Origin of the sequence: Nocardioides sp. NPDC127514, assembly GCF_040302125.1 — a bacterium.
Lineage (GTDB): Bacteria > Actinomycetota > Actinomycetes > Propionibacteriales > Nocardioidaceae > Nocardioides.
Window position 1 is genome coordinate 114,324 of record NZ_JBEORF010000009.1, and the last position, 54,516, is coordinate 168,839.

Sequence of the window (54,516 nt, forward strand, 5' to 3'; positions counted from 1 at the left end):
AGCAAAGACTCCGACCTCAACCTGGTCGCGTCGACCTACACCTCGAGCCCGACGATCTACAGCCGTGCGCAGTGGGGCGCCGACGAGACGATCCGCGAGCAGACGGCCCCGTCCTACCGCCAGATCCACGGCGGTTTCGTCCACCACACCGCGGGCACCAACGACTACACCGAGACTGACGTCCCGGGCATCATCCGGGGCATCTACGAGTTTCACGTGACCACCCGCGGCTACCGCGACGTCGGCTACAACTTCTTCGTCGACAAGTTCGGCCGCATCTGGGAGGGCCGCCACGGCGGCGTCGCGATGCCGGTCGAGGGCGCCCACACCAGCGGCTACAACTACGACAGCTTCGGCGCGTCGGCACTCGGCTGCTTCGACACGGTCGCGGCGGGGTGTCCTGACGACGCCGGATCGACGCAGAACCAGCCCGCGGACGCGATGATCCAGGCGTACGGCTCTCTCTACGCGTGGAAGCTCTCGCTCCACGGCGTCACCGCCAACGCCACCAACGTCGCGCTGACCAAGACCGACGGCACCAAGACGGTCTTCCCGCACGCGATCAACGGCCACCGCGACGCGGGCAGCACCATCTGCCCGGGCGCGAACCTCCAGGCCAAGCTCCCCAACATCCGTACGCTCGCCGGCAGCCTGCAGAAGAGCTGGAGCGGCCGCGACCTGGAGTCACACATCGCCGGCACGAGCCACTCCGACTTCGTGGCACGACGGGCCTCCGACGGCCGGATCTTCACGCTGCGTACGGGCGGGTTCGCCGGGTTCAACTCGACGAAGACGTCCACGACGGTCGGTAGCACCGTGCGCGAGGCCGTGGTCACCCCGGACATCACCGGCGACGGCAAGGCCGACCTGATCCAGGTCCGCACCGACGGCTCGGCGGGCATCCGCAAGGGCCGCGGCGACGGCACCTTCGCGGCGGTCTTCAAGAACCTCGGCAAGAGCACGTTCTACGGGGTCTCCAAGATCACCGCGACCGGCAACATCGGCGGCACCTCGGCCAGCGACCTGGTCGGCAAGAACGCGAAGGGCTACCTGGTCCGCTACACCGGCAACGGCGCCGGCGGGTTCACCCGGGCGGGTACGACGCGCTCGCTGAGCGGCTTCGACAAGCTCGCCGCGACCGGCGACGTCAACAAGGACGGCAAGCGCGACCTGATCGGCCGCAAGTCCGGGGCGCTCTACTACTTCAAGGGTTCCGGCAGCGGTACGTTCGGTTCGCCGATCAAGCTCGCGACCCAGAGCCCGTCGTGGTCCTCGCTGGTCCAGATCAGCGGCTACGGCGACTTCACCGGCGACGGCCGCGGTGACCTGATCGGCCGTGACTCATCCAACCGCGGCTGGATCTACCCTGCCTCCGGCTCGGGCTTCGGCAAGCCGTTGGGGCCGTACGCGGACATCAACCGCACCCTCGTCGGCGCGGTCAACGTCGTCGGCAACAGCCTCCCGGACCTGGTGATGAAGTCGGGCTCGACGCTCTACGTCAAGCCGAACAGCGGCCGGGTCAGCCTGGCCGCGCCGGTCGACAGCGGCATCACCCTGACGAGCGCCACCGCGCTGATGAACGCCGGAGACTGGAACCGCGACGGCAAGGGCGACTTCCTGGCGAAGATGTCCGACGGCTCCGTACGCCTCTACCGGGGCTACGGCACCGGCAAGTTCACCAGCCCGGTTACGATCGCGACCGGCCTCGGCACAGTCAGCGTCATCGACGCCGTCGGCGACGTCACCGGCGACGGCTATCCGGACCTGATGGGCCGCACCTCGGGCGGCACGATCAAGCTGTGGCCGGGCAAGGGCTCGACCAAGGTCGGCACGTCGATCACGATGAAGTCCTCGGCCTCCGGCACCCGCCTGGTCGGCGTCGGACGCTGGAACAGCAGCAACACCCCGGACGTACTCTTCGTCAACGGCACCAGCACAGTCGTCCACGAGAGCAACGGGCCCGGCGGCCTGGTCTCCACGCAGACTCTGTCGATCAACCTGTCCGGCTATGACGCGGTGCTCGGCGTCCGCGATCTGCGGGCTGGCTCGGGCGGCGACATGATCGTGCGCTCGGGCAGCTACATCTATGCGCTGGAGCGCAACAGCACCGGCACCGGCGTGACCCGCACGTACCTGGGTTCGCTGTCGGGCTACAACCTGCTGGGCTGACCCGGGCGGTGAAGCCGAGAGGGCCCTTGGGTCACTCTCGGCTTCACGGCTCACGCGGAGAGCTGGCGCTCCTGGTTGACCCGGATCGCCTTCTCGGCGAGGTCGGAGCCGGCGGAGGCATACAGGTTCAGGACGGCGTGGGCGCCGCGCTTCTTGAGCTCGTCGCGCTCCTCGGGGCGCAGGGCGATGGCGGCGACGGTGCCGGTGAACCCGAGCTTCTGGAGCAGGTCCATGGCGAGCAGGTTGTCGCCGTGGAAGGGCATGGTGAGGACGACCAGCTCCATGCCGGTGCCCTTCTTGACCCGCTCCCAGAAGTCCTGGTCGGTGGCGTCGGCCTCGACCACGTCGAAGCCCTCCTCCTTGAGCGAGTCGGCGCGCAGCGAGTCGTGCTCGACCGCCAGGACGTGGTAACCCTGGGTGTCGCGCAGCTCCTCGTAGGTCGTACGCCCCACCCGGCCCATCCCGACCACCAGCGCCTTGGCGTCACCGAGGTTGATCGGTCGGTCCGCCTCCTGGAGCCGCTCGGACCTCCGCTCCGGCAGCCGGCGGTTGAGCAGATTGATGATCGCCGGGGCATACGCATTGAACACGGCGTCCACCAGGAACGAGAGCGCGGTCGCGACTGCGAGCACGGTCTGCCACTGGGCCGATGCGAGGCCGGAGGCCGACGCGATGACGATGACGATGAGACCGAACTCGGAGTAGTTGGCCAGGGTGAACGAGGCCAGCGTCGCGGTGCGGTAGCGCAGCCCCATGAACGCGAAGATCACCACGTACGCCGCGGCCTGGAGCGGCAGCAGGACCTGCAGCGCGGCGGCCAGGGCGAAGTCCTCCAGCGAGGGCACCCCGGTCAGTCCGATGCTCAGGAAGAACGCGATGAGCAGGAGCTCCTTGGTGCTGAACAGCAGCTTGGTCAGCGCCGGCGCCTTGACGTGCGACCCAAGGAGTACGCCGACCACCAGGGCTCCGAGGTCGCCCTTGAGCCCCACGGCCTCGAAGAGCCAGTAGCCCGGCACGAGCGCGATCGTCAGCCCGAAGAGGGCGGTCAGCTCGGCGGAGGTGATCCGGTCCCAGACCCGGTGGGCGAGCCAGGCGCCCGGGAGGAGCAGCACCAGCGCGAAGACCCACGGCGAGGGCCAGTGGCCCTTGGAGATAGTCAGGAACGCCACCGCGACGATGTCCTGCATGACCAGCACACCGATCGCGATCCGGCCGTAGAGGGTGTTGTTGTCGTGGCGCTCGTCGAGGACCTTGATCGCGAAGACGGTCGAGGAGAACGAGAGCACGAAGGCGATCAGCGCCATCTCGCCGAGGTCGGCGTCGGCGAGGAGCGCGAACCCGAGCGGTGCGATCCCGGCCAGCATGCCGATCCCGATGACGACGCTGAACCCCAGGTGGGCGAAGGTGCTCAGCCACACGTCGGGCCGGAGCAGGGATCTCACGTCGAGCTTGAGACCGATGCCGAACAGAAGCAGCGTGACACCGAGCTCGGACAGCGTGTGCAGCCCGTCCAGCTCGCCGACGCCCGCGGCGTGCAGCCCGAACCCGGCGGCGAGGAAGCCGACCATGGGCGGAAGTTTCAGGAACATCGCGACCAGCCCCGCTCCGAGTGCGACGAGCAGGTAGAGCGCGGTCAGCGACATATGGACGTCCCCCAGGGTAAAGCTCGACGGTTCGGACACACGTACGATACCGCGTGATACCACTCAGGGTTACAGTGGGTCCATGGCTATGACTCTGCGACTCAGCGAGGCCGACGACCGGCTGCTGACCGACCGTGCCCGGACGGAGAACCGGTCCAAGCAGGAGATCGCTCGCGAGGCCATCCGCGCCTACCTCAACGACCATGAGCGGCGCATCGAGGATCTCGAGGACGATCTCGCCCTCGCGCGCTACTCCCTGCGTCGCGAGCTCGGCGAGGTCAGCTACACCCCGCATGCCGAGGCTCGGCGTGCCCTCGGCCTCGACCGCCCCGTCGGCGAGTGACCTATCAAGTCGTCTGGGCCGACGAAGCGCTGCAGTCGGCCGAGGCGTACGTCGACGACGACCCCATCGGCCTGATCCAGGTCTTCGACACCGTCGACACCCTGACCGAGACCCCGCGCGACGTCGGCGCCTACGCCTGGGGCAAGGACCGCTACCGCCTCCGCGTCGGCCGCTACCGCATCGTCTACGTGGTCGAGGAGCGCCGCATCACCGTCGCCGTCATCCACCTGGGGCGCCGCAGCGTCTAGCCGCCGAGTCCGCAGTTGTGGGCGACGAAAGTGGAGTTTCGTCGCCCACAACTACCTTCTCGGCACGCCAGTTCTACCGATTCGGCGGGATCAGCTCAGCCGCTCGATCACCAGCGCCATGCCCTGGCCGCCGGCGGCGCACATGGTCTCCAGGCCGTAGCGGCCGCCGGTCTCCTGCAGACCGTGGAGAAGCGTGGTCGTGAGGCGGGCGCCGGTGGAGCCGAAGGGGTGACCGAGGGCGATCGCGCCGCCGTTGACGTTGACCCGTTCGGGGTCGAGGCCGATCTGGGCGATGCTGGGGAGGACCTGGGCGGCGAAGGCCTCGTTCATCTCCACCAGGTCGATGTCGTCGGGGGTGAGCCCGGCGCGAGCGAGCGCCTGGCGGGAGGCCTCGACCGGCCCGAGGCCCATGATCTCGGGCGAGAGCCCGGAGACACCGGTCGACACGATGCGGGCCAGCGGCCTGATCCCGAGCGCCTCGGCGCGTACGTCACTCATGATCACCAGCGCGGCCGCGCCGTCGTTCAGCGGACAGCAGTTGCCGGCGGTGATGGTGCCGTTCTCACGGAAGACCGGCTTGAGGCCGGCGACCTTCTCGAGGGTGACCCCGGCTCGCGGCCCGTCGTCGGTGGCGACGACCTCGCCGGACGGCAGCGTCACCGGCGTGATGTCCCGCTCCCAGAAGCCCCGGGCGGCGGCGGCCTCGGCGCGGTTCTGGGAACGTACGCCCCACTCGTCCTGTGCCTCGCGGGTGACGCCGCACATCTCGGCGACGTTCTCGGCGGTCTCGCCCATCGCGAGGTGATAGTCGGGCAGGTCGCCGGAGTCGCGAGGGTCGGTCCAGGCCTCGCCGGCGGCCACCCGTGCGGCGCCGCGTTCGCCCGCCTTGAGGAACTCCTCGGCCTTGGTGTCCGGCATCCCGTCGGCCTTGCCGCGCTCGTATCGGGACACGCACTCCACCCCGGCCGAGACGAACGCGTCGCCCTCCCCCGCGCGGATCGCGTGGAAGGCCATCCGGGTGGTCTGCAGCGACGAGGCGCAGTAGCGGTGGATCGTGGTGCCGGGCACGGCATCCAGGCCCAGACGTACGCCGACGACCCGGCCGATGTTGTAGCCCTGCTCCCCCGCAGGCTGGGCACAGCCCATCATCAGGTCGTCGATCTGCGTCGGGTCCAGCTCCGGGACCGACGCCAGGGCGCTGCGTACGATCTGCTCGGCCAGCACGTCGGGACGCAGGTCCTTCAGCGAGCCCTTGAAGGCGCGGCCGATGGGTGAGCGGGCTGCCGAGACGATGACGGCTTCGGGCATGGAGGCTCCTCAGGAGTTGGGGGTGTGCTGGAGGAAGGCGGGCCACTCGCCGCCGCCATCGACGGCGAGGACGGCGCCGGTGATGTGCGCGGCGAGCGGCGAGGCGAGCAGGAGGCAGGCGTCGCCGACCTCCTCGGGGGTCGCGAAGACGCCGCGCGGGATGGTCGCGGCCACCGCGGCGCGCTGCTCCGGGCTGCCGTAGTGGTCCTCGGACCCCGGCGTGGCGACGAGCCCGCAGGAGATGGCGTTGACCCGTACGTCCGGGGCCCACTCGACCGCGATCGACCCGGTCAGGCTCTCGACGGCCGCCTTCGCGGCGCCATAGACCGCAGTCCCGGGACTGGGCCGCCGTGCCGAGATCGAGCTGATGTTGACGACGGAGCCGCGAGAGGCCTTCAACGCCTCGTACGCCGCCTGGCTGACGTAGGCGGTGGCCAGGAAGTTGAGCGCCGAGATCTTCTCGTGGAACCGCGGCGACGCGGTCGCGAAGTCGGCGTAGGGCGCGCCGCCGGCGTTGTTGACCACCACGTCGAGCCGCCCGAGCCGCGAGGTGATCGCTGCGATCCACGCCGCGACCTGCTCCGGATCCCGCACGTCCACCTGGGAGAAGACCGGCTTGCGCCCGTCGATCACCGGAAGCTCAGCCGGAGCAGTCCGGCCGCAGATCTCGACCTCCGCGCCGGCCTCGAGGAACCGCGCGACGATCCCGGCGCCCACGCCGCGCGCGCCACCGGTCACCGCGACCACCTTGCCGCTGAAGTCGATCTCGACTGCCATGTGCGGCAGTCTAGAACGGCTACCAAGCAAATGCTAGGTTGATGATCGCGGTGACCGGATCAGAGGGTCAGGCGTAGCGCCTCAGACGCAGTGCACGTCCACCCAGTAGGTGTGGTCTCCACTCATGTGCTTCTTGACCTGGATCGGGACGGTGACCGAGCCGTTCGCGTCGGGCAGGAAGGTCTGCCCGGCGTAGTGCACGTCGTCGATCTCGCAGCCGACCTGGTCGGTCACGGTGATCTTGTGCAGACCCGCCTCAGCGGCCTCGACGTGCGCCTCGTGGAACGCGAGGACCGCCGGGTTGTACTCGGAGTACTTCACGTTGTGAGCACCCAGGGTGTCGGTCCACTCGGCAGCCAGACCGTCGATGAACGGTCCACCGTGGCGCGAGAACCGGGTGTCGATCTCGACGATCGCCCGTGCCTTGACCTTGAAGTTGTCGGTCTTGCTGTCGGACGGGACGAAACCGTGCCGGTTGCCCGGAGCGGTCGGGTCGAGCGCGTCGTACGGCGTCAGCCAGACCTTGTACTCGCCACCGTTGTTCGGGGTGTCGAGGTAGGGGAACAGCTGCACGGTGATGCCACCGTCCTCGGCGTCGGTGCCGGTCGCGTGAGCGCAGGCACCACTCGGCGCGACACTGACGAAGCGCCCGCTGTCGTCGACCTCGACCAGACGGCACTCGACGGCGTCAGTGGAGAGCAGCGTCTTGCCGGAGGGATCGGTCACCTGGAAGGCGTAGATCCCGGCAGGCAGGCCGGCTGCGTCATCGGGAGCGTTGATGCCAGGACCGCCGTTGAGATAGACGTCCTGCTTGGCGGCGTAGTGGTTCAGGTTGACGGGCGCGCCGGTTACGTCGGTGGTGAAGATCGCGCCGGAGAGCTGCAACAACGGTGCAGACGAGGCCGGCATCGACCAGAGCGCCGCCGCGGCGACCCCCGCCGCGACCGCACAGACGAGCTTTCGGATCATGGGTTTCCCCCTCGGATAGATCGGACCTCGAGTCTTTGACGCGCCTCGGTAAAGGCCGCCGTCCAGCACCCGGGTATCACCCGAACCGGGTAGGCGCACGGACTGTGTGATGGGACACCTCGGCACCACCCCCGGGAATACCGGAGAGTCCCTCCGTCTTGCGTCAGGAGTGGATCGAGGCCACCGGCCTCGGCAGACCTGAGAGGACCTTCTTGTGACCACGACCGCCGTCGACACCTTCACGGACGTGATCCGCTCGCGCCGTTCCGCGCGAGCCTTCCTGCCCGACCCGGTGCCCGCCGACGACATCCGCGGTGTGCTCGAGGACGCCCAGCGCGCTCCGTCGCACAGCAACACCCAGCCGTGGGAGGTCCACGTCTTCTCCGGTGAGGCCCGCGAGCGTCTCAGCGAGGCGATGCTCAAGGCGTTCGAGGCCGGCCAGATGAGCCCCGACTTCACCACGACGTACGGTGACGACGACAGCGTCCACGTCCAGCGTTCCCACCAGACCGGGGCCGTCCTCTACGGCGCCCTGGGCATCGCCCGTGAGGACGCCGAGGGCCGCACCAAGGCCGTCGCCGAGAACCTCCGCTTCTACGGCGCTCCGCACGTGGCCCTGCTCTTCGTGCCTGAGCTCGGCGATGTCGTACGCGCTGCCAACGACGTCGGTATGTACGCCCAGAACTTCCTGCTCTCCCTCACCGCCCGCGGCTACCACGGCGTACCCCAGGGCATGCACGGCCTCTTCGCCGACACCGTCCGCACCCACCTCGGCCTGCCCGCCGACCTCAAGCTGCTCTACGGCATCTCGTTCGGCACCGCCGACCCCGACGCCGCGGTCAACCGGCTCGACGTCGGCCGGGCCCCGCTCGACGAGCACATCGTGCTGCACGACACCTCGCTCTGAGCCGCCGCGACGAGCTGTAACACGTGTGGCGCGCCCGCTCAGCCGGCAGCCGCCCCGCGGATCTCCGCCACAGACGTACGCTGCGCCCGACCCGCCGCGAAGAGGCTGAGCGCCACCGCGAGCAGGAGCCAGAGGACCAGGCCGCCGACCGGAGCGCCGACCGCGGCACCGCTCTGCGCGACGGCGACACCGCGGAGCGCCTCGGCGGCGAGCGGGACCGGCAGGATGCCGGCGAGCGCACCGAACGGCGCGGACGCGGTGGCGACCGGCAGCAGCCCGCCGAGGGAGACCAGCTGCAGGGCGAGGAAGCCGAGCGAGATCAGCCAGCCACGGCGCTGGCCGGCGAGCGCGACGACGGCCTGGTGGACCGCGACGAACACCGACGCGGCGAGCACCGCGATCCCGACCGTGGCGAACGGCCGCGCGAGATCGGCGCCGAGAAGCGCAGCGGCAGCCACGAGGAGCACCGCCTGCGCCAGCCCGACGAGAGCCGCCGGCCACAGACCGGAGAAGGTCAGCCGCCGCGCCGTGAGTGCCTCCCGCAGCCGCCCGGCGGGGAAGGCCGGACGGAGCAGGTAGATCGCGAGCGCACCGAGCCACAGCGCCAGCGCGATCACCGCCGGCGCCAGCCGGGTCGCCCCCGAGGTGGAGGTCTCGGAAGCGACCGCGACCTGCACCGGGTCGGCCACGACCTCGGCCTGCTTCTCGCCGGGAACCGCGATCTGCGAGGCACCGTCGTCGAGCCCCGAGGCGAGCGAGTCGGCGCCCTCGGTCAGCGAGGACGTACCGGAGGCCAGCGAGTCGGCGCCGGAGGCCAGCGAGGCCGACCCGCTCTCGAGCTGCTTGGTCCCGGAGGCGAGCTGATCGGCCCCTGAGGCCAGTGCGGTGGCGCCGTCGTTGGTCTTGCCGAGACCGGACTCGAGCTCACGCGCCCCCTTGGCGAGGCGGGCGTTGGCGTCGGCGACCTGGGACGCCCCGGACGCGACCTTCCCGGCGCCGTCCGCCGCCGACGAGATCCCTCCGCTCAGCTCAGGAGCCGCCTGCGACAGAGCAGATGCCCCCGAGGCGACCTGCTCCGCGCCTGCGGCGAGCTGGTCGGCCTGCCCGCCACCGGAGCCGACCGCTGCGGCGGTCGCGCCGCAGAGCTGTGGCTTGGAGGCCGCGAGCAGCGGGTCGCTCGCGCACGCCTGCGCCCATCCCTTGGCGAGCTGGGTGTAGCCGGCCACTCCCTCCGACACCTGTGAGGCACCGGCGGCGAGCGACGAGGTCTGCGACGGGAGCCCTGCGGTCGACCTCTCGAGCCGGTTCAGCCCGCCACTGAGCTCGTCGGCTCCGGCAGCCAGCGAGGAGGCGCCCTTCGACGCCTTGCCCGCTCCCCCGGCCAGCGATCCGGCACCCGACTCCAGCCGCGCGGTCCCGCCGGCGAGCGTGTCGAGCCCGCCTGCGACCTGCGAGGCGCCGTCGGCAGCCCCGGACGCACCCGAGCTGAGCGACCGAGCGCCGTCGGCGACCTTCCCGGCCCCCGAGTCGGCGGCAGCGGTGCCGTCGGCGAGCCGATCGGCACCATCGGCGGCGTCGGTCAGGCTGGTCTTGAGCTTCCCGGCCTCGTCCCGGACCCCATCGAGGTAGGTCGTCGTGACCGTACGTCCCAGGGTCGACGCCGACTGCCGCGCGACCTGCCGGGCGATCTCGGCGGTCACCTCGCTGGAGGCGTCGGACGCCTCCACGCTGACCCGGCCGGCGCTCGGGTCGCTCCCCTGCACGCCGGACAGCGTCTTGGACAGGTCCTTGGGGATCGTGATCACCGCCGCGTACGTCCCGTCCGCGTAACCCTCCCGCGCATCCGCTGCATCGGTGAGCTCCCAGCCGAGCGTGGGGCTCGCGGACGAGCCCGAGGAGGAGACGAGGTCCGCGGCCAGCGCCCGGCCGGCGTAGACCGTCTGCTTGTCCTTCCCGCTCCCCGTCGTCACCGGCTCGTCGAGGTTGACCACCGCGGCGGGCACCTTGTCGAGGTTCTCGGTGCGGTCGCTGAGCGCGACGAGCGCGAGCGCCGTCACGACGACCGGCAGCAGGATCGCGGCCGCCACCAGGCGGCGGCCCGACCACCATGATTTCGTACGTTTCATCGGACTGTCTCCAGGTCGGCGACCGAAGCCGCAGGGTCGGTGAGCTCAGGATCGGGTGAGGTGCGTGCGGGCGCGGCATGCGCGAGCGCGTCCGCGACCTGCGTCACCGCGGGCAACGACGGCATCCCGAGCAGGACCGTCGTGCCCCGCGAGGTCAGCGCGGAGAGTGCCGCGAGCTGCCCGCTGTCGAGCGAGGTCGGGCTGTCGATGGCGACCAGCGCCGGCACGCGCCGGGCACCCACGAGCCGGAGCGCCTCCGCGACGTCGCTGACGAGTGCGGCCCGGGCGCGTACCGCCCCCGCCTCCTCCGGCAGCAGCCGGTCGAGCACCACCAGCTGTCCGGAGAAGCCCAGCCGCCCGGTGAGGGCAGCGAGCGCGGCGGATCGCGCGATCGGGTCGGTCCCATGGACGATCCCCAGCCCTCCCGGCCGCAGGTGAAGATCGAGCGGCGCGAGCGCCTCCTGCACCTCGACCTGCCGCGCCCGGACCGCGACCTCACCGTTCGAGGCGACGTAGTCGGCGTGCTCGAGGTGGTGGATGAGCGCCTCCCCCTCGATGTCGAGGACGGGCATCCGCCGGTCCAGCCAGCCCGGCAGCCACCAGGCACCCCGACCGAGCAGGGCGAGCACCGCCGGCACCAGCGTCATCCGCACGAGGAACGCGTCCACGAGCACGCCCACGGCCAGCCCGAGCGCCATCGGCTTCACGATCGGGTCGCCGTTGGGAACGAAGGCGGCGAAGACTCCGATCATGATGAGAGCCGCGGCGGTGACCACGCGGGCGCTGGCGGCGAACCCGGTGTCGACCGACCGCCTCGCATCGCCGGTGTGGACGAAGTCCTCCCGCATCCGGGAGACCAGGAACACCTCGTAGTCCATCGCGAGCCCGAAGAGCACGCCCATCAGGATGATCGGGAAGAACGCGATCACGGGGCCGACCTTGGCGACGTTGAACAGGTCGGCGCCCCAGCCCCACTCGAAGACCGCGGCGACCACCCCGAACGAGGCCGCCACCGACAGCACGTAGCCCAGCGTCGCCTTCAGCGGGACCGCGATCGAGCGGAACACGATCGTCAGCAGGATCAGCGACAGCCCGACCACGACCGCCCCGAACGGCAGGATCGCTCCGGAGAGACGAGCGCTGACGTCGATCGCGACCGCGGTCTGCCCGGTGACCATGACGTCCTCGATCCCGAACCGCTTCTCCAAGTCCGCCGAGTCCGCGCGGATCTCCTTGACCAGGGCCGCCGTCTCCGGCGAGCTCTTCTCGGTGGTCGGGTAGATCACCACGAGCCCGAGGTCGGCGGTCCGGTTCGGTGTCGCCAGCGCGACCTTCTGGATCCCGTCGTAGGCGCCCAGCGCCTTGCCCAGAGAGTCCATCACCCCGATCGGGTCGGTGGTGTCGATGATGTCCGCGGTCACGAACAGCGGCGCGTTGTAGCCGGGCCCGAAGTCACGGCTGATCAGGTCGTACGTCTCCCGCGGAGCCGTCCCCGGCTCGGCACTGCCGTTGTCGTTGAGCCCCAGCGCCAGGTCGCGCGCCGGGATCGCCAGGACGGCGATGATCAACAGCGAGACCACGACTGTCAACACGGGCACCCTTGTCACCAGCCGCACCCAGCGTGCTCCGAGAGTGGTGGCGTGAGGCCGCCCCTCCGCGACAGCCTCACGCCGGTGGGCCCGAGACCCAGGCTTCGGACGCAACCGCTCGCCCGCGAGAGCGAGGAGCGCCGGCACGGCGGTGAGCGCGACAAGCACTGCGACCAGGACGGCGGACGCCGCTGCGTACCCCATCACCGCCAGGAACGGGATGCCTGCGACGACGAGGCCGCACAGCGCGATGATGACCGTGACCCCCGCGAAGATGACCGCGCTACCGGCGGTGGCGACCGCCCGGGCGATCGACTCCTCCACCCCGAGACCGGTGGCGAGCTGGCTGCGGTGCCGGGCGATCACGAAGAGCGCGTAGTCGATCCCGACGGCGAGCCCGATCATCAGTGCGAGGGTCGGGGTGGTGGCCGAGATCGTGGTGGCCGCGGCGACCGAGAAGATCCCCGCCATCGCGATCGCCACCCCGAGCAGCGCGGTCAGGATCGGCAGGCCGGCGGCCAGCAGCGACCCGAACGTGATCGCCAGCACCAGCAGGGCGATGAGGATCCCGATCCCCTCGGTCGCGCTGACGTGCACCCCGGTGACGGAGTACGCATCCCCGCCCACGTGGAGCTCCAGCGAAGACCCCTCGGGCAGCTCCGCAGCGTCTTCCAGATCCGAGGTCACACCCTCGGGGAGCTCGTCGAGACCGAGGTCGAACTGCACCGTCGCGAGCGCGTCCCGGCCGTTGTCGCTGACCGTCCTGCTGTCCTTCGCGAGCGGGTCGGTGACGGTCGCCACGTGGTCGACCTTCTCGACCGCGTCGAGCACCGCCCGGATCTCCTTGCCGTGGTCGACGATCTTCTCCCCCTCGGGAGCGACGAAGACCAGCTGGGCGGAGGTCCCGGAGACCTCGGGGAAGCGCTGCGTGAGCGCATCCAGGCCCTGCTGGGACTCGGTGCCGGGGATCGTGAAGTCGTTCTGCAGCTTGCCGCCGAGCGAGACGGTCAGCGCACCCAGGAGCACCGCGAGCAGGAGCCAGAGCGCCAGCACGGTCTTGGCATGGCGGGCGACCTGTCGGCCGAGTCGGTAGAGGTAGGAGGACACGTTCAATACACTAACGCATTCAATACAAAAGTGTATCGTCGGCGTATGTGAGGATTGCTACATGACCGAGGTGAAGGCCCCCAGGCGACGTACGAACACCCGCGCCCGGCTGCTGTCCGCGGCCGTCGACGTCTTCGTCGAGCGCGGGGCGCGCCGGGTCACCGTCGACGACCTGGTCAGCGCGGCCGGCTACACGCGCGGAGCGTTCTACTCCAACTTCGGCAGCGTCGAGGAGGTGCTGCTCGAGGCGTTCAAGGAGGAGTCGGAGAGGCTGATCGAGGCCGTACGCACCGCCGTCGGCGAGCACAGCGACGCCGACTCGAGCGGATCGCTGATCGGCGCGGCCTTCGACGCGATCCGCCCGCTCCAGGACCGCTGGTTCGTGCTGCAGAGCGAGGTGGTGCTGCAGAGCCTGCGCGACGCCGACGCTCGAGAGATCAGCTCGGCGACGTTCACGGCGCTCAGCGAGCAGCTCGTCGAGGTCGTCGACCTCGCCCTGGACCGCCTCGACCGCACCTCCACGATGCCGACCGATCTCCTCGCCCAGACGCTGATGGGCGTGTTCCTCCACAGCGTCACGATGCGTACGATCCGCCACGACGACCCGCGGGCGGACCGGCTCCTCGAAGACGCGCTGCCCCAGATCATCGATGGGCTGTCGATCCCGAGGCCCTCCGCCTAGGCTGAGGCCGATCCCACGTCTCGGGTCGACTCTCAGGGGGTTTGTCACTATGGGCGCACCAACATGGGTGTGGCTGGTCACCGTCGTCGCGATCGTCGGGCTGCTCGGTTTCGACTACGTCTTCCACGTACGCAAGGCCCACACCCCCACGCTGAAGGAGTCGGCCATCTGGTCGGCGATCTACGTCGCGATCGCGCTGCTGTTCGGCGTGGGCGTGCTGATCTTCGGCGGCGGCACGATGGGCGGGGAGTACTTCGCCGGCTACATCACCGAGAAGGCGCTCTCGGTCGACAACCTGTTCGTCTTCCTGATCATCATGACGAGCTTCCGGGTGCCCCGTGAGGACCAGCAGAAGGTGCTCCTCTTCGGGATCACGTTCTCGCTGATCGCCCGCACCGCGTTCATCTTCGTGGGCGCCGCGCTGATCAACACCTTCGCCTGGGTGTTCTACCTGTTCGGGCTGATCCTGCTGATGACGGCCGGCAACATGCTGAAGCCCGACGGCCACTCCGACGGGGAGAACGTCGTCGTACGCCTGGCCCGGCGGCTGTTCCACGTCAGCGAGCACTACGACGGCGACAAGCTCTTCACGGTGGAGGACGGCAAGCGCATCCTGACGCCGATGCTGCTGGTGATGGTGGCCATCGGCGGCACCGACATCCTCTTCGCCCTCGACTCGATCCCGGCGATCTTCGGCCTCACCCAGAACGTCTACCTCGTCTTCACCGCGACCGCGTTCTCGCTGCTGGGTCTGCGCCAGCTCTACTTCCTGCTCGACGGGCTCCTCGACCGGCTCATCTTCCTGTCCTACGGCCTGGCCGCGATCCTCGCCTTCATCGGCGTGAAGCTGATCCTGCACGCGCTCCACGAGAACAACATCCCGTTCGTCAACGACGGCGAGCCCGTGCACGTGGCCGAGATCAGCACTGGCCTCTCCCTGAGCGTCATCCTCGGCGTACTCGTCGTCACCATCGTCGCCTCGCTCTTCAGCAAGCGCGGCCGCGCGAAGAACGCCATCGCCAACGCCCGCAGGCACGCCGCCGCCTACCTCGACTCCGAGTACACCGCCGACCCGGCCGAGCGCGAGCGCATCCACAACGCCCTCCTCGCCGAGCGCGACCTCATCGTCTCCCTCGGCCCGAAGTACCTGCAGATCGCCCGCGAGGAGACCCCGCTCATGGAGCTCCTCGAAGCCGCCCTTGCCAGCCACAACGCCGCCGTCGAGCGCGGCGAGGCCACCCCAGCAGGGCCGCCGAAGATCCTGCGCAGCGAATGAGCCCCGGTTCGACTTCTAGCAGCAGACGACCTGCTGCACCTTGAACAGGCTGTCTTCCTGGCGCTGCATGTTGACGTAGCCCTGATCCACCCAGACCACCCGGAAGAGCCCGTCCCCGAGGTCCTCGACCCGCCGCTCGCCGTCGGCGTCGAGGTCGTCGAGGATGTGGTAGTAGAAGCCGTCGCCGCCGTTGGCGTCATCGGTACAGTCCCAGCCAGCCGGGTCGTCGAGGTCGGGCATGTAGAGGCCCGCGGCCTCGCAGTCACCGGCCTGGAGGGCATCGACGAACCGGACGGCCGCGGTCTCCGCGCCGCTGACCGGCTGCCCCGCCGTAGTCTCCGCGCCGCTGGCCGGCTCTTCGGCCGGACCGCGCGCCACGAACCAGGTCGCGGCGCCGCCCAGCACCAAGGCGGTGACGACGGCGGCCCCGACGAGGACGGCGTTGCGCCGGCCGCGCGCGGGCGGCTGCGGTTGCGGCTGCGGCGTTGCGGACGGTGAACGGAGCACGGTCTGCGCGTCCGAAGGTGGAGGTACGGCGACCGCCCGCCCCTCGGCCGCGGCGGTGAGTGCTGCGGCGAAGCTCCCCGCGTCCGGCCAGCGGTCCTCGGCCCTCGGCTCCAGGGCCCGCATGATCACCGCCGACACCGTGGCCGGCACGGGCGCGACCGTGCCGAGCTCGGGAACGCGGGAGACGACCGTCAGCGCCGGCGCTGGTGAGCGGCCCGCGAACATCGCCCAGGCGACCGCACCAAGGCTGCGTACGTCGGCACGATGGTCGATCGGCAGTGACTCGTCGAACTGCTCGGGCGCCATGTAGGCGGGCGTCCCGATCTGCCTCGTCACCTCCGAGTGCTGGTCGAGCGCGCGGGCCACGCCGAGGTCGGCGACCATCGCGCGCAGCCGACCGTCGGACCCGCCGGTGAGCAGGATGTTGGCCGGCTTCACGTCGCGGTGGATGACCGAGCGCACGTGCAGCGCGTCGAGGCCGGCCGCGGCCTGTGCCACCAGGTCGGCCACCAGCTGTGGCGGCATCCCCTGAGGGTGCTGGGTGATCAGCTCCGCGACGCTGCCCGCGTCGGCGTACGCCATCACGAAGTAGGGCGCTCCCTCCGGCGTCTCGCCGATGTCGTGGACCGAGACGACGTGGGGCGAGTCGACCGACCGGAGGAAGCGCGCCTCCTGCAGGAACCGCTCCCGGATGTCGGCCGCCTGCGTCCATTGGGCGCTGAGCACCTTCACAGCGACAGGCGAGTCGAGGTCCGGGTCGTGGTAGAGCCACACCTCGGCGAATCCGCCGGAGCCGAGCGGCTTGACCTGGCGCAGGCGCCCGAGGATCTGAGGAAGGGTCACCGGCACATTATGAGGCCGCGTCAGAGCTCTTCCGGCGGTGCCATGCGGTAGACGAACTCGCCGAGGCCCGACTGCGAGATCGCAAAGATGGTGCCGGCGAGGCCCTCTTGAGTCGCGGCCATGCTCAAGTCGCCCAGACGGACCGCCTCGAACCCGGCATCGTGACTGAGCCGGCTGACGACGTCGTCGGCCTGGTCATCGCCGGACCACAGGTTGCTCGGTCGTACGCGAGCGCTGGCGACCCGGCCGAAGAGCGACGCGAAGTTGGTGCTGAACGCCTTGGCCGTGGCGCCGCCGGTGACCGACTTGACGTACTCGGCGTTGGAGGAGAACCCGGCCGGAGGCAGGGCGCCGCCGTAGAGGTTGGTGGCGTCGAGCACGGTCTTGCCCTCGAGCCCGGTCACCGATGACAGTGCTGCCTCTACCGCGGCTCCTGGGACCGCGAGCAGCACAGCTTCAGAGCCGCTGGCGTCACCGCCGTCTCGACCCAGCCTGAGCACGCGGTGGCCTGCGCGCTCCCACAGATCGGCCAGTCCGCCGCCGATGTTGCCGCGCCCGATCACTGTGATGTTCATGCCGACCACGACCTCTCCTGGTGCTCGACGACGCGAAGGGCGCCGGAGGGGCAGCGCCCGATCACCTCTCGCAGGGTCTGAGCGGCTCCCTCCGAACCGGCGTGCGTGGGGTCGATCCACGGCCGAGCGGAAGGATCGAAGACGGCGGGCATCCCCCGTACGCACTCGGCCGCGTGCTCACACACATCACCGTCGAAGGAGACGTCGACCACGGGCCTGGTGTAGGTCTTGCGCGCCATGGTCAGTCCTTCGCCGTCGACGGGGGCACTCGCTTGACGAGCGCGACGTACTCACGGTGGTTCCCGATCCAGCCCTTGATGAAGGGGCACAGCGGCATCACCTTGCGCTCGCTGCTGTCGCGGACGTCGTCGAGCGCGAACCTGGCGATCGCGGAGCCGACGCCCTTCCCCTCGTACGCCGGGTCGACCTCGGTGTGGGTGAACACGATCAGGTCAGTGGCGAGGATGTACTCCGCGAACCCCACCACGGTTCCGTCCACACGCGCTTCGTAGCGCAGACGCTCCGGGGCGTGTGTCACCTCGATGTCGATGTCTGTCATCACTCGTCCTTGCTCGATCCAGCGTATTTGTTTGTGCGCACAAATAACCTACCTGAGCAGACAAGGATGTCCGGGCAGAATCCGATGATCAGCGACCGCGGCGGCGAACCGGCGGTCCGGCCTCAGCCTGAGCGATCGCCGCGAGAGCGTCGGCGAACGCCACCAGATCGACGCTCTGGAGATGATCCATCACGTGGCGCCGGACGCTCTCCAGGTGCACCGGCCACGCCTTCTTCAGACACGTCAGTCCGGCCGGGGTCAACCGCGCCAGCTGGCCGCGACCGTCGGCCGCCGAACGGACCCGCTCAACCAGTCCCGTCCGCTCCAACCGCTCGACGACGCGGGTCAGCCCGCTGACCGAGATCGCCACGTAGTTGGCGAGCTCGCTCATGCGCAACGAGCGCTCGGGCGCCTCGGACAGGTTCATCAGCACGGTGTACTCCGTGAGACTCAGGCCCTCCGACTGCATGAGATCGGAGTCGAGCACCCGCGGAATCACCACGACTGCCCGCCCCAGCGCACGCCAGGCAGTCTCCTCCTCGGGCGACAGCGGGCGTACCTCCCCAGCTGTTGTACGCCGACCGTCCATACCAACGAGGCTAGCGGGTAGTTGCTTGACGTAATAACGATCCGGGCGGCCGAAGCCACCCAGGGCTCAGGCGGCGTGGCGGCTACGGAAGGAGGTCGGCGAGGTCCCGTGGAGACGCTTGAAGGCCGCGCTGAGGGCGAACGGGTTGGCGTACCCGACGCGGGCGGCGATCGCCGACAGAGTCAGATCCGTGCCGATCAGCAGGTCCGCGGCCAAGGCGAGACGCCACCGGGTCAGGTACGCCAACGGCGGCTCACCGACCTGCTCGGTGAAGCGTCGCGCCAGAGCGGCTCGCGAGAGACCGACCTGCTCACCGAGGCCGGCGACCGTCCAGGGCAGCTGCGGGTGCTGTTCCATCGCCCGCAGCACCGCGGCCACCGCGTCATCAGCCGGAAGGGCCGGGGAGGCCGCGAGCACCTCGCGCACGGCCTTGACCACGAGTACGTCCAACAGTCGGTCGAGCAGGGCCGCCTGGCCCGCCTCCTCACGCACCAGCTCTGCGGCCAAGAGGTCGACAACGGCAGTGTCGAAACCGCGCAGCACCACGCTGGTCGGCAGCCGGGACAGCAGCAGCGAGCCCACCGACGTCTCGCGCTCATAGGTCCCGATGAGCATCACGGTCGCCTCCTGCGAACGACTGTTCCCCCAGGTGCGTACGCCCAGTGCCAGCTCCTCCGCCAGCAGGGCCCCGCTCGGGTCGACACAGACCTGACCGGGGAGGATCCGGATGTCGGCGGGGCGATCGGCCGAGTCGGCGATGACATAGGTCGCGGGCCCGCGGCACACGATCACGTCCCCTGCCGCCACGTCCTGCGGTCCCTCGCAGCCGGTGAAGACCGCCTTGCCTCGTGCGATCGCAATGACCGTGAGCGGCACCTCGTCCTCGGCGGTGATCGACCACTCGCCGGCGAACACCGCCTTCAGCAGGAAGGCGGCCTGGGCACGCGGACCGTCCATGAGCAGATCCAGTGACGACATGGTGAGACGATAGCGCATGCTCCCTGGAGCCAGACGTATTCCATCGTCGCTCGCCGCAAGCCAGATTAGAGGCATGACAACTCTCATCACCGGCGCCACCGGCAAGACCGGCCAGCGCGTCGCCAGCCGCCTCCACACCCTCGACCACGACGTACGTGCCGTCACCCGCCACTCGGCACCCCGGTTCGACTGGCACGACCAGACCACCTGGGCCGAGGCCGTCGACGGCTGCGCGTCGGCCTACCTGACGTTCCAGCCCGATCTCGGCCTGCCGGGTGCCGACGAGATCATCGGTGCGTTCGCCGCCCAGGCGGTCGCCGCCGGCTGCGGACGGCTCGTGCTGCTCTCCGGCCGCGGGGAGGAGGGTGCCCAGCGAGCCGAGCAGGCCATGATGGCCTCGGGCGCCGAGTGGACGATCCTGCGTTCGGCCTTCTTCCTGCAGAACTTCACCGAAGGTGCGTTCGCGGACGAGCTCGCGGCCGGTTCGCTCACGATGGTCGAGCACAACGTGGCCGAGCCCTTCGTCGACGCCGACGACATCGCCGACGTCGCCGTTGCAACCCTCCTCGACAAGAGCTACGTCGGCCGCGTCCTGGAGCTCACCGGGCCGCAGCTGCTCACCTTCGAGGAGGCCGCGCACGCCATCGGCGGACCGACCGTCGCCTACCGGCCCGTCCCTACCGAGGACTACATCGCGGTCCTGACCGAGGCCGGGTTGCCGGCCGCAGACGCGGCCGGTCTGGCGTACCTCTTCGAGGAGGTTCTCGACGGACGCAACGCGTACGTGACCAGCGACGTCGAGACTGTCCTGGGCCGCGCGGCTCGGAGCATCGATGAGCTCGGCCGGGGTGAGCAGTCATGAGCGAGGTCGTACTCACCGGCGCAAGGCTGCTCAACGGCGTCACCGCCGGCATCTACATCGCCTTCCTGGTCGCCTTCATGCCGGCGCTGCACGGCCAACCGGACGAGGTCTACGCACGGGTCATGAACCGGCTCAACGTGGTCATCGTCAACCCGGTGTTCCTGGCCTTCTTCCTGGGCGCCCCGCTCCTGGCCCTGGTCCTCCTCGGCTGGCACCGGACCCCGATCTCCATCAGCGCCGCCGTCCTGGCCGTCGCCGCCGTCGTCATCACGTTCGCGGCGAACCTGCCGCTCAACGACGCCCTGGCCAACGGCGGCGCCGTGTCCTCGTTCGAGAAGCCGTGGCTGGTCTTCCACACCCTCCGAACCCTCACCGCGACAGGTGCCTTCGTCCTGCTCAGCCTGCCCGCGACGGTCATCCGGTAGAGGCCCGCGGCCTCACAGCATGCCGGTGAGAACGCCGCCGTCGGCGCGGACGGCGGCGCCGTTGGTGGCGGACGACAGCGGGCTCGCCAGGTAGACGGCAAGGTTCGCGATCTCGTCCGGCTCGATGAAGCGCTGCAGCAGCGACGTCGTGTTGCCCGAGGCGATGGCGCTCTTCAGCTGCTCTGCCGGCATCCCCTGGCCCTGGGCGATGCTCTCGATGGCCGCCGCGACGCCGTCGGAGTATGTCGGCCCACCGAGGATCGTGTTGACCGTGACATTCGTGCCACGAGTGAGCTTGGCCAGGCCGTTGCCCAGGGCCAGGGCCCCGGCCTTGGTCACTCCGTAGTGCGTCATGTCGGCAGGGACGTTCACCCCCGACTCGCTGCTGACGAAGATGATCCTTCCCCAACCCGCGGCCAGCATCGCGGGCAGCGCATGCCGCGACAAGCGGACCGCGCTCATGAGGTTGACCTCGAGGTAGCGCTGCCAGTCGTCGTCGGAGATGTCCTCGAAGGCCTTGACCTCGAAGATGCCGACGTTGTTCACCAGGACGTCGACCTCGCCGAGCCTGCCCATCAGCTCGCGCACCTGACCGGGATGAGCGAAGTCGGCGGCGATCCCCGACACGTCAGCGGTCGGGACGAAGGCACGGAGCCTTTCGACGGCATCGTCCACCCGATCGACGGTGCGTCCGTTCAGGACCACGGCCGCACCCTCCGCAGCGAGCGCCCGCGCGACGGCGAAGCCGATGCCCTGCGTCGACCCGCTCACGAAGGCCCTCTTGCCGTTCAGAGCCATGTCCATCTCGTCTCCTTCATCGGCCGACTCCGACCACTTTGACTTGCTCAGGAAAGTCAACTGTAGGCAGATTGACTTGCTTGAGCAAGTCAGTCGATCAGCTTCGCCCCCTTCGGATGCCGTACGCTGCCGCCATGCCCGATCACAGTCCCGCCGACTCGACCGCCCCTCTCACGGGCGAGGACCTGGAGGCATGGGCCGCTCTGGCGACCGTGCTCGAGTGGCTGCCTCCGGCGCTGGACAGCCAGCTCCAGCGCGACGCGGAGCTGACCCACTTCGAGTACGGCATCCTGTACGCCCTCGCGGAGTCGCCCGAGCGCACCCTCCGCATGAGCGTGCTGGCCGGGTACGCCAACAGCACACTGTCGCGGCTCTCACGAGCCGCCACGCGCTTGGAGTCGCGAGGGTGGCTGCGCCGCACCCCCGACCCGGCCGACGGCCGCTACACCCTCGCCATCCTCACCGAGTCCGGCGCGGAGAAGGTCCGCCAGGCCTCACCCGGCCACGTACAGGTCGTCCGCAGGCTCGTGCTCGACCGACTGACGGCGTCGCAGACGCGACAGCTGCGCGAGATCGGCCGCCGGATCATGCAGGGCATCCGCGAGGAGGAAGGGTGGGTGCCCGCGACCGACGCCGGACCGTGACAGGCGCCGCCGGAGCGTTTCTCCAATCCGGGAACTGGACCCTTGGCGGCGGTCTGGGGGCTTGTCCCCACCAGCCAGCAGCGCCCCACCCCTCGTCATCAGCGAAAGAACTGGTCTGGAATGGAGGTACGCCGGCCTACTTGGCTCGCCGCAGCTGGTGGCGGATGAGAAGCACGATCAGGACGAGGGCGACGGCCAGGCCGACAAGGAGCGTGGCAACGACGGCGAGGCCGAGCAGCCATTCGGGCACGGGCGGCGTCAAGGGCGAGAGCTCGGTCATGGCGGGAACGGTAGCGTTTCGATGGGCTCGAGGTTGCGGTAGCGGTTGACCGGCTTGGGGTAGGTGATGTCGACCCACCCAGGCGCGCCACTGTCTTCGTCAACGGCCTCGACAACCCGATCCATCCGACGTCGGTCTACGCCCTCTTGGTTCAGACAGTCGAGACGTACAACGCGACGAACAAGCGCCAAGTCTGAGGACGACCACGGCGACCACTCCGCAGAGGGCCGCTGACGTGCCGCTGAAAGCAAATGTGAAAGCAAGCGCCTCGTCTCGGGGCTCCTTGCGGACATGAAGAAGGCCCCTAACCATGGCTTTCTGCCTGGTCAGGGGCCAATCTCTCAGTTACCCATGTTCTGCGCGCCTGTAGGGAGTCGAACCCCAAACCTTCTGATCCGTAGGCACTTGACGACCATCCGCCGGGGTCCGTTCCACGCTCAGCGTTGCTCTACCAGGGCTACGAAATTCCAGAATCGTCCGGGTTCATCCGGGGACCCTGTTAGCAGAAGTGTTAGCCACCTCCCCCACATGCTGGGAGTCCGTATCGCGGGGGCGGAGCGTTACCCATTCCGGCGTCTGGCCCCCTTGGCGGGGGTCTGGGGGCTTGCCCCCACGCTGCCCAACGTCCTCGAGCTGAGAAGCGTCGCGGGGAGTGTCCCCTCCGGCAGCAGCGCCCACCTCCCCCTCGTCATCAGCCGACTCCCTGGGTCCGTGATCGCCTGGACATCGCCGGCATCACTGGTCTGGCTCGGGCTCTGCGTCGTGAGCACTGGCCGTAGATCGGTCCACTCGGCCTTGGAGAGGAACGATAATCGGGCCGTGAGTATTGAAGGGACGCCTCCCGAGGGCTATATGGAGCCGTGTACGGCGTGGTGTGTTGAGTACGTGGACCCCCGGCAGCCGGGTGAGGGCTCGTTTCAGGTGGGTGCGTTCACGACCGAGGTCGAGGCGCAGAAGCTGCTGGATCGCCTCCAGGCCGAGGGCTTCTTCGCCGAGCTGCGCCTGAACCTGATCGCGGTTCACGCTCGGGTCGAGGACTGGGAATGGGATCGCTGAGGTGAGGCGGAGGCGTCGATCGTGGCGGCTTAGGCGGCGTTGGAGAGTGAGCGCTTGGTCTACGGACTGGGCGCTTTTCTTCATTTGCGCGGCACGTAGGGGGACCGGCCGCTAGGCCGCACGCCCCCGGAGGCCGCGCACGCGGCCGAAGGCCGCCTTGAGTCAGTAGAGAAAGTTCTCACGGGACGCAAGGACCCAGGCTGCTCCCGGCATCACCGACGAGGAAATCATCCTCTCTGCGAATGCGTCCCAGGTGTCGGATGGAGCCGCTACCGTGAGCCAGCATGGAGCAAGGGGGCACCGATCAGACGAACAGTGGGCGGCGCGGAAGGCCGCTGGACTGGTTGAGCGGCCCAGCCGGCGAGCATCTTGGCCTGTTGGTCAGCGGTGGCGTGTTCCTTCTGATCTCTATCCAGATCCTTGCGGTCGCAGGCTATGACGTGACCACCGCACTCGCGGTCGTACAGGCAGGAGGCGCAGCGAACATCGCACTGGGTACGGCACTTGCCAGCGCCCCGCTTGTTGCGACGTTCGTTCTCGCATACGGCGTCACGCGCTACGTAATCGGCAGTCACGCGGACCCTGATAGGTATTGGCGATGGGCGCCATTCATTTCTGTGGGCGTCCTCTGCACATTCATTGTGCAGTGGACCGTGCTGGCGGTGATAGCTGTATGGATAGCGCTACACCGACTGGGTGTCTATTGGCGCAAGAAGCACCCCCGTCCGTCGGACTCGTCAGCCGAGAGGTCCCCCATGTCTTCAGCGGAGCGGCGGGCGTGGCGGCTCTTTCCGTTGCTCGTGTTCCTTCCGACCCTTGGGACTTCTTGGATGCCTGCCGAGCACTTGAGCATGACAGATGGCACGAGCGTGAATGGATATGTTGTGTCAGCCTCCGGTGGCGAGTTGACAATGGTTCAACTTGAACCCAAGAAGTTCGTCCGCATCGCAGCAGCGTCGGTTAGTAGGCGCCAGGTCTGCGCCAAGTCCTCCAGTTTCTGGTCCGCCTCGGTGGTGGGCTCGCTCAAGGAACCGGTGTACAAGGAGTGTCCGGAGGAGAAGAACTGATGGGCCCCGGTTGCATCAGCGAGCCCGATTGTCTCGATCGCTAGACACGGCAGACTTGTCAGCTTCTCGCACCTGGTGGACATCCTCAAGCGTGACGGCGGAATCCCATATCGCTGGCGCAAAACTCAGCACCATAAGAATGCCCACCACTCCGACGGCCAGGACGAACCCGGGACTACTTGGCCCCGTCAGACTCCAGGCGAGACCGCCAACTCCAACATGAAGAGCAATGGCCACGAAGAGTGATACCAGCCGATCTCCTCGGGTTGGCCTGCCTTTTCCTCGATGGGCACGAGTCAGCCGGTTGGTCCCGGTAAGGGCTTCGATCGGGTCAGCGTCGGCGGCTATGGGCAATTGAGGAGCCTGAATTGGATGAACTCCTTTGAGGTAGTCACGTGTGATCCGGTTTCGCTCTCGATGCAGGAGTAATGCACCAGGAAGGTGGAGGGCCATGAAAGCGGCCGAAGCAAGGGTCACAAGCACCGGATAGCGCCAATTCGAAGCGCTGTCAATTGCCGCTACGGAAAGGCCCAATCCCACCAAGCCCCAAAGCACACATGGGAGGAACATGTGGTCCGGGACGTAGCGCCGACCCACAAGTCGAGCTGTAGCTAGGGCGCGCATGTCCATCAGAGTCGCGGAACGCCCCTCGTTAGTCTCGCCCGGGAGCGTTTCCGTGACCCACGTCGAAAGGTGTCGCAGTCGCGCCGAGGCGGTGAATTGCTGGATACCGGCGACCACACCCACGGCGGTTGCGATGACGCCGATCACGATTGCTGCCTGAGTTAGAAACTGGTCCATCTTCTAACCATGCCAGTTCGGCCCGTGACAGCGGCCTGGAGTCGGCAGACTCGCTCAACAGATCTGGGCTCACGACGTGCTGCGAGGTGCTCTCAGATCACAGACAGCCAGTGTCTTGTCATCGTGGCGCTTCGCGCGTGGGAGTTGCTGGCCTTGCTCGTCGTTCGACTCCCAGTCCTGACAGCGCCGGAGGATCGCGGCGAGGTCATCTGAGTTTGCAGCGGCAACGGTTGGCCAGTCGTCTAGGCCGAGGTGTTCCATCGGCTTGTATGCGCCGTCAGTCGCGAGCACGCACCACGGAGCCTCGTTGGGCGATAGACGTCGGATCAGCGCTTGTCCTGCGGCGGCGCGGTCGGCTTCTGCGATCCAGTAACCACCGGGCTTGTTGCGGTGCCGCAACTGCTCGGCTTGGAGCGCGGCGAGGATCCCGCGGTGTTCATCGCGCATCGGCTGGTCTAGTCGAGAACCAGCGCCCCGAGGGATCCACCAAGAGCGGCCAGGAGCGCCCAGTGTCGCTCGACGACGTGACCTTGCAGCTCTCAAGGCTCACCGGAAGGAGCAGATGAAGAGGCCGGCTGTTGCCGGTGAGGCGTGGGAGGACACGGGGCTCGTCTTCGTCAACGGTCTCGGTAAGCCGATCTACTACCCGACCGCGCCGACTCAGCGATTGGCCAAGACGATCGAGAAGTACGCCGCGATCAACGAAGCCAAGCCGAAGGCTGTCCGTGGTCCATCACTCCCCCACATTCGGTTCCACGATCTCCGGCACGTTCACGCAACCTTGCTTCTCAAGGCTGGGGTGCCGGTGCACGTGGTGGCTGCTCGCCTTGGTCACGCTGACCCGTCGGCCAATCTGCGCTTCGCCAACCAGGCCGACTAGGACGGCGGCGCCGATGAGCACGGTGACGAGACCGAAGAAGGCCGCGGGAAACCGTGGCCCTGTTAGCAGGAGCGTTAGCAACCGCCTTGAACTCGGCGGTCTTTGCGGACATGAAGAAGGCCCCTAGCCCGGCGTTCTGCCTGGTCAGGGGCCTTTCTCTTACTTGCACATTCGCTGCGCGCCTGTAGGGATTCGAACCCCAAACCTTCTGATCCGTAGTCAGATGCTCTATCCGTTGAGCTACAGGCGCAGCGTTACCGAAGCAACGTGTAGAAGATTAGCGGAAGATGGTCCGTGACCAGAAATCGCCACGTGTGAGAAGATCTGGCGCTAGCCACAGCATCGGGGAGGTGGAGCGTGAGCAAGCGTCAACCCACGCCGTCCGGCGAGGAGAAGAACGTGACCGACGAGGGACGCACGCCGAGGACGCGTGCACTGCTCGAGGCGAAGGGCATCGAGCTCTTCGAGCTCATCGCGGAAAGAGGCGGGATCCCCGCAAGTGACGCGCGGATCATCCAAGGCGGGGAGTTCGCCGACGCGTTGGCGACGTTGGCTGAGCTCGGCCTCGTTCGCAGGTCCGGCGACGACGATGCCAGCTGGGTGCCCGTTGACCCCGCGACCGTGCAAGCTCAGATCGTCGCGCCCATGACCCAGGAGGGCATTCGCCTGCTCCAGGAGTCCGCTGAATGGGCGAACAACTTCACAGCCCTGCGCAACGCTTGGCGACGGTCAGCACCAGATGACGAACGGGGGCCGTTCACATATGTGCATCGCCCGGCAATCCAGCCATTCGTCGACTCGCTCGCCGCCGAGTGCGAGTTCGAGGCGCTCACCGCGCAACCTCAGAACAGGAGGGCCGGCGGGGACGCCCTTGCGGAAACGATCGCCAAGGAGCAGGCGATGATCAAGCGCGGTGTCACCATGCGAACGCTCTACCAGCACGCGGCAAGGCGCAGCAGCGAGACGCGGGAGTACGTCTCCGCCATCGCGGCAGCGGGCGGTGAGGTCCGGACTCTCGACGAGTTCTTCAATCGCATGCTGATCTTTGATCGCCGGATCGCCGTCATTCCCAGCCCGGACGGCGTCGATGTAGCAGTCGCCGTTCGCGAACCGTCCGTCGTTGCCTACCTGGTCGATGTATTCGAGCGAGCCTGGGAACGGGGGCGGCCCTTCGGCCACGGTGACCCGTCCACTCTGAAGGACATCGCTAGCGAGCAGCGGTCGATGACCCTTCGAATGCTCATCGAGGGCCACTCAGACCCAGCCGCGTCGAAGCGGCTGGGCGTCAGCCCCAGGACGTACGCCGGCTACGTCGCCGACCTCAAAGAAGAGTACGGCGTCGACACCCGCTTCCAGCTCGGCTACGAGATCGGACGAAGCGGGTCGAGCGCCCTCGATGACTGAATAGACTCGCGGCGATCAGCCCCAGGAGATGTCCTTCGCCTGAGCATTCGAGGCCGTTGGGCCAGCCACACCCCAGGAGATGTCTACGGACTGGACCGTCTTGTCCGGCTCAGCATCGAATCCCCAGGAGATGTCCGCCTGGGCCGGGCCCGCGGGAAACAGCGTGACCGCCACCGTCGCCGCCGAGGCCAGCGCGAGAGCCGCCGCGGTGCGTACGAACTTCATGTTCTTGCCTTCCTGGTCTCGAGGCCGATTCTGGTGCCGAGAGGCCTACGGGATGATTATTGTGCAGGTTGGCGACTTTCGGGTAACCCAAGTTCCGGCGTACGGACTTTTGCACTGCTTAAAATTGCAGGTCAGAATGCAGTTTGGCCCCCTCATGAAGGGGGCCAAACGCATTGAAACTGGCGGAGGCGGAGGGATTTGAACCCTCGATGGGGTTTAAGCCCCAAACTCGATTAGCAGTCGAGCGCCATAGACCGGACTAGGCGACGCCTCCATACCGCTCGAACAGGCTACAAGACCCGCAGTCCTGGGACCAATCAGGGCGCGTCGGACGAACCCGCAGTGGTGTCGAGAGGCTTGATCGTGGCCTTCAGGTAGACCTGCAGCTCGCGTACGAACTGCTCTCGGTCGATGCTGAGGATGGTCACCGGGATCGTGGTGGCGCCACCCTTCTTGAGCCGCAGCTCCAGGCACGGCGTGCCGCCGGGCATGGTCGTCACCGCCTCCTGGATGTCGACCCAGCGAGCCTCGCGGACACCGGCACCTCGCACGAACGCGACCCGATAGCCCTGGGCGCTGGCGCGCAGGACGTACGCCTTGTTGCGAAGCCACCAACCGAACCCGATCACCGCTGCGACGCCGACGACGAGCGGGATGAAGATCCACGCGAAGTCGATCCGGGCCGCGATCACGACGGCCGTGCCGGCGAAGACCAGGAGCGCCAGGCCGACCATGGCGGCGCCGACGAGGCGGGCCTGCACGGATGGAGCGAGGCGGTAGTAGGTGAGCTCTGCAGATGACACGCTCTCCATTGTGGCCGACACGGGAGCCGAGAGCCGCATCGGCTTGCTCCTTTACGTGACCTAGGTCACAATCTGGTCATGACAGGTGTGCTTCCCAATATGTCGGATGCTCTTCGGGCCCTGGATACCGCTATCGCCGCTCCCCGTCCGGGGGCCAACGTCGGTCTCTGGCGCTGGTCGGTGCGCCAGCGCCTCGGAGGCGTACGTGAGGCGTTGCTGGTCCTCGACACCGGTCAGGAGTGGCATGCCCTCACCGATGTCAGCGCGCTCCGTGACCGCGGAACTCTGCTGAGCAGGCTCGCCGTTCTCGCCGACGACGTGCTCGACCGCACCGACCTCGAGGATCTCCTCCTCGAGCTGCGGCGGTTGATGATCGACGTGGATCGGCACCTGCAAGAGGTCTGAGTCTCAAGACTCCCAGCTGTGGCAGAGAGGGCGGGATTCGAACCCGCGGTAGGTCTCCCTACGACCGCTTTCAAGGCGGTTCCGATCGGCCACTCCGGCACCTCTCCATGCGCCCGTGGGCGCGTGGCCGAGTCTAGTGCGCCTGAGCCTCAGGCGCTCAACTCGACGAGAACGTCGCCCTCCTGGACGACGTCTCCGGAGGCGACCTTGACCGCCACCACGGTGCCCGGGGCCTCGGCGAGGACCGGGATCTCCATCTTCATCGACTCCAGGAGCATGACGGTGTCTCCGGCGGCCACCTTGTCCCCGGGCTGCACTCCGACGCTCATGACGTTCGCGACCATCTCGGCAGCGATCGTGGTGGGGATTCTGCGGCTCATACCCCAGAACCTATGGGTTACCGCGTGGTAGCCCCAGCTGGAGAGCGCCTCAGAGGAGCGCGTGGGTGCGGCCGGGCTCAGGGCGGACGGCACTGGCCTCGTCGGCCTCACGCGCCGCCCTGCGACCGCTGCCGGCGGCCGTCGAGCCGGTGAGCGCGAGGTCGATGCGGATGATGACGAAGGCGATCACCAGGCCGATGAGGATGCTGTAGACGACCGAGAGAGCCGCCTCGGCGAGCCCGACGTCGGGGTTGAGGAACGTGCTGGCGACCGGCGCGGTGAGCGCGACGCCGAAGAGGCAGACCCACCAGCCCTGGCGACGCCGGGAGCGCATGTGGGTGCCCCAGACCAGCGCCGGGACCCCGAAGAGCGCCTGGATCGGGTGCGGGTAGCCACCGATGTGGATGCGGCACCAGCGCTGCATGTCGTCGACCGAGTCCATCAGGCCGGTGCTGCCGTAGCGGCGCAGCATCTCCGCGTAGATCAGGGTGAGCGCGAGCATCAGGCCACCGATGCCGACGATGATCGCACCGCGCCGGCCGAGGCCGTGCAGGCCGGCACCGAGGCGGTAGACCGCGAAGAAGGCGATCGCGAGCGAGCAGGCCAGCGTCGCGTACTCGAATCGGGAGACCATCACCACCGGCTCGAAGCCGAGCGCGGCGAAGCTGCCGAGCGCGGCGATGCCGACAGCGATGAACGTCTCCCGGATGGTCTTCGGGAAGCGACGCGACGGGACGGTGGCCATCACCGCGAGGACCGCCGCCACCGATGCGACGAGAACCGCCGCACCCGTACGCAGCGCCTCGTTGTCCACGAGCACCACGACGATCCCGGCAACCCCTGCCAGGGAGCCGAAGATCAGCGGGCGGCCACCGGTGCGGTGAGCCAGCGCGAAGGTGTACGCGGTGCCGACCACGACGGCGCCGAGGCCGCCGAAGATCTCCGGGCCCAGGTCGAAGGCGCTAACCACGAGGCCGAGCACGCCGACGGCCAGCGCTGCCAGCCAGATCGCCCGGACGGTGCCGGCGGTCAGGCTCTCGATGATGCCGAGGCCCGCGCGGGCAGCACCGGCTCCGGGGACCCGCGGCTGCGCGAGGAACGAGGTCACCTTGGCGGCGGTCGTGGGCCGACCGGACGTCTCGGTGTCGTAGGGGCCGGCGGGCTCGTGGACCGGCTCGAGATGGCCGGACTGGTAGGGGTCGGGCTGATACGCGGGCTGCTGGATGTGGGGCGGCGTCTGCGGCGCCTGCGTCAGGCCGGTCGTACCGAGGTAGGGGGCAGGCGTGGAGTAGGCCGGCGCCTGCCAGGCACTCGGCGGCGGCGCGGTCGGCCCGCTCAGGGCGGGCGCTGGCTCGGGCCGGTACTCCGGCGCCGGGTAGCCGCCGTAGGAGGGTTCCTCCGGGGCCGTCCGCGCGGCTCGCTTGCCCGTATAGCCGTTCGGCTCGTCGAACTGCTCCGGCTCGGCACGGCCGGCGATCCGGCGACCACCGCCCGTGGCGGGAGGCTCCTGAGCCGCCTGACGCTCGTCGTACCACGTCTCGTCGGCCCAGCCGTTCTCGCTCCAGCCCGGGCCGTTGCTCTGCCCGCCGAAGGTCTGGCCGGTGTCCTGATAGCCGTTCCAGTCGTCCTCCGCCCACTGGTCATACGCCAGCGCCTCGCTCGAGGTCGGCTCCACGTAGGCGGGTGTGGGCTCGCTGCGACCGGCTGCACGACGGCCACGCTTGCTCTTGTCAGCGCGACGGCGGGGGGCTCGGTCCATAACAGGCGAGGATACCGGGGAAGGGGTGAACCTAACGAGTCATCGATATCCGTTTACCGCTGTGACGGGGAGTTGTTGACCGAGGTCACATTCTGCGGTTGACCAGGGAGGGGTTGGTGCGACGCGCCTCCGCGAGCACCGCTCGATCGATCGTCGCGGAGACGATCCCGTCGCCGTCGCCGGCCTCGGCCAGAACGTCCCCGAGAGGGTCGACGATCATCGAATGACCGCAGTAACGAGGGGCCGACTGGGCGGCCGCCGCGATGAAGACGGTGTTCTCGATCGCGCGCGCTCGCACGAGGGTGCGCCAGTGGTCGACCTTGCGCGGACCGGCGACCCACGCGGCCGGCAGCACGATCAGCTCGGCGCCCTGGTCGACCAGACGCCGCGCGAGCTCGGGGAAGCGCAGGTCGTAGCAGGTCATCAGCCCCGTCGGCACCCCGCCGATGTCGACCACGACCGGCTCGATCGCGCCCGCTACCAGCGCGTCCGACTCCTTGTAGCCGAAGGAGTCGTAGAGATGGATCTTCCGGTACGCCGCCTCCGCACCGCCCCTCACGAGCAGGGTGTTGAACGGTCGACCGTCGGCATCGCCACTGGTCTCGAGCATCCCGGCCACCACCGTGGCGCCGCGCTTCTCAGCCACCCGCGACAGCTCGGTCCCGAAGGGCCCGTCCTGGGCCTCGGCGTACGGACTCAGGTCGGATCCCGGCTTGCCGAAGTCCCTGGCGAAGACCTCGGGGAAGACGACCAGGTCGCTGTCGGCGGGAGTCAGCTCGCTCAGGAGGGACCGGTTGGCGTCGGGTTCGAGGCCGGAGGCGTGCTGCACGAGACTGATCCGGAGGCTGTTCCAGGTGGTCACGTCTCCAGACTAGAGTCCCGCTGTGTGAGCGAGCGTCAGCGAGTGAGCCGTCGAGCGACGGAGGTGGCGGCGTGCGAGCGTCAGCGAGCGACCATCGAGATCCTCACGCCGCCGCGTCCGTATTCTGGCGCTTGCGCAACGGAGGTGGCGGCGTGACCGCTTGGGACGAATGGGAGCCGTACGCAGCCGTGCTGCTCGCCGGAGGACGCAGCTCCCGCCTCGACGGGATCGACAAGTCCGGCATCGAGCTCGGCGGCCGCACGATGCTGGCCTGGGCGCTGGATGCGGTCGTCGACGCGATGGAGGTCGTCGTCGTGGGCGACCCGGTGCACACCGAGCGTCCGGTGACCTTCGTCCGTGAGGACCCGCGCTTCGGCGGCCCGACCGCCGCCCTGCTGACCGGCGTGGACGCGTTGCTGACCCCGCGGGCGTACGTCGGGGTGATCGCCGTCGACATGCCATTCTTGCGGCCGCGGACGCTGTCGCGGCTCAGGGAGGCGGCGTTCGGTCACGACGGCGCCGTGCTCGTCGGGCCCGACGAGCGCCGACAACTGGCCTTGGTCCTCTCCACCGAGCGGCTCGCCGAGGTCCGCCCGGACCACGAGGGGCAGCACGGGATGCCGTTGCGCAAGCTGCTGGCCGACCTCGATCTCGTCGAGGTCCCTTCGGAGGGCGACGAGCACCGCGACATCGACACCTGGACGGACCTCAAGTCGCTCTGAGGAATCGCCGTGGCGGCTCGCGCGCGAGCTGTAACACGCTGTTACACCGACTATCCGGTCGTTCAGAACGACCGGATAGTGCTACGAACGACGTGTTACACGACGCCGGGGCCGCAACTCACCACAGCTCGGCACCCCTAGGGTTGAGGCATGCGAGCCGTCGTAGCCGAGCAGCCCGGAGGGCCCGAGGTCCTCACCGTCACCGACCGTCCCGACCCGGAGCCGGCAGCTGGTGAGGTCGTGATCGACGTCGCCGCCGCGGGGCTCAACCGGGCCGACCTGCTGCAGCGTCAGGGCTTCTACCCGCCGCCGAAGGGCGCCAGCGACATCATCGGGATGGAGTGCAGCGGCGTGATCTCCGCGGTCGGCGAGGGCGTCGAGGAGTGGCAGGAGGGCGACGAGGTGTGCGCGCTCCTGGCCGGGGGCGGCTACGCGACGAAGGTCGCCGTCCCGGCCGGACAGGTGATGCCGGTGCCCGATGGCGTCGACCTGGTCACCGCCGCAGCGCTTCCCGAGGTCACCACCACCGTGTGGTCCAACGTGTTCATGGTCGGCGGACTGACGCCCGACGAGACGTTCCTGGTCCACGGCGGTGCCGGCGGGATCGGCACGATGGCGATCCAGCTCGCCAGCCAGATCGGCGCCCGGGTGATCACCACGGTCGGCTCGGCGGAGAAGGCCGAGCTCGCCAAGTCGCTCGGGGCGGAGGCGGTCATCAACTACAAGGACCAGGACTTCGTCGAGGTCGCCAAGGTCTACGGCGGCGCCGACGTCATCCTCGACAACATGGGCGCGAAGTACCTCGCCCGCAACATCGACGCCCTCAACCCCGAGGGCCGCCTGGTCATCATCGGCATGCAGGGCGGCACCAAGGCCGAGCTCGACATCAACGCTCTGCTCCGCAAGCGGGCCGCGGTGATCGCGACCAACCTCCGCGGCCGCCCGGTCGAGCAGAAGGCGACGATCTGCGCCGAGGTCGTCGAGCGCATCTGGCCGATGGTCGAGGCCGGTGAGGTGAAGGCGGTCGTGCAGGACGTACTCCCGCTCGCGGAGGCCGCCGAGGCGCACCGGCTCATGGAGTCCGGCACGCACACCGGCAAGATCCTGCTGACCACCGCAGGCTAGGTAGGGTTGAGCCCATGACGCAGGAGCAGACCGGGGAAGTCGTGGTCATCGGACCCGACGGGCAGCCGATCGCGGTGCCCGCCGACGTACTCAAGGACGCCACCGCGCCCGAGGCCGGCGGGGACGAAGAGCGCGATGTGACCGACCTCGTGGAGCAGCCCGCGAAGGTGATGCGGATCGGTTCGATGATCCGCCAGCTGCTCGAGGAGGTGAAGGCCGCCCCGCTCGACGAGGCCTCCCGCAACCGGCTCCGCGAGATCCACCAGGCCTCGATAAAGGAGCTCGAGTCCGGGCTCGCGCCCGAGCTGGTCGAGGAGCTGGAGCGGCTCTCGCTGCCGTTCGCCGAGCAGCAGACGCCGTCAGAGGGTGAGCTGCGGATCGCGCAGGCGCAGCTGGTCGGCTGGCTCGAGGGTCTCTTCCACGGCATCCAGACCGCCATCTACGCCCAGCAGGTCGCCGCGCGCGCCCAGTTCGAGCAGATCCGCAAGGGCCTGCCGCCGGGTGTGAGCCTCTCCCCCGAGGGTCAGCCGACCCCCGGCCAGGGCGGGCCCCAGCAGGACGGCCAGCACGACCACGGCTCCTCCGGCGGTCTCTACCTCTAGGCAAGGGGGCGGATGTTCACCGAGGTAACTCGGTGAACCCCAACCTCCTTCGTGGAACTCCGCGAGGGAAGCGCGCACCGGCCGAGTTACCTCGGTGAGCATTCACGGCAGCGGCCCGCCGGCGAGAGCCACGACGACCCCGACCCCTGCCGCGAGCAGCAGCGTGAGCACGACCCCACGCTTGAGCAGCAGCAGGAGTACGCCGGCGGCGGCCAGCACCACCCACTGCCACCATTCGCTCGTCGCCATCGCCAGCGGGACCGCAGACCCGAGGATGGCACCGATCGCAGCCGGCCCGGCGCCGTCGAGGAAGGCACGTGCGAGCGGCGAGGAGCGCAGCGCCTCGAAGTGCCGTCCGCCCGCGATGATCATCACGAACGACGGCCCGAACGCGATCACGGCGGCACCCAGTGCCCCGAGGAGTCCGGCGGCCGCGAACCCGACGACCGCGACGGTGTGGACGACCGGGCCCGGGGTGATCTGCCCGAGCGCGACCGCGTTGAGGAACTCGGCGTCGCTCATCCAGCCGTAGCGGTCGACCGCATCGGACTGCATCAGCGGGATGATCACGAACCCGCCGCCGTACGACAGCGCGCCGACCTTGAAGGCCGTCCACGCCAGCGGCGCGGCCACCGCGGTGGTGAGCGCTCCCTGGGCCAGGACCGGCACGGTCAGGAGGGACTGGAAGGAGTTCGTACGCCACGGCCTCCGCATCGCCACCTCGACGAGCCCGGCGCCCACGAGCACGAGGACGACCCAGGCCCCGGTGGTCGCGGCGGCGACGGTGCCGACGACGGCGTAGAGGATCCATCGCGGACGCGACGGGGTCCGCTCGTAGGAGGACGGCACCAGCGCCCAGCCCGCCTGGACCGCGACCGCGGCGACCGCCGCACCGGCACCGGCGCCGGCACCCAGCACCCATGCGGGCGGGTCGCCCAGGAACAGCGCCGCCAGGGCGAGGATCAGCACCAACCCCGGCAGGATGAACGCGAGCCCGCCGACCAGAGCGCCAAGCGCTCCACGGACCCGCCACGCGGTGAAGATGGCCAGCTGGGTCGAGGAGGGTCCGGGGAGCAGGTTGCAGGTCGCGATCGCGTCCTCGAACTCCTCCGGCTCCACCCAGCCACGCCGCTCGACGACGGTCTCGCGCAGCAGGCGGATGTGGGCGGGCGGACCACCGAACCCGATGACGCCGATCCGGCCCCACTCCCGAGTGATCTCCACCAACGTGGTCATGACGCGCAGCGTACGGGCTCGGCCTGATGTTTCTTAGTTGTGGATCTTCCGTAACCCCAAAGTGGCAAAAAGCTGCGTCATGACCTGGTCGCGACCCCGTTTCTCTCACGTGAAGGCCGCCGGACAACGGGCGGCCAGCGCCGTCCGCCGAGAAGAGGAACACCATGGCTACCACCACGATCACCGCACGTCACCGCAGTGACCTGACCGCCGTCGAGTCGCTCCGCAACAACGTGCTCGACGCCGTCCGCAGCCTCCGCAAGCCCGACCCGTCCGAGCACAAGCACCGCGGCGGGATGCCGCCGGCCGTCGGCACCACGATGTTCGGCGTCGCCGCTGTGGCGGCCACCGGCATCGTCGCACTCGGCGCCTTCCGCTGACCATGCGCCTACATCTTCGGTCCGTCGTACACAGCCTGATGCTGTGGGTGGACGCCCTGGGCCTACTGAGGGGGAGGGCCAGGGCGCGGTCGGGGGGCCGCACCACGGACTGAGTGTCGTCGCACGAGCGGGATCGGGGGATTCACGCTCGAGCAGACGGCACACGCGAGAGGTCTCGTCGCACCGAGGGATGTCGACCAGATCTCGCAAGACCGCAGCCGACCATCGAGGGGGATGGTCGGCTGCGGCGTTTCCAGAGCCCGTACGTCAGGCCGGGACCGACGACTCCTCCACCCATCCGCCATCGGCAGGGTCGGAGGCGGCCGCGTCGCGGCGTACGTCGGCGTCCTTCCACAGGTCGAGCAGCACCGCCGGCCAGATCTCCTCATCGGTCGCAGCGAGCTCCTCGCGCGTCCACCAGCGGTGCTCGGCCATCGTGAGCAGCTCATCCTCGGTGTGGCCGGCGGTGGAGACCTCGAAGGCCGGCACCCAGCACGCGTAGAAGACGTCGTTCTGGTCGATGACCACGTCGCTGTAGCCGTGCACCACGGTGCGCCGCATCGTCGGCCCGAGCAGGTCGGCCTCGGCGACCCGGAGGCCGGTCTCCTCCTCGAGCTCGCGGACCGCGGCGACTCGCTCGCTCTCGCCCGGGTCGATGCCGCCTCCGGGAGTGATCCACCAGCGCGCTCCCGGGATGCCCGGGTCGGAGTCGGCGAAGAGCAGGATCCGGTCGCGGTCGTCGATCAGGAGCACTCGGACCGTGCTCCGGGTGCGGCGGGGCCGCTCCTCCGGAGGTACCGGGACGAAGGTGCGTGGGGAGTCATCCGCAGAGGCCATGGCGCCATCCTCACCCACGCGGCGCGTACATGATCACGCCCATCCCGGCCAGGCACAGCGCCGCACCGGCGATGTCCCAGCGGTCAGGGCGGTAGCCGTCCATCGCCATCCCCCAGGCGATCGAGCCCACGACGAAGACACCACCGTACGCAGCCAGGATCCGCCCGAAGTGGGCATCGGGCTGCAGCGTGGCGACGACGCCGTAGAGGCCGAGCGCGATGAACCCGGCGCCCACCCAGAGCCAGCCGCGATGCTCCCGCAGCCCCTGCCAGACCAGCCAGGCGCCACCGATCTCGGCGATCGCCGCCAGCATGAACAGCAGGAGCGAGCGGAGGATCAAAAGCCGTCGCCGATCAGGTGCGCACCGCCCAGCGGGTCGTTGTTCCAGGAGATCGTCGTCCAGCCCTCCTCCAGGCTGCCCTCGACGACCGCGAGGCCGGTGTTGCGGATCCGGTTGTCGTCGCCGAAGGCGGGCGACCGCGTGGTGCGCAGCCCGGTCCACATCCGGATCGCCGCACCGTGCGAGACGATCGCGACGGTGTCATCGGGATCGTGCTGCTTGACCACCGACTGCACCGCGGCGTCGAAGCGCGCCAGGAACTCGTGGCCGGCCTCGCCGCCCGGGACCGGGGTCTCGAGCGTGCCGCGGATCCAGTCGCCGAGCGCCTCGAGATAGGCCGTCACCGACTCCTTGTCGGTGGCCATCTCCAAGTGGCCGGCACTGATCTCCTCGAATCCCTCCTGCACGACGACCGGCATCCCGAGCCGGTTGGCGAGCGGCTCGGCGGTCAGCTGCGTACGCACCAGCCGGGAGGCGTACAGACCCGCGATCCGCTCCCCCGCCAGCGCATCCGGCACCGCCGCGGCCTGGGAGAGTCCGAGCTCGGTCAACCCCGCCCCCGGGAAGGCAGTGTCGAGCGCCCCCGAGACGTTGCTCGGGGTCTGGCCGTGTCTGATCAGCAGAAGTCTCATATGCCGGTAAGGGTACGGGACCCACCGTGCTGGACGTGACGGACTAATGTGAATCCGGACGAACTACTTCCGGGAGCCGCCACGATGGGACATGACGAGAGCCCGACCGCTCGGGCGCTGCTCACCCTCGAGCTGCTGCAGTCCTCCCCCGGCATCACCGCCGAGCGCCTGGGCGAGAGGCTGCGGGTCACCGAGCGCGCCGCCCGGCGCTATGTCGCGATCCTGCGGGAGGCGGGAATCCCGGTCGAGTCCGAGCGCGGTCCCTATGGTGGCTATCGCCTCGGCCGAGGCATGCGTACGCCGCTCATCTTCACCACCGCGGAGGCGCTCGGTCTGGTGATGGCCCTGCTCGACGGTCACCACGACATCGCCGACGCCACCGGTCCGGTCGGGAGCGCCGTCGGCAAGATCGGCCGGGTGCTGCCCGAGTCGCTGTCCCAGACGGTGGCCGCGGTGCGGCGTACGATCTCGGCCGTTCCCGACCAGAGCGCCGTCTCGCCCGATCCCGACGTCACCACCAGCCTGGTCCAGGCCTGCGACTCCCGGCGGCGCACCACCATCGCCTACACGACCGAGAACGGCAACGAGCGCAAGATGGTCGTCGACCCCTGGGCGGTCGTCGTACGCCACGCCCGCTGGTATCTGCTCTGCTGGTCGCACACCGCCGGCGCGCGCCGGGTGCTTCGCGTCGACCGGATGGGCGCCGTCGACATCGAGGAGACCAGCTTCGTACGTCCCGAGATCGACCCCGTCACCGAGGTCGAGGAACACCTCGGCGAGGGCTGGGCCTATGCGGTCGAGGTCGTCTTCGACGCGCCGTTCGAGGAGGTCGACCGCTATCTTCCGCGCGTCCTCGGCCGCCTCGAGCCGATCGACGACGACCACTGCCGTCTCGTCGGGAGCACCAACAGTCCGGACTGGTACGCCCAGGAGCTCGCCCGCCGCGCCGTCCCCTTCCGGGTGGTCGAGGGCGACGAGGTACGCCGCTGCGTGGCCGACCTCGGCCAGCGACTCCTCGACGCCGCCGCCCGCTGACGCTCCCGGACTACCCCGGACGAATCGTCAGGAGAGCTTTGCGGGGAGGTGCGAGTAGCCGCGGAGGATGCGGGTGGGGTGGCGCTCGCGGTCGCCGACGAGCTCGAGGCCGGGGAAGCGCTCGAAGAGGAGACGGAGGCCGATCTCGCCCTCCATCCGGGCCAGAGCGGCACCGAGACAGAAGTGGCGGCCGCTGGAGAAGGAGAGGTGGTCGCGGGCGTTCTCGCGGGTGACGTCGAAGGTGTGCGGGTCGGTGAAGACGGCGGGATCGCGGTTGGCGGCGGCCAGCACGGTGTTGATGATCGTGCCGCGCGGGATCGCCTGGCCGGCGATGGTGGAGTCGCGCCGGGCGACCCGGCCGGTGAGCAGCACCGGTGGGTCGAGCCGCAGGATCTCGTCGGAGGCGTTCGACCACAGGTCGGGCTGCGCCTTGAGCACCTCGAGCTGATCGGGGTTGTCGTGGAGCAGCGCGATGCCGTTGCCGATCAGGTTCACGGTGGTCTCGAAGCCGGCCGCGAAGACCAGCCCGGCGATCGCCCGCAGCTCCCGCTCGCTGAGCCGGTCGCCGTCGTCGCGGAGGGCGACGAGCTGGCTGAGCAGGTCGTCACCGGGATGCTCGGCGAGATACTCCAGATGGCCGCGGAGCCAGGTGTCGAACTCCTCCAGGGAGGCCTCCATGTCGCGGAACGTGCGCCAGTCCAGCCCGATGTCGAGGCTCAGCGCCGCGCCCTTGCCGAGCTCGAGCATGCGTTCGCGCAGGTCGACGGGGACGCCGAGCACCTCGGAGATCACCGTGATCGGCAGCAGCCCGCAGTAGCGGGTGACCAGGTCGACGTCGGCCCCGGACGCGGCCTCCTTCTCCAGGTCGTCGAGCAGCTCCCGGGCGATCTCCTCGGTGCGAGCGCGCAGCTTCTCGACCGCACGCACCGTGAAGACGCGGGTGACCAGCTTGCGGTAGCGGGTGTGCTCCGGCGGCTCGGTCGCCAGCAGCGACGGCGGCTGGAGCGGGGCGAAGACGTCGCTGGCCGACCAGCTCGCCGCCCTCGCCAGCAGGCCGGTGCCCGACTCGTCGGGCGCGAAGAACCCGGTGATGAAGTCGTTGCTGGTCAGCACCTCCTTGATGACCTCGTGGTCGACCGCGAGGTGGCTGAACCCGCCCTGGTAGAGCGGCCCGCGCACACGGAACTCCTCGAACAGGTCGACCAGATCGAAGGTGTGCGACCCGGGCCCGCTCAGGATCAGGTCACCCTGGAGGTCACCCTTTCGCGCGGAACGAACGATCGCCGTACGCGGCAACCCGTGCCCCAGCGCCCAGCGCACGCCCTGCTTGGCGGTGCGCTCCACCGTGCCCAGCGTGCGGCCCAGCGTTCGGCCGGCAATCGTGCGGGTGCCGGCGGGCGGCGTGATCTTGAGCGGCATGCGAGACCTCCGAGGCGCAGGAACACGTTCTCATGCAGCGTACGCCGCACCGGAGGCCGCCACATCCGACCCTGGTAGCAATTCAGCCCAGGCGGGTCAGCGCCGCACGAACTCGCGATCGCCCTTGGGCCAGGAGTGGGTGTAGCCGGTGACCTTCTTGGCACCGTCGACCCGGACGCTCCACTCCGCGTGCCCGGAGGCGACCGGCTTGACCACGACGAGCTGGTTGGGCTCGGTGATCGTGACCGTACGCGTGAACCGCTCCGGCGCACCCCACGGATCCATCGCGATCGTGGCCGTCACCGGCAGCCTGCTGGCGTCGATCCGCAGCCCGATGGCCTCGGTCATCGCGATCGCCTCCACCGACAGCGTCCTGGTCGGCTCGGGCGCCGGCTTCTTGGTCGGCTTGGGGGTCGGCGTCGGCGTGGGAGTCGGCGTCGGCTCGACGCGGACCGAGGATGCCGACGCGCTCGGCGAGGGTGTCTCCGAGGGCGCCTCCTCGCTGGCCCCCGCGCTCGGCGCCGACTGCTGGCTCTGCGGCTCCTTCGTGTCCGAGGCGTCGGAACCGGTCACCACGCCGCGTACGACCTCGTAGATCAGGATCAGCAGCAGGATGACGAGGACGACCAGCACCACCCGGCCGCGACGCGTCATCCGCGACCGCCGGTAAGGGGTCGATTCCAGGTGGTGCAGCGGCACCAACGGTCCGGCGACAGCCCTCCTGGCGGGGGCTCCGCGCGCTGGTTCGGGCTCAGGCTCCGCTTCCGGCTCTGGTTCCGGTTCAGGCACCGGCGCCGGTGCCGGAGGAGGCGGGGCCGGTGCCGGGGGCGGCGGCGCCAGCTCGGGCTCGGGTTCCGGCTCGGGTTCCGGCTCAGGTTCCGGCTCGGGCTCGGGTTCCGGCTCGGGCGCAGGAGGTGGCTCAGGCGCAGGAGGTGGCTCGACAGCCGGCGCCGGAACAGCCAGGACCGGCGGCACGTACGGCTCAGGCTCGGGCTCAGGGTCCGGCTCGACGACGCCCTGGATGATCACGGGCCCAGAGCCGGCCGGCAGCCAGGCCGCGCCGGGTACGTCGTCGGGCGAGCCGTAGCTCCCGAAGACCTCGAGGGTCTCGACGTCGGTGACCCGCCCGTCGGGATGGACGACCATCCGGACGCGGGCCTCGTCATCGGTCGCGACGACCTGGACGGGTTTGCGGCTCGGGCCGGCGAGCTGTTCCCGCACGGCACGGATGCCTGCCTGGTGCGGGTCTTCGCCCCACGGGCGATCGACCACCAGGCCGTTGAGCGTCGTGACCCCGCGGGTGACGGAGAGGATGGCTGTCTGCTTCCGGGCCATCAGCGGCCTCCGGAAGGGTCAATGCACACGTGTGGGGTCCTCGCGGTGGGGAAGCGGGCAACGGGCTCGGAAAGTGTGTCGTTCAAGCCTCAACAGGGCAACTCACACGCGCAAGCCCTACCCACCAGTTACCGACTTGTCAGCCTGCCTTTCAGGCCGGCTCGCGAACCCTGTCTTCGAGGAAGTCGTCGAGCATCTCCACGGCAACCGCGTTCGCTGTTTGGATCTTGTCCTGGCTGACACCGCAGATCCGCAGGCACGAGGAGGCGATCGCCCACGCCTCCGGGCACGTGATCCTCCGGACCGTGTCCTTGGTGATCATCTCGGCGCGCATGCTGATGACGCCTTCGACCTGCTGGATGAGCATGTTGCCCAGCTGCTTCAGACTGACGCCCTCGAGCACCTTCTCCGAGGCCACTTTGCTGGCCAGATCGGCGTACGCAGCAGCGAGCTCTTCGTGCTCTTGGCGGAACTCGGTGTAGACCTCACCGTTGGTCACATCCGGCAGCATGTAGAGCATTCCGACGTTGTGATCCACATCGGCAAGCGTGCGTACGTCGACGAGAACCAGCAGATAAAGAGCGGTCTCATAATCGAGCGGCGGCACCTGGTTGAGGATCTTGTCGACCTTGTCCGTGGTCGGACGAACCGACTTACGGAGCAGCTCGACGAGGATCTCGTCCTTGCCTGCGAAGTGGTAGTAGAGAGAGGCCTGACGGATGCCGACCTGGTCGGCGATCTCGCGCGTGGACGTCGCCGCGAAGCCTTGGGACACGAAGAGTCGCGCAGCGGCATCGAGGATCTGGTCACGGGGTGAGGCGGTACCCGAATCGGGCACATGCCTGGGGCGGCCGGGCCGAGAACGCCTAGTTGTCATGTACGCCATCTAAGCGGCCTCCCGAGTTTCGGGGAAGACTCGAAAGAGTCTTCTTCCCCTAAAGAACAGAGTCGAAAGTCCCACAGGAGGGTTGAATTCCCTGTCAACAAAGTGTATGGCAGGAAGAACCGATAAGCGCGGCACAGCATCCTCCCGGGGCGATAATGCTGGCGGATTCTGCCCAGTGTGACGGGGGATCAGGCCCCTGAACAGAGTCGTGTGCCACCTGGAGGAATGACCCCGGTCCCGTAACCGATATCCACGCTGAACGTTAAAGGCCCTGCTCAGACCGGTAACGACGCCAACCACCGTGCGCCGAGATATCAGCAGCCTTATCGACGGCAATTGGCTCGACGAGAAATCCCGAAACCGACGAGCCGTCCGACAGCGTGACCTTTCCGATGACCATCGGAGCAGGTACGCCACCCACGAACGTCCCGAAGCCCGCGGCCGGGACGCGCCACAGCTCGCCCTCGATCGGCACCCCGTTCCCGGCTGCACCCACCCGGACCAGTCCGGGCTTGGGCGGCACCGTCTCGAGCGCGAACAGCCGGTAGTCGGCCGAGGTCGACACCGGGCGCAGCAGCGTTGCACCGGCCTCGACCAGTTGGTGGTTGAGCGGCTGTCCCGACAGGTGCGCGCCGACCACGAAGAGATCGACACAGGGACTGAGCAGCGTGTGGCCGAGCGCGGCCAGGGTGCGATCGCTGCCGGCAGCGCCGGTCAGCATCACACCGAAGGGCAGTCCGCCGACCTGGCCGGCCGGGATCGCGAGCGAGGCCATGTCGAGCAGGTTCGCGAAGTTCGTGTAGCGGCCCATGCGCGCGTTCGCGCCCACCGGATCCGCAGCCACCTCGGCCAGCGTCGGATGCCACGTCGTCGTCGGCGTCAGCAACGCCGAGCACCCCGCGAGGGCCTCCTTCCCTGCCGCCCCGAGGCGCGCCAGGTGAGCCACGTCGCGTGCCCAGTCGGCTGCGGTGGCCGACGCCCCGGCGAGCACGATCGCGGCGACGGTCGGGTCCAGGTCGGTCCCGATGAGGTCGCGGTTGGCGTCGAGATGGGAGCCCACTGCGGCGTACCTCTCGGCGACGAAGGCGCCGTCGTAGAGCAGTCTGGCGGCCTCGAGCAGCGGCGAGATGTCGGTCTCGACGATCTCGATCCCCGCGGCGGCAAGCTGCGCGACCACGGCCCGGAAGGCGGCTGCCCACCCCGGCGCGAGCCCGTCGAGATGCTCACCGGTCGGCACCGCCACCCGCGGCGCCGGCGGCAGACCGGCGTCCGCCGGCAACGTACGCGACAACGGGTCCGACGGGTCGGGTCCGGCCATCAGCTCCGCGGCCGCCCGGGCGGATCCGAGATCTCGGGCGAAGACGGTGACGCAGTCGAGCGTGTAGCAGGCAGGCACGACGCCGGTGACCGGCACCAGCCCGCGCGACGGCTTGACCCCGACGATGCCGTTGAGCGCCGCCGGCACCCGGCCGGAGCCGGCGGTGTCGGTCCCCAGCGCGAGGTCGACCAGACCGAGAGCGACCGCGACCGCCGAGCCCGAAGAGGATCCACCCGAGATCCGGCTCGGATCCCAGGCGTTGCGGACCGCGCCGTACGGGCTCCGGGTGCCGACCAGGCCGGTCGCGAACTGGTCGAGGTTGGTCTTCCCCACGACCAGCGCACCGGCTGCCCGCAACCGGGCGACCGCAGTGGCGTCAGCGGTGGGCGGGTAGGCGAACGAGGGCGCTCCGGCGGTGGTCGGCAGGCCGCGGACGTCGATGTTGTCCTTGACCGCCAGCAGGCGTCCGGCCAGCGGCAGGACCTCTCCGCTGGCCACCTTCGCGTCGATGGCGGCGGCCTCCTCGAGCAGGTCGTCACGCGTACGCAGCGAGATCCAGATCTCCGGCCGGTCCGAGGCCTCGATGCGGTCCAGGGCCTCGGTGGCGCGGGCGACCGCACCACCTGGAAGTGAGTGGATCAAGGCGCGTCCAGGGGCCGAACCGCGGCGATGACCTGCCCCGGAACGATCTGCTCGCCCGGCTTCACGTAGACCTCGACCACCTCGCCGGCGACCGGAACCGGGACGCTCGCCTCCATCTTCATCGCCTCGACCACCATCAGCGGGGCGTCCTGGGTCAACCGCGCACCACGGCTCGCGACGACCTTCCAGACGGTCGAGGTGAACGGCGCGGTCACCTGCACGCACCCCTCCGGCACGTCGACCTCCGACGGTTCGCCCCGCGCGTCGATGCGGTCGCAGATGTCGAACTCCCCCGCCGCCATCCAGCGCTGCCGCTCCTCCTCGAAGGCGGCGGACTGCTGGTCGCGGAAGGCGGCGATCGAGTCCGCGTTGGCGGTCAGGAAGCGGTCGTACTCCTTGATCGAGAAGGTGCCCTCCCTGGTCTCGAACTCGCCGCGTCCGGCGTCCACCTCGGCCCGAAGCTCCAGAAGCTCCTCGGCAGAGACCGGGTACCACTCGATCTGGTCGAAGAACCGCAGCGCCCACGGGTCGTCGTGGAAGAGCCCGCCTGCCGAGGTGGACCGGCGGAAGCGGTTGAAGACCTGCGTCGTCCGCCCGACGAGCTGATACCCGCCCGGCCCCTCCATCCCGTAGATGCACATGTACGCCCCGCCGATGCCGACGGAGTTCTCCGCCGTCCACGTGCGCGCCGGGTTGTACTTCGTCGTCACCAGCCGGTGCCGCGGGTCCAGCGGCGTCGCGACCGGCGCGCCCAGATAGACGTCGCCCAGCCCGAGCACCAGGTACGTCGCGTCGAAGACGGTCCGGTGGACCTCCTCGACCGAGCCGAGCCCGTTGATCCTGCGGATGAACTCGATGTTCCACGGCGCCCACGGCGCGTCGTCGCGTACGCCGGCGGTGTAGCGCTCGATCGCCTCCCGGGTCGCCGGGTCGTCCCAGGAGAGCGGCAGCCGCACCCGCCGCGAGGGCACGGTCAGCTCCGAGGTGGCGGGTAGGTCCTCCTCCAGCTCCCGCAGCAGCCCCGCGACCTGGCCGGCCCGGAGCACCGAGGAGTCGGTGTGCACCTGCAGCGACCGGATCCCGGGGGTGACGTCGATGATGCCGGCGGGCGCGTGCTCGGCCAGGGCCGACTGCAGCGCGTGCACCCGCATCCGGAGCCCCAGGTCGAGGGTCATCGGCCCGTACTCCACCAGCAGGGAGTTGTCCCCGCTGCGTCGGTAGGTGACCTCCGGGCGCGCCGACGTCTCGGGCAACCGGCCCAGCACACCGTCGTCGCCGTCGCCACCCGCTCCGCCGGCCACCGTCAGGGAGGCCCGGTGGTTGACCAGGCCGGCGGCCTTGCCCTCCCGCACCGGCACGAACCGCACCGTGTCGCCGGGCCGCAGCTGCCCGATCTTCCACAGCTCGCCGCTGGCGACGACCGCCGGGCAGACGAAGCCGCCCAGCGACGGTCCATCGGGACCGAGGATGATCGGGGTGTCGCCGGTGAAGTCGAGCGACCCCACCGTGTAGGGGGTGTCGTGGATGTTCGAGGGATGCAGCCCGGCCTCGCCACCGTCGGCACGGGCCCAGGTCGGCTTGGGCCCGATCAGGCGTACGCCGGTGCGAGCCGAGTTGTGGTGCACCCGGTAGCTCGCCGAGTAGAGCTGGTCCAGGTCCGCGCGCGTGAAGAACTCCGGGGCACCGTGGGGGCCCTCGGTGACGCCGATCTCCCAGGTGTTGGTCAGCGCCGGCCGCCGTGACACCGGGGTCGCCGCGGGCTGCGCCTGCGGGTCGACCGCGGTTCCGGGACGGAGCACGTCACCGCGCTGGAGCGTACGCCCGGCGTGACCGCCGAACCCGCCGAGCGTGAACGTCGAGGCGCTGCCGAGATAGTCCGGCACGTCCAAGCCGCCTCGGACCGCGATGTAGGTCCGCAGGCCCGGCCCGTCGGTGCGACCCAGCGTCAACGTCGCCCCCGCGGGGAGCTCGATCGGCTCCCACTGCGGGACGGGGGCGCCGTCGACGCTGACCGGCATGGGGGCACCGGTCACGCAGACGACGGCGGGATCGGAGAACACCAGCGTCGGCCCCACGGCCGTCGCCCGGCCGGTTGCCAGCGGCACCGTGACCTCGAGGCCCGGGGCACCCCGGTGGTTGCCGACGGCCAGGTTGGCCTCGGCGAAGGAGACCGGGTCGAACGGACCCGACGGAGGTACGCCGACCTGCCAGTAGCCCACCCGGCCGGGAAGGTCCTGGACGGTCGTGAGCACGCCCGGGTCGAGCACGTCGATGCGCGGATCGGGGTCCCCGCCGCGGCCGTCCTTGGCACGTTCGGGCAGGGTCGAGGTCGAGTGCGTCGCCGAGCGGAGCTCGGGGTACGTCGTCATCGCGCGCAGCGCCGAGACGTTGGTGACGATCCCGTCGATCCGGGTCTGCGCGAGCGCGGAGCCCAGCCTGTCCAGCGCCTCGTCGCGGGTCGACCCGGTGGCGATCACCTTGGCGAGCAGCGGGTCGTAGTGGGGCGAGACCTCGAGCCCGGTCTCGATCCAGGAGTCCACCCGGACGCCAGGAGCCTCGGTCGGCAGCACGGCCCGCGTGACCAGGCCCGACGATGGCATCGAGTCCTTGGCCGGGTCCTCGGCGTAGACGCGTGCTTCGACGGCGTACGCCTTCGGTGCGGGGCACTTGCGGAACAGCTCGTCGGGCAGGGCGGTGACGCCGTCACGAGCGAGCCGCAGCATGAGCTCGACGATGTCGATGCCCATCACCTGCTCGGTGACCGCGTGCTCGACCTGGAGGCGCGTGTTCATCTCCAGGAAGGAGATCAGCTCGCGGCCCGGGTCGTAGACGAACTCGACGGTGCCGGCCGAGCGGTAGGAGACCGACTTGGCGAGCTGGCGCGCGGAGTCGTGCAGGACGGTCCGCACGTGCTCAGGAAGAGAGGGCGCGGGCGCCTCCTCGATCACCTTCTGGTTGCGGCGCTGCAGCGAGCAGTCACGGTCGCCGAGCACCGCGACCTGGCCTTCCCCGTCGCCGAAGATCTGCACCTCGACGTGGCGGGCGGGCCGCACGAGGTGCTCGAGGAACACCCCGGCGGTGCCGAAGCTGGTCTGGGCGAGCCGGGCGACCCGCTCGAACGCGACCCGGACGTCCTCCTCCGAGCTGCACGCGGTCATCCCGATGCCACCACCACCGCCGGTCGCCTTGACCATCACCGGCAGCCCGATCCGAGCGGCCTCCTCGGCCGCCTCGTCCGGCCCGGAGAGCAACCCCGTGCCGGCGAGCATCGGCACCCCGGCGTTCTCCGCGAGCCGCCGGGCCGAGTGCTTCTCGCCGAAGGCGCTGATCTGCTCGGGCGTCGGGCCGACGAACCGAAGCCCCGCGGCCTCCACCTCATGGGCGAAGGCGGCGCTCTCGGAGAGGAAGCCGTAGCCGGGATGGAGCAGCCCCGCGCCGGTGCGCAGGGCTGCTGCGATGATCAGGTCGCCACGGAGGTAGGAGTCCCGTGCGGGCGCGGAGCCCAGACACACGGCCTCGTCGGCCTCCCGCACGTGTGGTGCCGCTCGGTCGGCCTCGGAGAAGACCGCGACCGTACGCATCCCGAGCTCGCGCGCGGTGCGCATCACCCGGCGGGCGATCTCCCCTCGGTTGGCGACCAGGACGGTGTCGAAGGACAGTCCAGCTTCAGAACCAAAGGTCATGCGTCGGCCTCGTAGTCGACATCCGGCTCGGACACGATCATCCGCAGCGGCGTCGGGTTGAAGTCGTTGCAGGGGTTGTTCATCTGCGGGCAGTTGGAGATCAGCACGAGGGTGTCGATCTCTGCGCGCAGCGCGACACGCTTCCCGGGCGCAGACATGCCGTCGACGATGCCGAGGGCACCGTCCTCCTCGACGGGCACGTTCATGAACCAGTTGATGTTGGAGACGATGTCGCGCATGCCGAGCCCGTGCTTGGCGCCCTCGGTCAGGAAGTTCTCGCGGCAACCGTGGTGATACATCACGTGGTGGCCGTAGCGCAGCGTGTTGGACTCGCGCGAGCAGGCGCCGCCGATGGTGTCCTGGCGGTCGATCTCGTTCTCGACGACGGTCATCAGGGCACGACCGAGATTGCTGCGCAGCACCGTCCCGGTGCGGATGTAGGCGTTGTCCTGCCACGCGAGCGTGTCCGGAGCGCTGTAGCGCTCGTCGGTGTGGTGCGCGTTGTAGAGCAGGCAGTCACCCGACTGGTTGCCGCCGACATCGACGATCGTCAACACCTGCCCGGCACGTACGACACCCGACCACGAGGCCCGCGGAGCCACCTGCTCGTCCAGCACGACGGCACCCGGCACCAGCGGGTCACCCCACTCCAGGTGAGTGTTGTCGGCGTACGACGCGCCGACCGGGACGCTGGAGACCAGCTGCCCGTCGGGCGTCAGATAGGTGGTCACAGGGACGGGAATGGTCGTCACAGGCCTCATCACCGGGTTGTCGATCGTGGTAGTCACAGGCCCCGAGCCTCCGCATAGTCGAGTGTGTTCAGGTACGCCCGCCGCACCTCGGGAGAGGCGTCGAAACGCTCGTCCGCCGGGGTGGTGGGCCTTGTCTCCGGCGTACGCCAGGCGTGCACGCGCAGCGGCCCGACGACATACTCCGGACGCGGGTCGCGCGGGTGCGGGACGTTGGCGATCAGCACGATCAGGGGCAGCTCGGCCACGAGCTCGACCGACGTACCCGCCCCTGACGAGCCGATCCAGTCGAAGCTCCCGTCCGAGGCGACCCGGACTCCTTGGAAGAACGAGACCGACGGAGGTACGTCGGCCGGCCCGAGCCCGTGCTTGGCAGCCGCCTTCACGAAGAGGTCACGGCCGGCCGGCGCTGGCCCCTCCGGCAGCGCGGTGCCGTAGCGCAGCGCGTTCCAGGCAGCGGTGCTCGTCCCGCAGAACGCGTCGTGCCGGCCCGAGGTGTCGGCGATGATCGTGGCCAGCACCCGGCCGTCACCGGAGAGCAGTGGGTGGCCGGTACCGAGGTACGCCTGCCACGGGATCTTCTGGGTGTCCGCGACGTTGAGCCGCTCGGTCGGCTCGAGCGCGTTGTAGACGAGGGTGTGCGCGCAGGCCTCACCGGTCGGGTCCTCGAGCCGGAACCGCGTACCGCGGGCGAGGACCTTGTGGGTGTAGCTCCCGGGGGCGACGGTCTCGGCCCACGTCAGGGTGTCCGGGTCGACGTCGTCCGGACAGAACGGGCTCGACGAAGCCGGTAGGTACGGCATCCAGTCGCTGACCTGCCCCCCTTGCGCGCGAGCATCTGCCCGTGCGTTCAGCACCGTGTCCGTGCTGTGGTCTGCAGCTAGCGCCACCCGGGTCCTCCTTGAAGCATGATTAACCTGTCGACTGACAGGTAAGCATGTAGGTCAAGGGCGTCGGGGGCAAACCAAGACTGTTGGAAACCTGAGTCCGAAATGTGGGGTCGGAGTCGGAGAAATTCTTCCCTGTCGGTCGATCGATTCTTACCGTTTTCGGTCGGAACTCGCTAGGGGGGAAGGACCATTTGCTGCCGATTTCCCGCGTGCGGTGCCGCCTGATGGAGCGATCCCCGGGAAGACAGGGCCGGCCCGGCGGGCGCTCAACCTGTCAAAAGACAGGTAACAGGTTCGGTGTGATATCGGACACCGTTTCGATGGCGCTCCGGCACCGTGCCGAGGAGCGGACCGAACGCCCGGCGAATCGCTGGTTCGGCTGACATCGGCCCTCAGAAGTGGGACCCTGACCCGACGACGGACGCCACCTAAAGACGCCGACCGGACGAGCGCCGAGCGCACCCGGAGATCAGCGGGACGATCTCTTGGAACCCCACGGCACCACATTGCCGGAGACGAACGTCCGCGATGCGGACCCTTCGCGCGGAATCGGGATCCCGATCATCCCGACCAGTTCGCCCAGGTCGCTGATCGTCGGCCCGCTCCAGTCGGGATCCAGGTCGGAGGCGACACCCTCGTCGAGCTCTTCGAGCGCCCGGGACCGGAACCGCACAGCCCGCATCCCGACCGCCTCGGCGCCGCTGAGCTCGTGGTCGGCGCCGTCACCGACGTAGACGCACTCGCCCGTGCGCACCTCCAGCGCCGCCGCGGCGACGAGGTAGGCGCCCGAGTCCGGCTTGCGTACGCCCGTCTGGCAGGAGAACGAGACGGCGTCCAGGTGGTCCGCGAGCGGGCTCTGCGGCCAGATCGCGACCGTCTCCGCCCCGCAGTCGGCGACGAGGCCGAGCTTGAACCCTCGTTTGCGCAGCGACTTGAGCGCCGGCAGCGCCCAGGTCGCGGCATGCAGGGAGAGCGAGAAGTTCAGCAGCCGCGTGATCGCGCTCTCCACCTGCGACTCGGTCGGCGACCCGCCGACCCGTCGGGCCAGGTAGCGCACGGTGTGGTGCACATCGGCCATCAGACCGCGTACGCGCTCGTCGAAGGTGTCCGCGACCGCGGCCGCAAAGGCATCGGGGTCGACGCCGAGATCCGCGCCCATCCCCCTGGCCACCGCGGCGTGCTCGGCGGGGTGACCGCTCGGGACGAGCGTGTCGTCCAAGTCGAAGAGGACCGCGCGCACTCCGGCCTCGTCCATGAAGTCAGCCTAACCAGGATCGGATCTCGGATGACGGAATTCGGCGAACCGGCCGGCGACCTCCCGAATGCGGCCGCGTCAGACCCGTCACCTAGACTGAAGGCGCGAAGGGGAGTAGTCCTCAACAGTCGCGTCGACACACTGGCCTCAGGGCCCGGCGCGATCGGCCACGAAGTGGCGGACGAGACCTTCGACCATGCATCCGTATCAACATGACGGTGCTGGTCGAAGGACGATCAACCCCTCATGGGACTCCTCCGGCCGGTGCCGGAGAGGAACCCCGTGTACGCCTTCCTGCTTTCGACCGCGGTCATCTTCGTCGCCGAGCTCGGCGACAAGAGCCAGCTCATGGCGATGACGTTCGCCACCCGTTACCGGGCTCGTGACGTGATCCTCGGGATCACCGCCGCCACCGCCATCGTCCATCTGGCCTCGGTCGCCATCGGCGCGCTCATCGGAGACGCCTTCGCCGAGCACCAGCACTACATCACCATCGTCGCGGGAGTCGCCTTCCTGGTCTTCGCCGGATGGACGCTGCGCGGCGACGAGCTCACCGAGGACGAGGCCAAGAAGGCTCGCAACAGCAGGGGAATGGCGATCATCGCCGTCGGCATCGCGTTCTTCCTGGCCGAGCTCGGCGACAAGACGATGCTCGCGACGATCACCCTGGCCACTCAGGAGGGCTGGCTCGGCACCTGGATCGGCTCCACGGTCGGGATGGTCGCCGCCGACGCGCTCGCGATCGGTGTGGGCGCCCTCCTCGGCCGCAAGCTCCCCGAGAACGTGATCAAGTACGGCGCCGCCGCGCTGTTCGCGATCTTCGGGATCATCCTCGTCATCGATGGTGCCGTACAGATGTGATCCGTCAGCTGCGAGCCGTCACGCCTGGTCGAGTGACTCGACCCGGCGGTTCAGGTAGCGCTGCTCCGGCACGCTCTGGGTCAGCCGGGCCGCCAGCACGTAGTGCTCCCGAGCCGTCGCCACATCACCGGACTGCTCGAGCAGGTGCGCCAGCACGGCGTGGGCGCGATGGTGGCGCTGCATCGCCGGATGCTCCAGCAGGTCTCGTACGATCTCGATCCCGTGCTCGGGGCCGAGACTCATCGCCACGGCGACAGCACGGTTGAGCGTGACCGCCGGCGAGGGCGCGACCTGCGCGAGCATCCCGTAGAGCAGGTTGATCTGGAGCCAGTCGGTGGCCTCGTACGACTCCGCCTCGGCATGGACCGCGGCGATCGCCGCCTGCAGCTGGTAGCGCCCCACCGGACCCTCGGGGAGTACGTCCTCCAGCAGTGCCACACCTTCGCGGATCAGCTCCTGGTCCCACTGCGAGCGGTCCTGGTCCTTGAGCGGGATCAGGTCGCCGAGGTGATCCACACGACCGCACGATCGGGCCTGGGTCAGCAGCATGAGAGCAAGCAGGCCGGTGGCCTCGTCGTGCTCCGGAAGCACGCCGCGCACGATCCGGGTCAGCCGGATCGCCTCCTCGGTGAGCTCGATGCCCTGAAGCTCCGGACCGCTGGTGCGGGTGTGGCCCTCGTTGAAGATCAGGTGGCAGACGTCGAGCACGCAGGCGATCCGCTCGGGCAGCTCGTCAGGCGCCGGCGAGCAGAACTCCTCGTCCTTCAGCGTCGCCCGCGCCCGGCTGAGCCGCTGCCCCATCGTCGCCTCCGGAACCAGGTACGCAGCAGCGATCTCCGACGTCGTCAGACCGCCCACGCACCGCAGCGTGATCGCCACTTGGGAGGGACGGCGCAACGCGGGATGGGCGCACATCATCATCAGCCGCAGCGAGTCGTCGTAGGCCGAGCCGATCTCCACCGCCTCCGGGTCCGGCTCGTCGAGCCGCCGGGCGATCCCGTCGGCGACCTCGCGCCGTGTCCGAGCCGTGTCCGCGCGCATCTGGTCGATCAGCCGCCGATGAGCCACCCGGATCAGCCATGCCCTCGGGTCGGCCGGAAGCCCGTCGCAGGGCCACTTCTGGCTGGCGGCGATCAGCGCCTCCTGGGCGGCGTCCTCGCAGTCGGGGAGGTCGGGATGGACCCGCAGCAGGGCGCCGAGGACGTGGGCGGACTCCTGCCGCCACACGTCCTCGACTCCCGTCACCGTCATGTCAGTAGGTTGCCACCGGCCGCAGCTCGACCGTCTCACCGGGGCCGCTGAAGCGGCGTACGACCTCTTCGGCTCGCTCTTGGGACTCGACGTCGATCAGGAAGAAGCCGGCCAGATGCTCCTTCGCCTCGGAGTAGGGGCCGTCGGTGGCGATCGGCTCGCCGGCCTCCCAGCGGTAGAGCTTGGCCGAGGCCGGATCCGCGAGCGCCTGCCCGCCGATGAGCTCGCCGTTGGCCGAGAGCTCCTCCATGATCCCCTCGAAGGCCGCGTTGAGCTTCTCCCTGGAGGCCTGCGGCAGCGACTGGAACTCGGGGATGAAGTCACCCGTCGGGTGACCCCACGGCTGCGGGTTGGAGTGGATCAGGATGACGTACTTCATGGCTCTTCCCTTTCGTCGGCGCCTTCCGTAGGCGTGCTTTCGGGGATACGTCGGAGCCGAGTGGCGTAGTTCTACATCGTCCCAGAAGCGAGCCGCCGACGCGTGCGATACGGGTGAGGCGACTTCCGTGCCGCGGAGCGGGCGCCTGGCGGAACACCGTGCAGTTGCCGTCGCCGATGTGGAAGGGTGACCGGTTGTGAATCCGGGAACGTTCGAAGCCATCGACGAACGTCTCGTCTCCACCCTCGACGACCTCCTCGACCAGCCGTCGCTGGAGCCCGGGATCGTCGTCAACGCGCTCTTCAACCGGTTGGTGACCGCGGTGCTCAGCGTGCCCGAGCCGGAGGCCGACGCGGTGCTGGCCGCGCTGCCGCCGTCGCGTTCACCGGCCCTCTTCCGATCGGTCGCGTCCGCCGGCGAGCACGCGCTCGAGCGGGTCTGGGCCGACCGGATCGCGCGCGCCCCCGACCCCGCGACGGCGTTCGGCCGCTTCCCCTACCGCGAGAACTACCGGCTCCTCGTGGAGATGGAGCTGGAGGCCGTACGCCGCCAGGGCACCGCCCCACGGCACGTGCTGCTCCTCGGCTCGGGGCCACTCCCGCTGACCGCGCTCTGTCTGGCCGACCAGGGCATCGCGGTGCACTGCGTCGACCACGACGCCGAGGCGATCCGGCTCTCCTCCGCCGCGTTCGGACGCCTGGACGCCGTCGGCGTGACGTTCGAGCACGCCGAGGCCTCCGCCGCCACGCCACCGCACCCCGTCGACGTCGTGCTCCTCGCCGGCCTGGTCGGGTCCGACGATGCCGCCAAGGCCGAGGTGCTCGGCAAGGCGGTCACCTCTCTGGCGCCGGGCGGCCTCGTCCTGGCGCGGAGCGCCCGGGGGCTGCGTACGCTGCTCTACCCGCAGGTCGGCCCGCCGGCCCTCGCCGGCCTGAACGTGGTCGCCGAGGCCAACCCCGAGGTCGACGCTCCGGGAACAGACGTGATCAACAGTGCGATCCTCGCGCGCCCGAGCAGCTAGAGCGCGGGGTCGAGCACCTCGGCCTTGAGCTGTGCCGCGCGCTCGATCCGCTCGGCACCGGTCTCGCCGAGG

At 69.3% G+C, this 54,516-nt stretch carries 56 protein-coding genes and 3 tRNA genes (2 of these 59 running past the window's edge); 21 read left to right on the top strand and 38 right to left on the bottom strand.

What is annotated here, in order from left to right; translation table 11 throughout:
• A protein-coding gene (locus ABTX24_RS09245) for an FG-GAP-like repeat-containing protein (protein WP_350839056.1) crosses the window boundary here: on the top strand, positions 1-2,169 show its 3' portion. Its footprint begins 654 nt before the window's first position; only the last 2,169 of its 2,823 coding nucleotides appear in the window; the start codon falls outside the window, past its left edge; the stop codon is at positions 2,167-2,169.
• A gap of 50 nt (positions 2,170-2,219) precedes the next feature.
• On the opposite strand, the gene ABTX24_RS09250 is transcribed toward ABTX24_RS09245, so the two are convergent.
• Complete coding sequence (locus ABTX24_RS09250) at positions 2,220-3,812, bottom strand: cation:proton antiporter domain-containing protein (protein WP_160026253.1); 1,593 nt, start codon at positions 3,810-3,812, stop codon at positions 2,220-2,222.
• A gap of 82 nt (positions 3,813-3,894) precedes the next feature.
• Between ABTX24_RS09250 and ABTX24_RS09255 the strand changes: the two genes are divergently transcribed.
• Entirely contained in the window at positions 3,895-4,155 is a 261-nt protein-coding gene (locus tag ABTX24_RS09255) for a YlcI/YnfO family protein (RefSeq protein ID WP_160026252.1), read from the top strand.
• Positions 4,152-4,403, top strand: a complete 252-nt coding sequence (locus ABTX24_RS09260) for a type II toxin-antitoxin system RelE family toxin (protein WP_160026251.1) — start codon at positions 4,152-4,154, stop codon at positions 4,401-4,403. Before ABTX24_RS09255 ends, ABTX24_RS09260 begins: the two co-directional genes overlap by 4 nt.
• Positions 4,404-4,493: 90 nt before the next feature.
• Here the strand turns inward: ABTX24_RS09260 and ABTX24_RS09265 are convergent, their stop codons facing one another.
• The 3 genes from ABTX24_RS09265 to ABTX24_RS09275 all read right to left on the bottom strand — a co-directional run bounded on the left by ABTX24_RS09265 (position 4,494) and on the right by ABTX24_RS09275 (position 7,457).
• The gene (locus ABTX24_RS09265) at positions 4,494-5,711 is read right to left on the bottom strand and encodes an acetyl-CoA C-acetyltransferase (protein WP_350839058.1); all 1,218 of its coding nucleotides are present in this window, start codon (positions 5,709-5,711) and stop codon (positions 4,494-4,496) included.
• Between the two features lie 9 nt (positions 5,712-5,720).
• The gene (locus tag ABTX24_RS09270) at positions 5,721-6,488 is read right to left on the bottom strand and encodes an SDR family oxidoreductase (protein WP_350839060.1); all 768 of its coding nucleotides are present in this window, start codon (positions 6,486-6,488) and stop codon (positions 5,721-5,723) included.
• Between the two features lie 81 nt (positions 6,489-6,569).
• Complete coding sequence (locus tag ABTX24_RS09275; protein ID WP_160026248.1) at positions 6,570-7,457, bottom strand: hypothetical protein; 888 nt, start codon at positions 7,455-7,457, stop codon at positions 6,570-6,572.
• Positions 7,458-7,671: 214 nt separating this feature from the next.
• On the opposite strand from ABTX24_RS09275, the gene ABTX24_RS09280 reads away from it, so the two are divergent.
• Positions 7,672-8,364 carry a nitroreductase gene (locus tag ABTX24_RS09280; protein ID WP_350839062.1) on the top strand — a complete coding sequence of 231 codons (693 nt, stop codon included), beginning with the start codon at positions 7,672-7,674 and terminating at the stop codon, positions 8,362-8,364.
• A gap of 38 nt (positions 8,365-8,402) precedes the next feature.
• Here the strand turns inward: ABTX24_RS09280 and ABTX24_RS09285 are convergent, their stop codons facing one another.
• Together ABTX24_RS09285 and ABTX24_RS09290 are read right to left on the bottom strand one after the other, a co-directional pair.
• Positions 8,403-10,490 (bottom strand): YhgE/Pip domain-containing protein, encoded by a 2,088-nt coding sequence (locus ABTX24_RS09285; RefSeq protein ID WP_350839064.1) that lies wholly within the window; start codon positions 10,488-10,490, stop codon positions 8,403-8,405.
• Positions 10,487-13,186 (bottom strand): MMPL family transporter, encoded by a 2,700-nt coding sequence (locus ABTX24_RS09290; protein WP_350839066.1) that lies wholly within the window; start codon positions 13,184-13,186, stop codon positions 10,487-10,489. Before ABTX24_RS09290 ends, ABTX24_RS09285 begins: the two co-directional genes overlap by 4 nt.
• Positions 13,187-13,247: 61 nt before the next feature.
• Here ABTX24_RS09290 and ABTX24_RS09295 point away from each other — a divergent pair, with 61 nt between their 5' ends.
• Both ABTX24_RS09295 and ABTX24_RS09300 read left to right on the top strand, forming a co-directional pair.
• Positions 13,248-13,868 (top strand): TetR/AcrR family transcriptional regulator, encoded by a 621-nt coding sequence (locus ABTX24_RS09295; RefSeq protein WP_160026244.1) that lies wholly within the window; start codon positions 13,248-13,250, stop codon positions 13,866-13,868.
• Positions 13,869-13,917: 49 nt separating this feature from the next.
• On the top strand, positions 13,918-15,144 hold the full coding sequence (locus ABTX24_RS09300; RefSeq protein WP_350839068.1) for a TerC family protein: 1,227 nt from the start codon (positions 13,918-13,920) through the stop codon (positions 15,142-15,144).
• Positions 15,145-15,159: 15 nt separating this feature from the next.
• On the opposite strand, the gene ABTX24_RS09305 is transcribed toward ABTX24_RS09300, so the two are convergent.
• The 6 genes from ABTX24_RS09305 to ABTX24_RS09330 all read right to left on the bottom strand — a co-directional run bounded on the left by ABTX24_RS09305 (position 15,160) and on the right by ABTX24_RS09330 (position 19,195).
• Positions 15,160-16,494 (bottom strand): serine/threonine-protein kinase, encoded by a 1,335-nt coding sequence (locus ABTX24_RS09305; protein WP_350839070.1) that lies wholly within the window; start codon positions 16,492-16,494, stop codon positions 15,160-15,162.
• A gap of 20 nt (positions 16,495-16,514) precedes the next feature.
• On the bottom strand, positions 16,515-17,069 hold the full coding sequence (locus tag ABTX24_RS09310) for an NADPH-dependent F420 reductase (protein ID WP_350839072.1): 555 nt from the start codon (positions 17,067-17,069) through the stop codon (positions 16,515-16,517).
• Positions 17,066-17,308, bottom strand: a complete 243-nt coding sequence (locus ABTX24_RS09315; RefSeq protein WP_350839074.1) for a (4Fe-4S)-binding protein — start codon at positions 17,306-17,308, stop codon at positions 17,066-17,068. The genes ABTX24_RS09310 and ABTX24_RS09315 overlap by 4 nt, the downstream gene beginning before the upstream one ends.
• 2 nt (positions 17,309-17,310) lie before the next feature.
• Positions 17,311-17,628: a GNAT family N-acetyltransferase gene (locus ABTX24_RS09320; protein WP_160026239.1), complete on the bottom strand. Its 318-nt coding sequence runs from the start codon at positions 17,626-17,628 to the stop codon at positions 17,311-17,313.
• Between the two features lie 88 nt (positions 17,629-17,716).
• Positions 17,717-18,217, bottom strand: coding sequence for a MarR family winged helix-turn-helix transcriptional regulator (locus ABTX24_RS09325; protein ID WP_350839076.1), 501 nt, complete (start codon positions 18,215-18,217; stop codon positions 17,717-17,719).
• Positions 18,218-18,283: 66 nt separating this feature from the next.
• On the bottom strand, positions 18,284-19,195 hold the full coding sequence (locus tag ABTX24_RS09330; RefSeq protein ID WP_350839078.1) for an AraC family transcriptional regulator: 912 nt from the start codon (positions 19,193-19,195) through the stop codon (positions 18,284-18,286).
• A gap of 73 nt (positions 19,196-19,268) precedes the next feature.
• Between ABTX24_RS09330 and ABTX24_RS09335 the strand changes: the two genes are divergently transcribed.
• Together ABTX24_RS09335 and ABTX24_RS09340 are read left to right on the top strand one after the other, a co-directional pair.
• On the top strand, positions 19,269-20,057 hold the full coding sequence (locus ABTX24_RS09335; RefSeq protein ID WP_350839080.1) for an NAD(P)H-binding protein: 789 nt from the start codon (positions 19,269-19,271) through the stop codon (positions 20,055-20,057).
• Complete coding sequence (locus ABTX24_RS09340) at positions 20,054-20,482, top strand: anthrone oxygenase family protein (protein WP_160026235.1); 429 nt, start codon at positions 20,054-20,056, stop codon at positions 20,480-20,482. The genes ABTX24_RS09335 and ABTX24_RS09340 overlap by 4 nt, the downstream gene beginning before the upstream one ends.
• A gap of 12 nt (positions 20,483-20,494) precedes the next feature.
• Here the strand turns inward: ABTX24_RS09340 and ABTX24_RS09345 are convergent, their stop codons facing one another.
• The gene (locus tag ABTX24_RS09345) at positions 20,495-21,286 is read right to left on the bottom strand and encodes an SDR family NAD(P)-dependent oxidoreductase (protein WP_350839082.1); all 792 of its coding nucleotides are present in this window, start codon (positions 21,284-21,286) and stop codon (positions 20,495-20,497) included.
• A 128-nt stretch (positions 21,287-21,414) separates the two neighbouring features.
• Between ABTX24_RS09345 and ABTX24_RS09350 the strand changes: the two genes are divergently transcribed.
• Positions 21,415-21,924, top strand: coding sequence for a MarR family winged helix-turn-helix transcriptional regulator (locus ABTX24_RS09350; RefSeq protein ID WP_160026233.1), 510 nt, complete (start codon positions 21,415-21,417; stop codon positions 21,922-21,924).
• A 136-nt stretch (positions 21,925-22,060) separates the two neighbouring features.
• Here the strand turns inward: ABTX24_RS09350 and ABTX24_RS09355 are convergent, their stop codons facing one another.
• Positions 22,061-22,204: a hypothetical protein gene (locus ABTX24_RS09355; RefSeq protein ID WP_350839084.1), complete on the bottom strand. Its 144-nt coding sequence runs from the start codon at positions 22,202-22,204 to the stop codon at positions 22,061-22,063.
• Between the two features lie 921 nt (positions 22,205-23,125).
• Between ABTX24_RS09355 and ABTX24_RS09360 the strand changes: the two genes are divergently transcribed.
• Both ABTX24_RS09360 and ABTX24_RS09365 read left to right on the top strand, forming a co-directional pair.
• A complete protein-coding gene (locus ABTX24_RS09360) occupies positions 23,126-23,260 on the top strand; it encodes a hypothetical protein (protein ID WP_350839086.1) in 135 nt (44 codons plus the stop codon).
• A 284-nt stretch (positions 23,261-23,544) separates the two neighbouring features.
• Entirely contained in the window at positions 23,545-24,327 is a 783-nt protein-coding gene (locus ABTX24_RS09365) for a hypothetical protein (protein WP_350839088.1), read from the top strand.
• 870 nt (positions 24,328-25,197) lie between these two features.
• Here the strand turns inward: ABTX24_RS09365 and ABTX24_RS09370 are convergent.
• On the bottom strand, positions 25,198-25,575 hold the full coding sequence (locus tag ABTX24_RS09370) for a hypothetical protein (protein ID WP_350839090.1): 378 nt from the start codon (positions 25,573-25,575) through the stop codon (positions 25,198-25,200).
• Between the two features lie 115 nt (positions 25,576-25,690).
• Between ABTX24_RS09370 and ABTX24_RS09375 the strand changes: the two genes are divergently transcribed.
• Positions 25,691-26,008 carry a tyrosine-type recombinase/integrase gene (locus ABTX24_RS09375; protein WP_160026230.1) on the top strand — a complete coding sequence of 106 codons (318 nt, stop codon included), beginning with the start codon at positions 25,691-25,693 and terminating at the stop codon, positions 26,006-26,008.
• 177 nt (positions 26,009-26,185) lie between these two features.
• On the opposite strand, the gene ABTX24_RS09380 is transcribed toward ABTX24_RS09375, so the two are convergent.
• Positions 26,186-26,258 (bottom strand) — tRNA-Arg (locus ABTX24_RS09380).
• A 107-nt stretch (positions 26,259-26,365) separates the two neighbouring features.
• On the opposite strand from ABTX24_RS09380, the gene ABTX24_RS09385 reads away from it, so the two are divergent.
• Positions 26,366-27,412: a LuxR family transcriptional regulator gene (locus ABTX24_RS09385; RefSeq protein ID WP_350839092.1), complete on the top strand. Its 1,047-nt coding sequence runs from the start codon at positions 26,366-26,368 to the stop codon at positions 27,410-27,412.
• A gap of 15 nt (positions 27,413-27,427) precedes the next feature.
• Here the strand turns inward: ABTX24_RS09385 and ABTX24_RS09390 are convergent, their stop codons facing one another.
• The 3 genes from ABTX24_RS09390 to ABTX24_RS09400 form a co-directional block, all read right to left on the bottom strand.
• Positions 27,428-27,637: a hypothetical protein gene (locus ABTX24_RS09390; RefSeq protein ID WP_350839094.1), complete on the bottom strand. Its 210-nt coding sequence runs from the start codon at positions 27,635-27,637 to the stop codon at positions 27,428-27,430.
• A 180-nt stretch (positions 27,638-27,817) separates the two neighbouring features.
• Positions 27,818-27,911: transfer RNA gene (locus tag ABTX24_RS09395), tRNA-Ser, on the bottom strand.
• A 43-nt stretch (positions 27,912-27,954) separates the two neighbouring features.
• On the bottom strand, positions 27,955-28,449 hold the full coding sequence (locus tag ABTX24_RS09400) for a hypothetical protein (protein ID WP_350713842.1): 495 nt from the start codon (positions 28,447-28,449) through the stop codon (positions 27,955-27,957).
• Positions 28,450-28,539: 90 nt separating this feature from the next.
• Between ABTX24_RS09400 and ABTX24_RS09405 the strand changes: the two genes are divergently transcribed.
• Positions 28,540-28,845 carry a hypothetical protein gene (locus tag ABTX24_RS09405; RefSeq protein ID WP_160026227.1) on the top strand — a complete coding sequence of 102 codons (306 nt, stop codon included), beginning with the start codon at positions 28,540-28,542 and terminating at the stop codon, positions 28,843-28,845.
• Positions 28,846-28,864: 19 nt separating this feature from the next.
• On the opposite strand, the gene ABTX24_RS09410 is transcribed toward ABTX24_RS09405, so the two are convergent.
• The 4 genes from ABTX24_RS09410 to ABTX24_RS09425 form a co-directional block, all read right to left on the bottom strand.
• Positions 28,865-28,952, bottom strand: a tRNA-Ser gene (locus ABTX24_RS09410).
• A gap of 42 nt (positions 28,953-28,994) precedes the next feature.
• Positions 28,995-29,225, bottom strand: coding sequence for a biotin/lipoyl-binding carrier protein (locus ABTX24_RS09415; protein ID WP_141801890.1), 231 nt, complete (start codon positions 29,223-29,225; stop codon positions 28,995-28,997).
• A 49-nt stretch (positions 29,226-29,274) separates the two neighbouring features.
• Entirely contained in the window at positions 29,275-30,984 is a 1,710-nt protein-coding gene (locus ABTX24_RS09420; protein WP_350839096.1) for a hypothetical protein, read from the bottom strand.
• 85 nt (positions 30,985-31,069) lie between these two features.
• Positions 31,070-31,846, bottom strand: coding sequence for a carbon-nitrogen hydrolase family protein (locus ABTX24_RS09425; RefSeq protein ID WP_350839098.1), 777 nt, complete (start codon positions 31,844-31,846; stop codon positions 31,070-31,072).
• Positions 31,847-31,998: 152 nt separating this feature from the next.
• On the opposite strand from ABTX24_RS09425, the gene mobA reads away from it, so the two are divergent.
• The 3 genes from mobA (at position 31,999) to ABTX24_RS09440 (ending at position 34,295) form a co-directional block, all read left to right on the top strand.
• Positions 31,999-32,568 carry a molybdenum cofactor guanylyltransferase gene (gene mobA, locus ABTX24_RS09430; RefSeq protein WP_350839100.1) on the top strand — a complete coding sequence of 190 codons (570 nt, stop codon included), beginning with the start codon at positions 31,999-32,001 and terminating at the stop codon, positions 32,566-32,568.
• A 150-nt stretch (positions 32,569-32,718) separates the two neighbouring features.
• On the top strand, positions 32,719-33,693 hold the full coding sequence (locus ABTX24_RS09435; protein WP_160026223.1) for an NAD(P)H-quinone oxidoreductase: 975 nt from the start codon (positions 32,719-32,721) through the stop codon (positions 33,691-33,693).
• A 14-nt stretch (positions 33,694-33,707) separates the two neighbouring features.
• Complete coding sequence (locus ABTX24_RS09440; RefSeq protein ID WP_350839102.1) at positions 33,708-34,295, top strand: bacterial proteasome activator family protein; 588 nt, start codon at positions 33,708-33,710, stop codon at positions 34,293-34,295.
• A gap of 102 nt (positions 34,296-34,397) precedes the next feature.
• On the opposite strand, the gene chrA is transcribed toward ABTX24_RS09440, so the two are convergent.
• Positions 34,398-35,531 carry a chromate efflux transporter gene (chrA, locus tag ABTX24_RS09445; protein WP_350839104.1) on the bottom strand — a complete coding sequence of 378 codons (1,134 nt, stop codon included), beginning with the start codon at positions 35,529-35,531 and terminating at the stop codon, positions 34,398-34,400.
• Between the two features lie 164 nt (positions 35,532-35,695).
• On the opposite strand from chrA, the gene ABTX24_RS09450 reads away from it, so the two are divergent.
• The gene (locus ABTX24_RS09450; protein ID WP_350713821.1) at positions 35,696-35,911 is read left to right on the top strand and encodes a hypothetical protein; all 216 of its coding nucleotides are present in this window, start codon (positions 35,696-35,698) and stop codon (positions 35,909-35,911) included.
• A 267-nt stretch (positions 35,912-36,178) separates the two neighbouring features.
• Here the strand turns inward: ABTX24_RS09450 and ABTX24_RS09455 are convergent, their stop codons facing one another.
• Genes ABTX24_RS09455 through ABTX24_RS09465 form a run of 3 tightly spaced genes read right to left on the bottom strand, consistent with a single transcriptional unit; the run spans position 36,179 to position 37,720 of the window.
• Positions 36,179-36,748, bottom strand: a complete 570-nt coding sequence (locus ABTX24_RS09455; protein ID WP_350839106.1) for an NUDIX hydrolase — start codon at positions 36,746-36,748, stop codon at positions 36,179-36,181.
• Between the two features lie 10 nt (positions 36,749-36,758).
• A complete protein-coding gene (locus ABTX24_RS09460; protein ID WP_350839107.1) occupies positions 36,759-37,088 on the bottom strand; it encodes a YnfA family protein in 330 nt (109 codons plus the stop codon).
• On the bottom strand, positions 37,085-37,720 hold the full coding sequence (locus tag ABTX24_RS09465) for a histidine phosphatase family protein (protein ID WP_160026217.1): 636 nt from the start codon (positions 37,718-37,720) through the stop codon (positions 37,085-37,087). Before ABTX24_RS09465 ends, ABTX24_RS09460 begins: the two co-directional genes overlap by 4 nt.
• 84 nt (positions 37,721-37,804) lie before the next feature.
• On the opposite strand from ABTX24_RS09465, the gene ABTX24_RS09470 reads away from it, so the two are divergent.
• Complete coding sequence (locus ABTX24_RS09470) at positions 37,805-38,755, top strand: helix-turn-helix transcriptional regulator (protein WP_350839109.1); 951 nt, start codon at positions 37,805-37,807, stop codon at positions 38,753-38,755.
• Between the two features lie 27 nt (positions 38,756-38,782).
• On the opposite strand, the gene ABTX24_RS09475 is transcribed toward ABTX24_RS09470, so the two are convergent.
• The 8 genes from ABTX24_RS09475 to ABTX24_RS09510 all read right to left on the bottom strand — a co-directional run bounded on the left by ABTX24_RS09475 (position 38,783) and on the right by ABTX24_RS09510 (position 50,932).
• Complete coding sequence (locus ABTX24_RS09475) at positions 38,783-40,174, bottom strand: cytochrome P450 (RefSeq protein ID WP_350839111.1); 1,392 nt, start codon at positions 40,172-40,174, stop codon at positions 38,783-38,785.
• 96 nt (positions 40,175-40,270) lie between these two features.
• Positions 40,271-41,509, bottom strand: coding sequence for a hypothetical protein (locus ABTX24_RS09480; RefSeq protein ID WP_350839113.1), 1,239 nt, complete (start codon positions 41,507-41,509; stop codon positions 40,271-40,273).
• A 151-nt stretch (positions 41,510-41,660) separates the two neighbouring features.
• Entirely contained in the window at positions 41,661-42,347 is a 687-nt protein-coding gene (locus ABTX24_RS09485; RefSeq protein ID WP_350839115.1) for a TetR/AcrR family transcriptional regulator, read from the bottom strand.
• Between the two features lie 310 nt (positions 42,348-42,657).
• Positions 42,658-44,355: an allophanate hydrolase gene (gene atzF / locus ABTX24_RS09490; protein ID WP_350839117.1), complete on the bottom strand. Its 1,698-nt coding sequence runs from the start codon at positions 44,353-44,355 to the stop codon at positions 42,658-42,660.
• Complete coding sequence (gene uca / locus ABTX24_RS09495) at positions 44,352-48,038, bottom strand: urea carboxylase (RefSeq protein WP_350839119.1); 3,687 nt, start codon at positions 48,036-48,038, stop codon at positions 44,352-44,354. Before uca ends, atzF begins: the two co-directional genes overlap by 4 nt.
• A complete protein-coding gene (locus ABTX24_RS09500) occupies positions 48,035-48,826 on the bottom strand; it encodes an urea amidolyase associated protein UAAP2 (protein ID WP_350713829.1) in 792 nt (263 codons plus the stop codon). Before ABTX24_RS09500 ends, uca begins: the two co-directional genes overlap by 4 nt.
• Entirely contained in the window at positions 48,823-49,677 is an 855-nt protein-coding gene (locus tag ABTX24_RS09505; RefSeq protein ID WP_350839121.1) for an urea amidolyase associated protein UAAP1, read from the bottom strand. The genes ABTX24_RS09500 and ABTX24_RS09505 overlap by 4 nt, the downstream gene beginning before the upstream one ends.
• Positions 49,678-50,146: 469 nt before the next feature.
• Positions 50,147-50,932: an HAD family hydrolase gene (locus tag ABTX24_RS09510; RefSeq protein ID WP_350839123.1), complete on the bottom strand. Its 786-nt coding sequence runs from the start codon at positions 50,930-50,932 to the stop codon at positions 50,147-50,149.
• 246 nt (positions 50,933-51,178) lie between these two features.
• Between ABTX24_RS09510 and ABTX24_RS09515 the strand changes: the two genes are divergently transcribed.
• A complete protein-coding gene (locus ABTX24_RS09515; protein WP_350839125.1) occupies positions 51,179-51,793 on the top strand; it encodes a TMEM165/GDT1 family protein in 615 nt (204 codons plus the stop codon).
• Positions 51,794-51,811: 18 nt separating this feature from the next.
• Here the strand turns inward: ABTX24_RS09515 and ABTX24_RS09520 are convergent, their stop codons facing one another.
• Entirely contained in the window at positions 51,812-53,044 is a 1,233-nt protein-coding gene (locus ABTX24_RS09520; protein WP_350839127.1) for an RNA polymerase sigma factor, read from the bottom strand.
• A 1-nt stretch (position 53,045) separates the two neighbouring features.
• Positions 53,046-53,423 (bottom strand): YciI family protein, encoded by a 378-nt coding sequence (locus ABTX24_RS09525; protein WP_350839129.1) that lies wholly within the window; start codon positions 53,421-53,423, stop codon positions 53,046-53,048.
• 196 nt (positions 53,424-53,619) lie between these two features.
• On the opposite strand from ABTX24_RS09525, the gene ABTX24_RS09530 reads away from it, so the two are divergent.
• Complete coding sequence (locus ABTX24_RS09530) at positions 53,620-54,444, top strand: nicotianamine synthase family protein (protein ID WP_350839131.1); 825 nt, start codon at positions 53,620-53,622, stop codon at positions 54,442-54,444.
• Here the strand turns inward: ABTX24_RS09530 and ABTX24_RS09535 are convergent.
• A protein-coding gene (locus ABTX24_RS09535; RefSeq protein ID WP_350839133.1) for an LLM class flavin-dependent oxidoreductase crosses the window boundary here: on the bottom strand, positions 54,441-54,516 show its end. 809 nt of this gene lie beyond the right edge of the window; 76 of the gene's 885 nt are visible here — the last part of the coding sequence; its start codon lies beyond the right edge, outside the window; its stop codon occupies positions 54,441-54,443. The two genes, ABTX24_RS09530 and ABTX24_RS09535, sit on opposite strands and share 4 nt — an antisense overlap.

What these genes read in the sequence shown, in the direction of transcription:
- ABTX24_RS09465 (WP_160026217.1), bottom strand. Translation starts at nt 37,720, where the DNA reads ATGAGACTTCTGCTGATCAGACACGGCCAGACCCCGAGCAACGTCTCG.
- ABTX24_RS09405 (WP_160026227.1), top strand. Translation starts at nt 28,540, where the DNA reads ATGTCGGATGCTCTTCGGGCCCTGGATACCGCTATCGCCGCTCCCCGT.
- ABTX24_RS09350 (WP_160026233.1), top strand. Translation starts at nt 21,415, where the DNA reads ATGCCCGATCACAGTCCCGCCGACTCGACCGCCCCTCTCACGGGCGAG.
- ABTX24_RS09470 (WP_350839109.1), top strand. Translation starts at nt 37,805, where the DNA reads ATGGGACATGACGAGAGCCCGACCGCTCGGGCGCTGCTCACCCTCGAG.
- ABTX24_RS09315 (WP_350839074.1), bottom strand. Translation starts at nt 17,308, where the DNA reads ATGGCGCGCAAGACCTACACCAGGCCCGTGGTCGACGTCTCCTTCGAC.
- ABTX24_RS09250 (WP_160026253.1), bottom strand. Translation starts at nt 3,812, where the DNA reads ATGTCGCTGACCGCGCTCTACCTGCTCGTCGCACTCGGAGCGGGGCTG.
- ABTX24_RS09415 (WP_141801890.1), bottom strand. Translation starts at nt 29,225, where the DNA reads ATGAGCCGCAGAATCCCCACCACGATCGCTGCCGAGATGGTCGCGAAC.
- ABTX24_RS09420 (WP_350839096.1), bottom strand. Translation starts at nt 30,984, where the DNA reads ATGGACCGAGCCCCCCGCCGTCGCGCTGACAAGAGCAAGCGTGGCCGT.
- ABTX24_RS09320 (WP_160026239.1), bottom strand. Translation starts at nt 17,628, where the DNA reads ATGACAGACATCGACATCGAGGTGACACACGCCCCGGAGCGTCTGCGC.
- ABTX24_RS09390 (WP_350839094.1), bottom strand. Translation starts at nt 27,637, where the DNA reads ATGAAGTTCGTACGCACCGCGGCGGCTCTCGCGCTGGCCTCGGCGGCG.
- ABTX24_RS09345 (WP_350839082.1), bottom strand. Translation starts at nt 21,286, where the DNA reads ATGGACATGGCTCTGAACGGCAAGAGGGCCTTCGTGAGCGGGTCGACG.
- ABTX24_RS09255 (WP_160026252.1), top strand. Translation starts at nt 3,895, where the DNA reads ATGGCTATGACTCTGCGACTCAGCGAGGCCGACGACCGGCTGCTGACC.
- ABTX24_RS09435 (WP_160026223.1), top strand. Translation starts at nt 32,719, where the DNA reads ATGCGAGCCGTCGTAGCCGAGCAGCCCGGAGGGCCCGAGGTCCTCACC.
- ABTX24_RS09480 (WP_350839113.1), bottom strand. Translation starts at nt 41,509, where the DNA reads ATGGCCCGGAAGCAGACAGCCATCCTCTCCGTCACCCGCGGGGTCACG.
- ABTX24_RS09365 (WP_350839088.1), top strand. Translation starts at nt 23,545, where the DNA reads ATGGAGCAAGGGGGCACCGATCAGACGAACAGTGGGCGGCGCGGAAGG.
- ABTX24_RS09325 (WP_350839076.1), bottom strand. Translation starts at nt 18,217, where the DNA reads ATGGACGGTCGGCGTACAACAGCTGGGGAGGTACGCCCGCTGTCGCCC.
- ABTX24_RS09310 (WP_350839072.1), bottom strand. Translation starts at nt 17,069, where the DNA reads ATGAACATCACAGTGATCGGGCGCGGCAACATCGGCGGCGGACTGGCC.
- uca (WP_350839119.1), bottom strand. Translation starts at nt 48,038, where the DNA reads ATGACCTTTGGTTCTGAAGCTGGACTGTCCTTCGACACCGTCCTGGTC.
- ABTX24_RS09400 (WP_350713842.1), bottom strand. Translation starts at nt 28,449, where the DNA reads ATGGAGAGCGTGTCATCTGCAGAGCTCACCTACTACCGCCTCGCTCCA.
- ABTX24_RS09510 (WP_350839123.1), bottom strand. Translation starts at nt 50,932, where the DNA reads ATGGACGAGGCCGGAGTGCGCGCGGTCCTCTTCGACTTGGACGACACG.
- ABTX24_RS09355 (WP_350839084.1), bottom strand. Translation starts at nt 22,204, where the DNA reads ATGACCGAGCTCTCGCCCTTGACGCCGCCCGTGCCCGAATGGCTGCTC.
- ABTX24_RS09285 (WP_350839064.1), bottom strand. Translation starts at nt 10,490, where the DNA reads ATGAAACGTACGAAATCATGGTGGTCGGGCCGCCGCCTGGTGGCGGCC.
- ABTX24_RS09330 (WP_350839078.1), bottom strand. Translation starts at nt 19,195, where the DNA reads ATGTCGTCACTGGATCTGCTCATGGACGGTCCGCGTGCCCAGGCCGCC.
- ABTX24_RS09520 (WP_350839127.1), bottom strand. Translation starts at nt 53,044, where the DNA reads ATGACGGTGACGGGAGTCGAGGACGTGTGGCGGCAGGAGTCCGCCCAC.
- ABTX24_RS09340 (WP_160026235.1), top strand. Translation starts at nt 20,054, where the DNA reads ATGAGCGAGGTCGTACTCACCGGCGCAAGGCTGCTCAACGGCGTCACC.
- ABTX24_RS09335 (WP_350839080.1), top strand. Translation starts at nt 19,269, where the DNA reads ATGACAACTCTCATCACCGGCGCCACCGGCAAGACCGGCCAGCGCGTC.
- ABTX24_RS09295 (WP_160026244.1), top strand. Translation starts at nt 13,248, where the DNA reads ATGACCGAGGTGAAGGCCCCCAGGCGACGTACGAACACCCGCGCCCGG.
- ABTX24_RS09370 (WP_350839090.1), bottom strand. Translation starts at nt 25,575, where the DNA reads ATGCGCGATGAACACCGCGGGATCCTCGCCGCGCTCCAAGCCGAGCAG.
- ABTX24_RS09525 (WP_350839129.1), bottom strand. Translation starts at nt 53,423, where the DNA reads ATGAAGTACGTCATCCTGATCCACTCCAACCCGCAGCCGTGGGGTCAC.
- ABTX24_RS09265 (WP_350839058.1), bottom strand. Translation starts at nt 5,711, where the DNA reads ATGCCCGAAGCCGTCATCGTCTCGGCAGCCCGCTCACCCATCGGCCGC.
- ABTX24_RS09270 (WP_350839060.1), bottom strand. Translation starts at nt 6,488, where the DNA reads ATGGCAGTCGAGATCGACTTCAGCGGCAAGGTGGTCGCGGTGACCGGT.
- ABTX24_RS09475 (WP_350839111.1), bottom strand. Translation starts at nt 40,174, where the DNA reads ATGCCGCTCAAGATCACGCCGCCCGCCGGCACCCGCACGATTGCCGGC.
- ABTX24_RS09515 (WP_350839125.1), top strand. Translation starts at nt 51,179, where the DNA reads ATGGGACTCCTCCGGCCGGTGCCGGAGAGGAACCCCGTGTACGCCTTC.
- ABTX24_RS09450 (WP_350713821.1), top strand. Translation starts at nt 35,696, where the DNA reads ATGGCTACCACCACGATCACCGCACGTCACCGCAGTGACCTGACCGCC.
- ABTX24_RS09455 (WP_350839106.1), bottom strand. Translation starts at nt 36,748, where the DNA reads ATGGCCTCTGCGGATGACTCCCCACGCACCTTCGTCCCGGTACCTCCG.
- ABTX24_RS09440 (WP_350839102.1), top strand. Translation starts at nt 33,708, where the DNA reads ATGACGCAGGAGCAGACCGGGGAAGTCGTGGTCATCGGACCCGACGGG.
- chrA (WP_350839104.1), bottom strand. Translation starts at nt 35,531, where the DNA reads ATGACCACGTTGGTGGAGATCACTCGGGAGTGGGGCCGGATCGGCGTC.
- ABTX24_RS09300 (WP_350839068.1), top strand. Translation starts at nt 13,918, where the DNA reads ATGGGCGCACCAACATGGGTGTGGCTGGTCACCGTCGTCGCGATCGTC.
- ABTX24_RS09275 (WP_160026248.1), bottom strand. Translation starts at nt 7,457, where the DNA reads ATGATCCGAAAGCTCGTCTGTGCGGTCGCGGCGGGGGTCGCCGCGGCG.
- ABTX24_RS09375 (WP_160026230.1), top strand. Translation starts at nt 25,691, where the DNA reads ATGAAGAGGCCGGCTGTTGCCGGTGAGGCGTGGGAGGACACGGGGCTC.